This window comes from Viridibacillus sp. FSL R5-0888 (genome assembly GCF_038009105.1).
GTDB lineage: Bacteria > Bacillota > Bacilli > Bacillales_A > Planococcaceae > Viridibacillus > Viridibacillus arenosi.
The window spans coordinates 3806322-3863992 of record NZ_JBBPAU010000001.1 but is presented as its reverse complement, the minus strand read 5'-3'; the positions used below and the strand labels follow the sequence as shown (position 1 = coordinate 3863992).

57 protein-coding genes (2 of these 57 cut by a window edge) are annotated in these 57671 nt (G+C 37.4%); 52 read left to right on the top strand and 5 right to left on the bottom strand.

Annotated elements, in window-relative coordinates:
- The 36 genes from rho to MKY02_RS18975 form a co-directional block, all read left to right on the top strand.
- Nucleotides 1-1043, top strand: the 3' portion of a protein-coding gene (gene rho, locus MKY02_RS19150; protein WP_038180872.1) for a transcription termination factor Rho. It extends 241 nt beyond the left edge of the window; the window shows 1043 of its 1284 coding nt (coding positions 242-1284); its start codon lies off the left edge, out of view; it ends in the stop codon at nt 1041-1043.
- Between the two features lie 192 nt (nt 1044-1235).
- Nucleotides 1236-1436 (top strand): 50S ribosomal protein L31, encoded by a 201-nt coding sequence (gene rpmE / locus MKY02_RS19145; RefSeq protein ID WP_038180072.1) that lies wholly within the window; start codon nt 1236-1238, stop codon nt 1434-1436.
- Nucleotides 1437-1656: 220 nt separating this feature from the next.
- Entirely contained in the window at nt 1657-2250 is a 594-nt protein-coding gene (locus MKY02_RS19140; RefSeq protein ID WP_038180071.1) for a thymidine kinase, read from the top strand.
- 144 nt (nt 2251-2394) lie between these two features.
- On the top strand, nt 2395-3129 hold the full coding sequence (locus MKY02_RS19135; protein WP_340711623.1) for an N-acetylmuramoyl-L-alanine amidase family protein: 735 nt from the start codon (nt 2395-2397) through the stop codon (nt 3127-3129).
- A 128-nt stretch (nt 3130-3257) separates the two neighbouring features.
- Nucleotides 3258-4328: a peptide chain release factor 1 gene (gene prfA, locus MKY02_RS19130; RefSeq protein ID WP_038180067.1), complete on the top strand. Its 1071-nt coding sequence runs from the start codon at nt 3258-3260 to the stop codon at nt 4326-4328.
- Between the two features lies 1 nt (nt 4329).
- Nucleotides 4330-5187, top strand: a complete 858-nt coding sequence (gene prmC / locus MKY02_RS19125) for a peptide chain release factor N(5)-glutamine methyltransferase (RefSeq protein ID WP_340711622.1) — start codon at nt 4330-4332, stop codon at nt 5185-5187.
- Nucleotides 5188-5230: 43 nt separating this feature from the next.
- Nucleotides 5231-5839: a stage II sporulation protein R gene (locus MKY02_RS19120; protein ID WP_340711621.1), complete on the top strand. Its 609-nt coding sequence runs from the start codon at nt 5231-5233 to the stop codon at nt 5837-5839.
- A gap of 103 nt (nt 5840-5942) precedes the next feature.
- Nucleotides 5943-6989 (top strand): L-threonylcarbamoyladenylate synthase, encoded by a 1047-nt coding sequence (locus MKY02_RS19115; RefSeq protein WP_340711620.1) that lies wholly within the window; start codon nt 5943-5945, stop codon nt 6987-6989.
- 238 nt (nt 6990-7227) lie between these two features.
- On the top strand, nt 7228-7722 hold the full coding sequence (locus MKY02_RS19110) for a manganese efflux pump (protein WP_038180060.1): 495 nt from the start codon (nt 7228-7230) through the stop codon (nt 7720-7722).
- Nucleotides 7723-7778: 56 nt separating this feature from the next.
- On the top strand, nt 7779-8219 hold the full coding sequence (locus MKY02_RS19105) for a low molecular weight protein arginine phosphatase (protein ID WP_038180057.1): 441 nt from the start codon (nt 7779-7781) through the stop codon (nt 8217-8219).
- 2 nt (nt 8220-8221) lie between these two features.
- On the top strand, nt 8222-9517 hold the full coding sequence (locus MKY02_RS19100; RefSeq protein WP_038180054.1) for a methyl-accepting chemotaxis protein: 1296 nt from the start codon (nt 8222-8224) through the stop codon (nt 9515-9517).
- Nucleotides 9518-9895: 378 nt separating this feature from the next.
- Nucleotides 9896-10336: a ribose 5-phosphate isomerase B gene (gene rpiB, locus MKY02_RS19095; protein WP_038180051.1), complete on the top strand. Its 441-nt coding sequence runs from the start codon at nt 9896-9898 to the stop codon at nt 10334-10336.
- Nucleotides 10337-10350: 14 nt separating this feature from the next.
- Complete coding sequence (locus MKY02_RS19090) at nt 10351-10899, top strand: TIGR01440 family protein (RefSeq protein ID WP_038180048.1); 549 nt, start codon at nt 10351-10353, stop codon at nt 10897-10899.
- A gap of 21 nt (nt 10900-10920) precedes the next feature.
- Nucleotides 10921-12156, top strand: a complete 1236-nt coding sequence (glyA, locus tag MKY02_RS19085; RefSeq protein WP_038180046.1) for a serine hydroxymethyltransferase — start codon at nt 10921-10923, stop codon at nt 12154-12156.
- 553 nt (nt 12157-12709) lie between these two features.
- Nucleotides 12710-13339 carry a uracil phosphoribosyltransferase gene (gene upp / locus MKY02_RS19080; protein WP_038180043.1) on the top strand — a complete coding sequence of 210 codons (630 nt, stop codon included), beginning with the start codon at nt 12710-12712 and terminating at the stop codon, nt 13337-13339.
- A 21-nt stretch (nt 13340-13360) separates the two neighbouring features.
- Nucleotides 13361-14476 carry a non-hydrolyzing UDP-N-acetylglucosamine 2-epimerase gene (gene wecB, locus MKY02_RS19075; RefSeq protein WP_038180040.1) on the top strand — a complete coding sequence of 372 codons (1116 nt, stop codon included), beginning with the start codon at nt 13361-13363 and terminating at the stop codon, nt 14474-14476.
- A 527-nt stretch (nt 14477-15003) separates the two neighbouring features.
- Nucleotides 15004-15375, top strand: coding sequence for an ATP synthase subunit I (locus tag MKY02_RS19070; protein ID WP_038180038.1), 372 nt, complete (start codon nt 15004-15006; stop codon nt 15373-15375).
- 28 nt (nt 15376-15403) lie between these two features.
- Nucleotides 15404-16117, top strand: coding sequence for a F0F1 ATP synthase subunit A (gene atpB / locus MKY02_RS19065; RefSeq protein ID WP_038180036.1), 714 nt, complete (start codon nt 15404-15406; stop codon nt 16115-16117).
- A 76-nt stretch (nt 16118-16193) separates the two neighbouring features.
- Nucleotides 16194-16418: a F0F1 ATP synthase subunit C gene (gene atpE, locus MKY02_RS19060; protein ID WP_038180035.1), complete on the top strand. Its 225-nt coding sequence runs from the start codon at nt 16194-16196 to the stop codon at nt 16416-16418.
- Nucleotides 16419-16586: 168 nt separating this feature from the next.
- The gene (gene atpF / locus MKY02_RS19055; protein ID WP_038180034.1) at nt 16587-17108 is read left to right on the top strand and encodes a F0F1 ATP synthase subunit B; all 522 of its coding nucleotides are present in this window, start codon (nt 16587-16589) and stop codon (nt 17106-17108) included.
- The gene (locus MKY02_RS19050) at nt 17105-17641 is read left to right on the top strand and encodes a F0F1 ATP synthase subunit delta (RefSeq protein ID WP_038180033.1); all 537 of its coding nucleotides are present in this window, start codon (nt 17105-17107) and stop codon (nt 17639-17641) included. The genes atpF and MKY02_RS19050 overlap by 4 nt, the downstream gene beginning before the upstream one ends.
- A gap of 27 nt (nt 17642-17668) precedes the next feature.
- Nucleotides 17669-19186, top strand: a complete 1518-nt coding sequence (gene atpA, locus MKY02_RS19045) for a F0F1 ATP synthase subunit alpha (protein WP_038180032.1) — start codon at nt 17669-17671, stop codon at nt 19184-19186.
- A 53-nt stretch (nt 19187-19239) separates the two neighbouring features.
- Entirely contained in the window at nt 19240-20097 is an 858-nt protein-coding gene (gene atpG, locus MKY02_RS19040; protein WP_038180030.1) for an ATP synthase F1 subunit gamma, read from the top strand.
- Between the two features lie 46 nt (nt 20098-20143).
- On the top strand, nt 20144-21559 hold the full coding sequence (gene atpD / locus MKY02_RS19035; RefSeq protein ID WP_038180029.1) for a F0F1 ATP synthase subunit beta: 1416 nt from the start codon (nt 20144-20146) through the stop codon (nt 21557-21559).
- A 24-nt stretch (nt 21560-21583) separates the two neighbouring features.
- On the top strand, nt 21584-21988 hold the full coding sequence (locus MKY02_RS19030) for a F0F1 ATP synthase subunit epsilon (protein WP_038180026.1): 405 nt from the start codon (nt 21584-21586) through the stop codon (nt 21986-21988).
- Nucleotides 21989-22057: 69 nt separating this feature from the next.
- Entirely contained in the window at nt 22058-22294 is a 237-nt protein-coding gene (locus MKY02_RS19025) for a DUF1146 family protein (RefSeq protein ID WP_412104676.1), read from the top strand.
- A 467-nt stretch (nt 22295-22761) separates the two neighbouring features.
- Nucleotides 22762-24060 (top strand): UDP-N-acetylglucosamine 1-carboxyvinyltransferase, encoded by a 1299-nt coding sequence (gene murA / locus MKY02_RS19020; protein ID WP_038180867.1) that lies wholly within the window; start codon nt 22762-22764, stop codon nt 24058-24060.
- Nucleotides 24061-24148: 88 nt separating this feature from the next.
- Complete coding sequence (gene spoIID / locus MKY02_RS19015) at nt 24149-25132, top strand: stage II sporulation protein D (protein ID WP_038180022.1); 984 nt, start codon at nt 24149-24151, stop codon at nt 25130-25132.
- 36 nt (nt 25133-25168) lie between these two features.
- Nucleotides 25169-25825, top strand: a complete 657-nt coding sequence (locus tag MKY02_RS19010; protein WP_038180012.1) for a M23 family metallopeptidase — start codon at nt 25169-25171, stop codon at nt 25823-25825.
- 111 nt (nt 25826-25936) lie between these two features.
- Nucleotides 25937-26212, top strand: coding sequence for a sporulation transcriptional regulator SpoIIID (locus MKY02_RS19005; protein ID WP_038180010.1), 276 nt, complete (start codon nt 25937-25939; stop codon nt 26210-26212).
- 207 nt (nt 26213-26419) lie between these two features.
- Complete coding sequence (locus MKY02_RS19000) at nt 26420-27415, top strand: rod shape-determining protein (protein WP_038180007.1); 996 nt, start codon at nt 26420-26422, stop codon at nt 27413-27415.
- A gap of 69 nt (nt 27416-27484) precedes the next feature.
- A complete protein-coding gene (locus MKY02_RS18995) occupies nt 27485-28324 on the top strand; it encodes a flagellar hook-basal body protein (RefSeq protein WP_076034292.1) in 840 nt (279 codons plus the stop codon).
- 39 nt (nt 28325-28363) lie between these two features.
- On the top strand, nt 28364-29203 hold the full coding sequence (locus MKY02_RS18990) for a flagellar hook-basal body protein (protein WP_038179993.1): 840 nt from the start codon (nt 28364-28366) through the stop codon (nt 29201-29203).
- A 30-nt stretch (nt 29204-29233) separates the two neighbouring features.
- Nucleotides 29234-29533, top strand: coding sequence for a DNA-directed RNA polymerase subunit beta (locus MKY02_RS18985; protein WP_038179992.1), 300 nt, complete (start codon nt 29234-29236; stop codon nt 29531-29533).
- A gap of 40 nt (nt 29534-29573) precedes the next feature.
- Nucleotides 29574-30011 carry a 3-hydroxyacyl-ACP dehydratase FabZ gene (gene fabZ / locus MKY02_RS18980; protein ID WP_038179989.1) on the top strand — a complete coding sequence of 146 codons (438 nt, stop codon included), beginning with the start codon at nt 29574-29576 and terminating at the stop codon, nt 30009-30011.
- A 110-nt stretch (nt 30012-30121) separates the two neighbouring features.
- Nucleotides 30122-30430: a hypothetical protein gene (locus MKY02_RS18975; protein WP_038179987.1), complete on the top strand. Its 309-nt coding sequence runs from the start codon at nt 30122-30124 to the stop codon at nt 30428-30430.
- A gap of 55 nt (nt 30431-30485) precedes the next feature.
- Here MKY02_RS18975 and MKY02_RS18970 read toward each other — a convergent pair whose 3' ends face one another.
- A complete protein-coding gene (locus MKY02_RS18970; protein ID WP_038179985.1) occupies nt 30486-30908 on the bottom strand; it encodes a YwpF family protein in 423 nt (140 codons plus the stop codon).
- A gap of 261 nt (nt 30909-31169) precedes the next feature.
- On the opposite strand from MKY02_RS18970, the gene MKY02_RS18965 reads away from it, so the two are divergent.
- Complete coding sequence (locus MKY02_RS18965; RefSeq protein ID WP_076034294.1) at nt 31170-31616, top strand: single-stranded DNA-binding protein; 447 nt, start codon at nt 31170-31172, stop codon at nt 31614-31616.
- 298 nt (nt 31617-31914) lie between these two features.
- Here the strand turns inward: MKY02_RS18965 and MKY02_RS18960 are convergent, their stop codons facing one another.
- Together MKY02_RS18960 and MKY02_RS18955 are read right to left on the bottom strand one after the other, a co-directional pair.
- A complete protein-coding gene (locus MKY02_RS18960) occupies nt 31915-34692 on the bottom strand; it encodes a DEAD/DEAH box helicase (RefSeq protein WP_179078264.1) in 2778 nt (925 codons plus the stop codon).
- Nucleotides 34689-36260 (bottom strand): hypothetical protein, encoded by a 1572-nt coding sequence (locus MKY02_RS18955; protein ID WP_038179983.1) that lies wholly within the window; start codon nt 36258-36260, stop codon nt 34689-34691. The genes MKY02_RS18960 and MKY02_RS18955 overlap by 4 nt, the downstream gene beginning before the upstream one ends.
- 328 nt (nt 36261-36588) lie before the next feature.
- Here MKY02_RS18955 and MKY02_RS18950 point away from each other — a divergent pair, with 328 nt between their 5' ends.
- From MKY02_RS18950 to MKY02_RS18910, 9 genes are all read left to right on the top strand, one after another.
- Nucleotides 36589-36927 carry a hypothetical protein gene (locus MKY02_RS18950; protein WP_038179982.1) on the top strand — a complete coding sequence of 113 codons (339 nt, stop codon included), beginning with the start codon at nt 36589-36591 and terminating at the stop codon, nt 36925-36927.
- A gap of 109 nt (nt 36928-37036) precedes the next feature.
- Entirely contained in the window at nt 37037-37489 is a 453-nt protein-coding gene (locus MKY02_RS18945; protein ID WP_038179980.1) for an IDEAL domain-containing protein, read from the top strand.
- A gap of 354 nt (nt 37490-37843) precedes the next feature.
- Nucleotides 37844-38683 carry a flagellin N-terminal helical domain-containing protein gene (locus MKY02_RS18940; protein WP_038179977.1) on the top strand — a complete coding sequence of 280 codons (840 nt, stop codon included), beginning with the start codon at nt 37844-37846 and terminating at the stop codon, nt 38681-38683.
- 476 nt (nt 38684-39159) lie between these two features.
- A complete protein-coding gene (locus MKY02_RS18935; protein WP_038179975.1) occupies nt 39160-39990 on the top strand; it encodes a transporter substrate-binding domain-containing protein in 831 nt (276 codons plus the stop codon).
- A gap of 140 nt (nt 39991-40130) precedes the next feature.
- The gene (locus MKY02_RS18930; RefSeq protein ID WP_038179971.1) at nt 40131-40793 is read left to right on the top strand and encodes an amino acid ABC transporter permease; all 663 of its coding nucleotides are present in this window, start codon (nt 40131-40133) and stop codon (nt 40791-40793) included.
- A gap of 17 nt (nt 40794-40810) precedes the next feature.
- Nucleotides 40811-41539: an amino acid ABC transporter ATP-binding protein gene (locus tag MKY02_RS18925; RefSeq protein WP_038179967.1), complete on the top strand. Its 729-nt coding sequence runs from the start codon at nt 40811-40813 to the stop codon at nt 41537-41539.
- Between the two features lie 203 nt (nt 41540-41742).
- Nucleotides 41743-42633 (top strand): nuclease-related domain-containing protein, encoded by an 891-nt coding sequence (locus MKY02_RS18920; RefSeq protein ID WP_340711619.1) that lies wholly within the window; start codon nt 41743-41745, stop codon nt 42631-42633.
- Nucleotides 42634-43249: 616 nt separating this feature from the next.
- Entirely contained in the window at nt 43250-44404 is a 1155-nt protein-coding gene (locus MKY02_RS18915; RefSeq protein WP_340711618.1) for an aminotransferase class I/II-fold pyridoxal phosphate-dependent enzyme, read from the top strand.
- A 160-nt stretch (nt 44405-44564) separates the two neighbouring features.
- Nucleotides 44565-46094, top strand: a complete 1530-nt coding sequence (locus MKY02_RS18910) for a glycosyltransferase (protein ID WP_340711617.1) — start codon at nt 44565-44567, stop codon at nt 46092-46094.
- A gap of 99 nt (nt 46095-46193) precedes the next feature.
- Here the strand turns inward: MKY02_RS18910 and tagD are convergent, their stop codons facing one another.
- Together tagD and MKY02_RS18900 are read right to left on the bottom strand one after the other, a co-directional pair.
- Entirely contained in the window at nt 46194-46592 is a 399-nt protein-coding gene (gene tagD / locus MKY02_RS18905) for a glycerol-3-phosphate cytidylyltransferase (RefSeq protein WP_038179955.1), read from the bottom strand.
- Between the two features lie 157 nt (nt 46593-46749).
- Nucleotides 46750-47907, bottom strand: a complete 1158-nt coding sequence (locus tag MKY02_RS18900; protein ID WP_340711616.1) for a CDP-glycerol glycerophosphotransferase family protein — start codon at nt 47905-47907, stop codon at nt 46750-46752.
- 351 nt (nt 47908-48258) lie between these two features.
- On the opposite strand from MKY02_RS18900, the gene MKY02_RS18895 reads away from it, so the two are divergent.
- The 6 genes from MKY02_RS18895 to MKY02_RS18870 form a co-directional block, all read left to right on the top strand.
- Nucleotides 48259-50391 (top strand): bifunctional glycosyltransferase/CDP-glycerol:glycerophosphate glycerophosphotransferase, encoded by a 2133-nt coding sequence (locus tag MKY02_RS18895; RefSeq protein WP_038179950.1) that lies wholly within the window; start codon nt 48259-48261, stop codon nt 50389-50391.
- A 176-nt stretch (nt 50392-50567) separates the two neighbouring features.
- A complete protein-coding gene (locus MKY02_RS18890; RefSeq protein ID WP_038179947.1) occupies nt 50568-51746 on the top strand; it encodes a CDP-glycerol glycerophosphotransferase family protein in 1179 nt (392 codons plus the stop codon).
- 959 nt (nt 51747-52705) lie between these two features.
- Entirely contained in the window at nt 52706-53515 is an 810-nt protein-coding gene (locus MKY02_RS18885; RefSeq protein ID WP_038179939.1) for an ABC transporter permease, read from the top strand.
- Nucleotides 53516-53538: 23 nt separating this feature from the next.
- Nucleotides 53539-54345, top strand: a complete 807-nt coding sequence (gene tagH / locus MKY02_RS18880) for a teichoic acids export ABC transporter ATP-binding subunit TagH (RefSeq protein WP_038179937.1) — start codon at nt 53539-53541, stop codon at nt 54343-54345.
- A gap of 31 nt (nt 54346-54376) precedes the next feature.
- A complete protein-coding gene (locus MKY02_RS18875) occupies nt 54377-55930 on the top strand; it encodes a glycosyltransferase (protein ID WP_340711615.1) in 1554 nt (517 codons plus the stop codon).
- Between the two features lie 527 nt (nt 55931-56457).
- Nucleotides 56458-57671 carry the 5' end (the start) of a GW dipeptide domain-containing protein gene (locus MKY02_RS18870; RefSeq protein ID WP_340711614.1) on the top strand. It continues 1348 nt past the right edge of the window, so the window shows 1214 of its 2562 coding nt (coding positions 1-1214); its start codon is at nt 56458-56460; its stop codon lies off the right edge, out of view.

The following is a 57671-nucleotide window of genomic DNA, read 5'->3' as shown; positions in this document are numbered from 1 at the left end:
TTTATATCTCAGCATCTCAAATCCGTCGATTTAGTTTACGTAATGGTGATAAAGTAACGGGGAAAGTGCGCCCGCCAAAAGAAAATGAGCGCTATTATGGTTTGTTACATGTAGAAGCGGTAAATGGGGAAGACCCTGAAACTGCAAAAGAACGAGTACATTTCCCAGCATTGACACCGCTATACCCGGATCGTCATATTAAACTTGAAACAACTCCTGCAAAGTTATCTACACGTATTATGGATTTAGTAGCACCAGTAGGCTTTGGTCAACGTGGACTTATTGTGGCTCCTCCAAAAGCGGGTAAAACATTACTTTTAAAAGAAATTGCAAATGCAATTACAGAGAAATATCCTGAATCTGAACTTATTGTACTATTAATAGATGAACGGCCTGAGGAAGTAACGGATATTGAGCGCTCAGTAGCAGCGGACGTAGTTAGCTCAACATTCGATGAATTGCCAGAAAATCACGTTAAAGTAGCAGAGTTAGTGTTAGAACGAGCTATGCGATTAGTAGAACATAAGCGAGATGTTATTATCTTAATGGACTCTATTACTCGACTTGCGCGTGCATATAACCTTGTTATTCCTCCAAGTGGACGAACTTTATCTGGTGGTATTGACCCTGCTGCATTCCATCGTCCGAAACGCTTCTTCGGTGCTGCACGTAATATTGAAGAAGGTGGTAGTTTAACAATATTAGCTACTGCATTAATCGATACAGGCTCTCGTATGGATGAAGTAATTTACGAAGAATTCAAAGGGACAGGTAACTTAGAGCTTCATTTAGATCGTAGTCTAGCAGAACGTCGAATCTTCCCAGCTATTGATATTCGCCGTTCAGGAACTCGTAAAGAAGAACTACTAATTCCAAAAGACCAACTTGATAAACTGTGGGCGATTCGTAAAACATTCTCAGATTCATCAGATTTTGCGGAGCGATTCCTAAAAAAATTACGTCAAACAAAAACGAATGATGAGTTTTTTGAACAGCTAAATTCAGACATGAAGGCTGCTCGAAACGGTAAAGGATTACTGTAAAAACAAAGTTATTTTCTACTAAATTTTAAATTCATATAATTTATTTGCTTGCAACACTGTATAGTTTTTGATATAATTCATACAGTATTGCAATAAACGTGTTGCATATGCGGCAAACTAATCTGGGTCGTGTAAGGCAACAGTTCGATAAACTCTGTTCCAGATGGTTCAGGGCGAAAGGAGATCATACACATGAAACAAGGTATTCATCCAGACCATAAAGAAGCAACAGTAATCTGCTCTTGTGGTAACACTTTCAAAACTGGTTCAGTAAAAGAAAAAATCGTAGTAGAATTCTGCAACGAATGTCACCCATTCTATACTGGCCGTCAAAAATTCGCGTCTGCTGACGGACGTGTTGATCGTTTCAACAAAAAATACGGTATTAAATAATTTAACCCGTATATACAAAATACCTGCCCGGCAAGTAATTGCTAGGCAGGTATTTTTCTTGCGCCAAAATGCTTTTTCGTGTAGTATAAAGCTCGTTCGTTTAAAATAAAAAGCTGTGTAAGTGGATTACATAACATAGTTTTTATATAAAAAAAAGAGAAGTATTCTCTCTATTTTTTCGTTATGATGTTGGATATAAGTGTTGAAAGGAGTCTAATTCATGTACGTAATGACTCAAAATGGTTGGATTGAAGTAATATGCGGAAGTATGTTTTCAGGGAAATCGGAAGAACTAATTCGCCGTGTTCGTAGATCTCAATTTGCAAAGCAGAAAATTGCAGTTTTTAAACCTGAAATTGATAATCGTTATAGTGAAGAGGCAGTTGTAAGTCATAATGGCACAACAGTATTAGCAAGACCTATCAAATCTCCCAAAGATATATGGGATCACATTTCAGATGATTTCGATGTAATTGCAATTGATGAAGCACAATTTTTTGAAGATGATATTGTAGAAATCGTTCAACAATTAGCTAATCACGGTTTCCGTGTAATATTAGCTGGACTTGATCAGGATTTCAAAGGAGTTCCGTTCGGTCCGATGCCTAAGTTAATGGCAATCGCAGAGTTAGTAACAAAATTACAAGCAGTATGTAGTGTATGTGGATCACCATCGAGTCGTACACAGCGCTTAATTAATGGACAACCTGCAGGAATCGATGACCCGGTTATATTAGTAGGTGCTTCGGAGGCGTATGAACCTCGCTGTAGACATCACCATGTAGTGCCAGTAGGAAAATCAATTTCTCAGTAAGAGTAGCTTGAAGGCTGCTCTTTTTTTACGTTTAAAATGGAGGTTTTAATTTACATAAATAATCATTTTACCCTAAATTGGATTTTGTTATATTGAGGTATGCTAGTATTAAATATAGTAAATCTATTTTTAAAAGGGGAACATATGAAGAATGTTATACTAATATTGTTTTCGTTTATCGCTTTAATCGCTATTTTCTCAACAGTTCCAGTAACTGCAAAATCGGCAATAAAGAAATCTAGCAAGAAAATAATAGTTATCGACCCTGGCCATCAGCAATATGCCAATATTGATGTTGAACAAATTGGGCCGGGTGCACTTAAAACGAAGTATAAAGTGACAGATGGTACGCATAGTCCCTATACAAACAAAAAAGAATCCAACCTTACTTTAGAAGCATCTAAAATGCTAGGCAATACATTAAAAAAGCGTGGCTATAAAGTAATTTATACACGTACAAAACAAAATGTGAACATAAGTAATCGTGAACGTGCCAATATTGCTAATAAAAGCAAAGCGGACATCTTTTTACGTATACATGCAGATGGGTCCATTGATAAAAAAGAAAAAGGTTTTTCGATTTTAACGACATCATCAAAAAATCCATACATATCAAAAAGTATAAATAAAAAGAGTCTAGTAATTTCGAATGAAATTATACAAAAGATAGAAAAAAATAAAAAAGTTAAAGATATAAAAGGAATTATTTATCGGGATGACCTATCAGGAGCAAATTGGTCGAAGGTACCTGGAGTGTTGATTGAATTAGGTTACATGACAAATAAGGAGGAGGACAAAAAGTTAGCAGATCCATTATATATAAAAAGCCTGACTAATAGTATAGCTGATGGTATTGATCAATATATAAAGAAAAAATAACGATCAATTCTCAAAAGAGTAGCGATAGCAGCTCTTTTTCATTATACTATTGAAGGAGCATATTTCGGCAAATAGCTAATCACAAGTTGATTTAAATAAATTTCCAAAAGAAAGGTCAAGGTGAAAAAATGTTTGATCGCCTACAAGCCGTTGAAGATCGTTACGATCGATTAAATGAATTACTTAGCGACCCTGAGATAGTCAACGACTCAAAAAAACTAGCGAAGTTTTCAAAAGAACAGTCTGATATCAGTGAAACAGTAGAAGTTTATCGAGAATATAAAGAAGTGAAACAACAGTATCAAGAAGCAAAAGAAATGTTTGAGGATAAACTAGACCCTGAAATGCGTGAGCTAGTAAAAGAAGAAGTAAATGAATTAGAAGAGCAAATTACAAAATTAGAAGACCACCTACGTCTTTTATTAATTCCGAAAGATCCTAATGACAATAAAAACGTTATTATGGAAATCCGCGGTGCTGCTGGCGGTGATGAAGCCGCTCTATTCGCCAATACATTATTCCGTATGTATAGTCGATATGCTGAAGCACAAGGTTGGAAAATTGAAGTCATGAACGCCAACCCAACAGAACTTGGTGGCTATAAAGAAATTGTCTTCATGATTAACGGACAAGGCGCATACTCAAAATTCAAATTCGAAAGTGGCGCACATCGTGTACAACGTGTACCAGAAACAGAATCACAAGGTCGTGTGCATACTTCAACATCAACTGTAGTAGTAATGCCAGAAGCCGAAGAAGTAGAGTTAGACATAGCTGATAAAGATATCCGAGTAGATATTTATCACGCAAGTGGTGCGGGTGGACAGCACGTCAATAAAACGGCATCTGCTGTTCGTATGACACATATTCCAACAGGCGTAGTTGTTGCAATGCAAGATGAGCGTTCTCAATTAAAAAACCGTGATAAAGCGATGAAAGTATTACGTGCGCGTGTATATGATAAATTACAACAAGAAGCACAAGATGAATATAATGCAGAACGTAAATCTGCAGTTGGTACAGGTGACCGTTCAGAGCGCATCCGTACTTATAATTTCCCACAAAACCGAGTTACTGATCACCGTATCGGTTTAACAATTCAAAAGCTTGATCAAATTATTGAAGGTAAGATAGATGAAATCTTCGATGCATTAATCTTAGAAGAACAAGCAAACAAACTTGAAAGCCTAAACGATTAATATGACGAGACAAGTATTTGAGGCCCTCAACCGGGCTTCTTCTTTTTTACAAGAAAACGGTCGAGAAGAAGGAGCTGCACGATTACTTTTACAGCATGCATTAAATACATCCTATACAGGATTAATGATCATCATGCGAGATGAAATGACGGAGGCACAGTGGGAAAACTATTTTAACATGATTGAGGAACATAAGAGTGGTCGCCCTATTCAGTATATTACGGGCTCAGAAGAGTTTTACGGTCGAACTTTTAAAGTAGATGAATCAGTCCTAATTCCTCGTCCAGAAACAGAAGAGTTAATCGTAGAAGCACTAAAACGCATTAAGAAACTATTTTCACCTACATCATCCATTCAAATAGCAGATATCGGAACAGGTAGTGGCGCGATTGCAATAACGATGAAAAAAGAAGTACCTCAAGCGACTGTAATCGCAACAGATATTTCTCTAGCAGCACTTACCACAGCCAAGAATAACGCTAATCAATTAGATGCCGAAATAACTTTCAGAGAGGGAGATTTAACAGCACCTCTAGTACATGAACAATGGGATGTTGTGTTATCTAATCCCCCTTATATAGCTTTTGATGAAGCAAAGGAAATGTCTGATATCGTTTTAGAACATGAGCCGCATAGTGCATTATTTGCAGAAGAAAGTGGACTAGCTTTATATCGGAAGCTTGCTGAAGATTTGCCACCTCTTATGAAAACACCAAGTTTTATTGGCGTAGAGATTGGTTATAAACAAGGGAAAGCAGTAGCGGGGTTTTTCAAAGAAAAATTTCCACAGGCCAAAGTAGAAATAGTAAAAGATATTAATCAAAAAGATAGAATGATTTTTTGCGAGATTATTGAATAAAACATCTGAACCCTGTCTATCCTTGTGTCAGGGAGGGATTAAGATGATACCAGATTACAAGAATATCGAAATGCCAAAACAAGAAACAAAAACAATAACAAAAACAAAAATGATGCCAGTGCTACAATTTATTGCAGCCCTGCTTTTTATACAAACACTTTTATTTTTACTACCACAGTGGTTTACGCAGGATACTTCACCAATTGCAGATGCTGATCAAATGAGATTCCGTATTGTTGCAAATAGCAACTCAACACAAGATCAGCTTATTAAACAAGATATGTTAAAAGAAATAGAACCTATTATTAAACAGCTAGCTTTCCAAACAAAAGGAACGGGAATGGAACAGAATCTAGCAGTTGTGGAACACGAAATTCAAAATAAATTATCCACAAAATTCAGTCAGCAATCGATACAGGTTTCTAGGAAACAAGAATTATTCCCGGCTAAAAGGTATGAAGGATTTTTATATCCACAAAACTACTATGATGCACTTGTCGTGACAATTGGTAGTGGTAAGGGGGATAATTGGTGGTGCGCGTTATTCCCAAAAGTATGTTATCGCGAAGAAGAACCAAAAAAACCAGAAGAAACAAAAGAGGAAACACAGAAGTTTTTCATATGGGAATGGTTAAAAGATATCTTCTCATAATAGGTTATGCACAATATTTGTAAAATTGTCCACAATATACACAAAGTTATCAACAAATTGTGTATAACTTTCTGAAAACTCTTGAGTGAAGGGAGATACAGAGATGGAAACTAAACGTCTAAATGTGGACATGAATGTGGATAATGGAAAAAGTTATGCACAAGCTGTGGATTTGTTAAATAATGGAGAGGTAGTCGCTTTCCCCACGGAAACTGTATATGGTTTAGGTGCAGTTGCTACGGATGAAGCAGCTGTAAAGAAAATCTTTGCAGCAAAAGGTCGTCCTTCCGACAATCCACTTATCGTTCATATAGGTACTTTCGAAGAACTAGAAAATTACGTCGACCATATTTCGCAAAAAGCAAAACTTTGTATGGAAGCGTTTTGGCCAGGCCCTCTAACAATGATTTTCAAAGCGAAACCAAATGTACTTGCTACTAGTGTTACAGCTAACTTGGATACAGTGGGGATTCGTATGCCTAATCATGCAGTTGCATTACATTTACTCCGACAATTAGGGAAACCAGTAGCCGCTCCAAGCGCGAATAGAAGTGGTAAGCCTAGTCCGACAGAAGGTATCCATGTTGAAGAAGATTTAAATGGAAGTATCCCCATGATTTTGGATGGAGGCACTACAGGTATTGGTGTTGAGTCCACTGTACTAGATCTAACATTGGACACACCTGTTATCTTACGTCCAGGTGGTGTCACAAAAGAAATGCTAGAAGTTGTTATTGGCCCTGTTTCTCAACCGTCACATACAGAACAAAATAGTGGCCAGGCGCCAAAAGCACCAGGTATGAAGTATACTCACTACGCCCCAAATGCTCCCGTTTATTTGATAGAAAAAGAAGAAAAAACAATTGCTAATGCTCTTGAGACTTTACATGAAAAAGGGCTTAAAGTGGCGTTACTAGCACCAGGAAATTTAAGCCATCTAGAAGCTGATTGGTTTTTTACTTTTGGTCAAAAGGATACAAATGAAGAGATGGCAGTTAATCTATATCATGCTTTACGTTCGTGCAATGCAACGACAGCAGATCTTGTTCTTGCTACAACTACTTCAACAGAAGGTGTCGGTGCAGCAATTATGAATCGCCTCGAGAAGTCCGCAGGTGGTAAATGGTATTCAGCAGATATTCAGCTTTAACTGAGGGTGAATTTATCTAGTGGAAGCCATTAATTAATTTCTGATACTAAGCTGTTCTTTCTATATAAAAGAGAGAACAGTTTTTTTGTATATAGATGAAAGAGAAAAAGAGATATACGTAATTTCATCTTGGGACATAATTACACTTTAAACGTGAAGCAACACATTAGAAAGCTAGCATAAAGCCGAACATCCCTTGCATATCGTAAAGAGATATCCAAAAGCAAGGGGGAACAGCGTGCAGGAAATAATAGCAGGTGTTATTACAGCGTTAGATGTACTCGCCCTATTTCTTATTTTACCGAAAGTTCGTTTTCGATTTGCCCTTTCCTGTTGGACAGCCGGTCTCCATGTTATATTTCCACTAATCGGTTTTTATGTAGGGGAATGGGCTGCCCAATATTTAATTACAATTGCCAAGATGCTCTCCGGTGCATTACTCAGTTTGATAGGTCTACAACTCCTATTATCAGCTAGAGTTAAAGAGCCACCCAATCTCTCTCCTATATTATTAGCTGTTACTGCAAGTCTTGATACCTTTTCAGTTAGTGTATCTTTTGGTATGCTTCAACTACAGAAGAGTTTATTTATTATGAGTACGGGTATAACAACTTTTATCTTTTCTTACATCGCTTTATCAATAAAAAGAAAAACACCAGTTAATTTAGGTATAATGTTACAGGTGATAGCGGGTGTTGCATTACTTTTAATGGGGATATTATCTATTATTTAATAATTATATGGAACATTATTACTACTATGATATATAATGAGGAATGAGGGTGTGTAATGAATATTTATTTTATATGTACTGGAAACACTTGTAGAAGTCCAATGGCAGAAGCTATTTTAAAAGCAAAGAAATTAGATGATTTGGAAGTTCGTTCAGCAGGTATTTTCGCAATGCCTGGTGGTGAAATTTCAGAGAATGCTAAAGTGGTGTTATCAGAGGCGAATATTTTTACAGAACATGTTTCAAAACAAATTGAAGCAGAGGATTTACAGTGGGCTAATCTTATTTTGACGATGACATCAGCTCATAAAGAAATGATTTTGCAGGCTTACCCATCTATCTCTGATAAAACATTTACATTGAAGGAATACATTGCGCCATATGGCTCTTATGATGTTTCAGATCCATTTGGAGGAGATGTCCATTTGTATCGTCAAACGTTCCAGGAGTTAAATAAATTAATTGATGCACTCGAAACGAAATTATCGGAGGGCTAACGATGAATAAACGAAGTGTGAAGCATTCTTTTGGATTGAGAAAGCAACTCGTATTATTTGTATCAATTTTAGCAATCATCACTTATTCAACCAGTTTGATTTTTATCGAATATATTCAACCACAATTTTTCCCAAATATTAATCGAGTAATATTTGAAATTATTACTTATGCATTAGGTATTATATGGTCTGGTATTTTAGCAGCAGCATTTAGCTCATTTATTATTAAGCCATTGCAAAATCTAGAGGCTGCTACAAATCGTGCAGCAGAAGGCTACATAGGAGAAGATGTAGATTTACCAAGATCAAATGACGAGATAAGAGCGCTGGCAGTAGCATTTCAGTCTATGCTCGAAAATCTCCGCAAAATGGTAGATAGTATTGAACAAAATTTCCAATCGACTAACGAAACGGTGTTAAGTTTATCAAAGGAAACTGAAAATGCAGCTAGTCAAGCAGAGGCAGTCTCTCTTACAATTGCACATATTTCTGAAGGCGCTGAAAGCTCAGCAGTATCTATTCAGCAAACAGCAGAGGCACTTGAAGATATTCAAGTGATAGCTAAGGAAGTTAACGGGCGTGCAGAATTATCCTCGAAACATTCTGAGCGCATGATGAGAGAACTAACATTTACAACAAAAAAAATTGAAGATCTTGTAACAGGCATAAAACAAATTGTCTCAGGTAACAAAGATGCACTTGGAAATATCCATCAACTCGAAAGTAATGCGAAACAAGTTGAACGCATTATCCAATTGGTTGGAGATATTGCTGCACAAACAAATTTATTAGCATTAAATGCGTCAATTGAAGCTGCCCGTGCTGGAGAGCATGGTAAAGGCTTTGCGGTTGTTGCTGAAGAAGTACGGCAATTAGCAGACCAAAGTGCAGAAGCTGTACAAGGTATTACAGGATTAATCCAAACGATGCAATCAGATGTGCATAATGTTGTAGAGCAAATGACTTCTCAAGTAGCTTTTGCAGTCAAAGAGGTAGAGAGAGTATCAGAAACAACAAACGCAGTAGAAGGAATGACTTCAATCGTTCATGAAATGGCAGATTCCGTTGTTGAAATATCCCAATTCGTGGAAAAACAATTGCATAATATTGAAACAACTGCTCATCAATCTCAAGAAGTAGCTGCCATAGCTCAACAAACATCTGCTGGTGCACAAGAAGTTCGAAGTGTAACGGAGGAGCAAGCTAGGTCAATCGAAGAAATTGATCAATTATCGAAGCATTTGAAAATGCAATCAGAAGAGTTGTATAAAATGATACTGCAATTTGACCGCTCCTAATCAATAATCTGTACATAATGACTATCATGAAAGCCCTGATGTGGCTATTGTGATAGTTTTTTTACTTTTAAAGAAGGTATATTTTAGTTAGAAATAACACTTACTATCTTAAAGCTCAATAATAGCTTGCACGAATTTGCAGATAATTGTATAACAAAATGATTTCAATGAGAAATTCATTGAAATCCGAATTAAATACTTAGAAATGATGATTTATATTCGGTAATTGAACATTAATATCTGTGATATACACTGTTGAAAGAATAATATTCGTGTTTTTATTTAAAACTTTTATTTAAATACTGTGAAAAATATGTCTTTCTATAGCTAGAAGTGGTAAACTATTGTTGAATAAAATTATCGAAAAGAGGGAACCCATTGAAAATTGCGATTTCATCAGACCATGGTGGCAACAATTTACGAAAAGAGATTATGACACTGCTAGAAGAGCTAGGCATAAACTACGACGATTTTGGACCACAATCCTCTGATTCAGTTGATTATCCTGACTATGCACTACCAGTTGCAGAAGGTGTAGCAAGTGGAAAGTATGATCGAGGTATTTTAATTTGTGGAACAGGCATAGGTATGTCTATCGCAGCTAACAAAGTGAAAGGTATTCGATGTGCATTAGTTCATGATTTATTCAGTGCAAAAGCAACTAGATGCCATAACAATTCAAACGTGTTAGCAATGGGAGAACGTGTAATCGGCCCAGGACTTGCACTTGAAATTGTGCGAACTTGGTTATCTACAGAATTTGAAGGCGGACGTCACGAACGACGCGTTGAAAAACTTGCAGAGATTGAAAACGACTAAGAAGGTCATAAATTATGAACTTACAACAAATAACAGATCAACTACAACAGCTTCTAACTGAGTTAGAGCAACAAGCAACGTTCCGTAAAGGGCAACTCTTTGTTGTTGGTTGTTCAACTTCAGAAGTCAAAGGACAAAAAATCGGTACATCTGGTGGTTTAGAAATAGCAGAAGCACTGTACAAACCATTACATGCATTTGCAGAAAATCACGAATTATCTTTAGCATTCCAAGGTTGCGAGCACCTCAACCGTGCTTTAACTTTAGAACGTAAAGTAGCGGAAGACTACCGACTTGAGCCGGTTTCAGTTATTCCTGCCCAAACAGCAGGGGGCTCTATGTCGACTTACGTATATAATCAGCTTACAGATCCTGTCGTTGTAGAAGAGATACAAGCACATGCTGGTATAGATATCGGTCAAACATTAATTGGCATGCATTTAAAAAGAGTGGCAGTTCCTGTTCGTACTTCCATAACCCATATAGGTGAGGCAGTTGTGACAGTTGCGATAACACGCCCCAAATTAATTGGTGGCGAAAGAGCAGTTTATAAAAAAGACTAGATTACAGGGGGAATATGTATAATGATCAAACTTGCAGCACTAGACACAGCGGTATTTGAAGCAATGGAAGCGGAAAAAGCACGTCAACAAGCCAATATTGAATTGATTGCATCAGAAAACATCGTTTCAGAAGCAGTGATGGAAGCACAAGGTTCAGTATTAACAAACAAATACGCTGAAGGCTATCCTGGCAAACGTTATTACGGTGGATGTGAACACGTGGATGTTGTTGAAAACATCGCACGTGACCGTCTAAAAGAAATTTTTGGCGCAGAATATGCTAACGTTCAACCACACTCAGGTGCACAAGCGAACATGGCCGTATATTTCACAATCCTTGAACAAGGCGATACTGTATTAGGTATGAACTTATCTCATGGTGGTCATTTAACTCATGGTAGCCCTGTAAACTTCTCAGGCGTACAATACAACTTCGTAGAGTATGGCGTAACAGAAGATACAAATGTAATTGACTATGAAGATGTTCGTCAAAAAGCGCTTGAGCATAAACCAAAATTAATCGTTGCAGGTGCATCTGCATACCCTCGTCAAATAGACTTTGCTAAATTCCGTGAAATCGCTGACGAAGTAGGTGCATACTTCATGGTAGACATGGCGCACATCGCAGGTCTAGTTGCTGCTGGTGAACATCCAAACCCAGTACCATATGCTGATTTCGTAACGTCTACAACACACAAAACTTTGCGTGGACCTCGTGGGGGACTTATTCTTTGTAAAGAAGAGTTTGGCAAAAAAATCGACAAATCGATCTTCCCAGGAATCCAAGGTGGTCCATTAATGCATGTCATCGCTGGTAAAGCGGTAGCGTTCGGTGAAGCACAACAACCAGAATTCAAAGAATACATTGGACAAGTTGTGAAAAACGCAAAAGTATTCGGTGAAGCACTTCAAGCTGAAGGCATTAATTTAGTATCAGGTGGAACAGATAACCATTTACTATTATTAGATGTTCGTTCTATGGGGTTAACTGGTAAAGTTGCAGAAGCATTACTTGATGAAGTACAAATTACAGCAAACAAAAATACAATTCCTTTCGAAACAGAAAGCCCATTCGTAACTTCAGGAGTTCGTGTTGGTACAGCTGCAGTTACTTCTCGTGGTTTCAAAGAAGATGATATGAAAGAAGTTGCTTCAATCATTGCATCTGTTCTTAAAAACCCAGAAGATGTAGCGATTAAAGCAGAAGCACAAAAGCGTGTTGCGGCATTAACTACTAAACACCCACTTTACGCATAATTTAATAGTTTAATAAACTATAATAATAGTCGAAGCTACTTTTGTTCATTCAAAAGTAGCTTTTTTAATATTCGATCTTAAAAAAGTAGAAATCACTTTTTTAAGATGAGAAGATTTTAAAATAGTTTAAGCAATTATGATAGAGCTAAAATCATACAGCTTTGAAACATCCTTGATGATTATTTAGTTGGCTTTTGATCATGAAACTATTTAAAGAATTCGACATTCAAGAAAAGTGAAGTATGTTGAAGCATTATTGATAATATATGTACCTAGTACTTTTGCAATTATCCGTATGATTATTTAATTAGCTAATAATCTCCTCATGTTATCGGTATCAGAAGGGGTTGAAACATTTCAAAGAATAGTGGTTTTATTAGTTTAGGTTGTATAATTGGACAGGGTTACTATTTTAATAAGCCATTAACACTAGAACAAGTTGACGAATTACTCGGCAAAATATAACAAATTAAAAAAACGCAACGGACTCATAGTCAAACTGCGTTTTTCTGGTATAATAGTCAAGATAAATAAAAGTAGGGAGAGGAACACTTTGGGTAAAGTATACGTATTTGACCATCCATTAATTCAACATAAGCTAACATACATTCGCGACAAAAATACAGGAACGAAAGAATTCCGTGAGCTTGTAGACGAAGTGGCAACTCTTATGGCATTTGAAATCACTCGTGATTTACCATTAGAAGAAATTGAAATTGATACACCAGTAACAACAGCTAAAACAAAAGTATTATCAGGTAAGAAGATAGCTATTGTTCCAATCTTACGTGCTGGTATCGGTATGGTAGACGGAGTATTAAAACTAATCCCTGCTGCAAAAGTAGGTCATATCGGATTATATCGTGATCCACAAACTTTAAAGCCAGTCGAGTATTATGCGAAACTTCCTGCTGATGTAGAAGAACGGGACTTCATCATCGTAGATCCGATGTTAGCAACAGGTGGTTCTGCAATTGAAGCAATTAACTCTTTGAAAAAACGTGGTGCTAAAAGTATTAAATTCATGTGCCTAATCGCAGCTCCAGAAGGTGTGAAAGCGATTCATGATGAACATCCAGAAATCGATATTTATATCGCTGCACTTGACGAAAAGTTAAATGACCATGGTTATATTATTCCTGGTTTAGGTGATGCTGGAGACCGTTTATTCGGTACAAAATAATGCGAAGGTGGTGCAAGGTCATTGCGTAAAAAATGGAAAGTGATGACTATTTTTGGAACAAGACCAGAGGCCATTAAAATGGCTCCCCTAGTTTTAGAATTACAAAAACATTCAGATCAAATCGAAACAATTGTGACAGTGACAGCTCAACATCGACAAATGCTCGATCAAGTGCTGGATACATTCAAAATTACGCCAGATTATGATTTGAACATCATGAAAGATCGCCAGACACTTGTCGATGTCACAACTAGAGGGTTAGAAGGTTTAGACCGAGTGATGAAACAAGCTAAACCGGACATCGTATTAGTTCATGGGGATACGACCACAACATTTATCGCAAGCCTCGCAGCCTTTTATAACCAGATTGCAATAGGTCACGTTGAAGCTGGACTACGAACAGGTGACAAATATTCCCCATATCCAGAAGAAATGAATCGTCAGCTTACTGGTATTATGGCAGATATTCATTTTGCACCAACAGAGCAGTCTAAACAAAACCTATTGAAAGAAAATAAAGCGAATAGCACGATTGTAGTTACAGGTAATACTGCAATTGATGCATTAAAAACAACTGTTAACACATCTTACAGTCATCCAGTGCTTGAACAAATTGGACAAGATCGTATGATTTTACTAACTGCACATCGAAGAGAAAATTTAGGCGAACCAATGCGCCATATGTTTAAGGCTATAAAAAGACTTTTAGTAGAGCATAGTGATATACAGGTTGTTTACCCCGTTCATATGAACCCAGCTGTACGCGAAATTGCCAATGAAATACTTGGAGACGAAGCGAAAGTTCATTTGATCGAACCACTTGAGGTTTTTGATTTCCATAATTTTGCTGCTAAATCATACATGATTTTAACAGACTCAGGTGGCGTACAAGAAGAAGCGCCTTCTCTAGGGAAGCCAGTTCTGGTTCTTCGTAATACGACAGAACGTCCCGAAGGAATTGAAGCAGGTACTTTGAAATTAGCAGGTACGGAAGAGGAAACTATTTATAGCTTAGCAAAAGAGCTTTTAATAGAAGAGAATACGTATAATGCTATGGCTCAAGCTTCAAATCCATATGGGGACGGATTTGCCTCAAAAAGAATTGTCGAAGCTTTACTGACCTATTTGGAAAAGTGAAATCAATAATTTAATGAATAGAAACTACCTTATGATTTGTTATAAGTAATTTGTAAGGTAGTTCTATTTCTGTCTATAAATAGATGAAAAACTAACTTAAGGCAATATTGTTGTAAATTTGTCGACAATTTGACAAGGTTACCACCTTTGTGAAGTTTTTCACTCTAACCAATTGACATGAAATATTCACTATTGTATGCTAACTAAGGGTAAGAATGATAAGGGTTCCTTAACTGTAAACAATCTACAATTACTTGAGTTATCAAGTTTCTACTAGATTTACAGTTTGGGCATAATTTGTAAATTTGTACGGTATTGTGCATCAATTTTGGTGTCCTTATATGCGGTGGTTCTCCATTAAAAGCTTATCTCTCACATTTAATATGGATTCCGATTCATCTCTTTATGAGAGTAGATTACGGCTTCCGCCCCGCAAGTAGTTTTAAATGACTACTTATCCGGCATCCAACCGGTGGTCAGCTATTACTTCCGTCATTCGAAAATAAGATTCAGGAGATCAAAGACCAATGCTAGAATTGCATCAGATTTTTGCTAAGCAGAAAAGAATGCTATTTTTTTTGCTCGCATTTTGTGCGTTAGGATGGGCTTTTACGCCATATCAAACAGTATTCGCTGGTCTCGCATTAGGTGCGCTTTTTGGTCATTATAACTTTTGGATTCTAGTCCGAAGAATGGAACGATTTGATCGCTCTATTAGCGAAGGAAAGAAAGTGGCATCACTAGGTTCGGCTTTTCGCTTTGCATCAGGTATTGCTGCAGTAGCGGTTGCTACCATGTTGCCAAAGTATTTTCATTTAATTAGCACGGTCATTGGGCTAATGATTCCGTACGTTCTGCTTTTAGTAGACAGGATCGTATTTCATGTAAAATACCAATAAGCGCATTTGAAAGAGAGGTGAATGCAAAGTGCAACATGAAAATCCACATTTTGAATTGTGGGGACTAGGATTTAACCCAGGTAATATTTTAATGTTAGTGGTAGCAGCGTTAATAGTTTTCTTAATAGCTTTCATTTCGACACGAAACTTAAAATTGAAACCAACAGGCATGCAAAACTTTATGGAGTGGGTTATGGACTTCGTAAAGAATATTATTGGCAGCAACATGGACTGGAAAACAGGTGGTAAGTTCCATATACTTGGAATCACGCTGATTATGTTCATCTTCGTTGCGAATATGCTTGGTCTTCCGTTCTCAGTCATAATTCATGGAGAATTATGGTGGAAATCACCAACAGCAGATCCAATCGTTACTATGACACTTGCCGTTATGATAATTGTATTATCTAACTACTATGGTGTTAAAGCGAAAGGATTCAAAGGGTATCTTGGAAGTTTCGCTCAACCGATGGCTTTCTTATTCCCATTGAAGATTATTGAAGAGTTCGCAAATACGTTAACTCTTGGTCTACGTCTTTACGGTAACATCTACGCAGGTGAGATCCTTTTAGGATTACTTGCAAGTATGGGGACGCTTTGGGGAGGATTAGGTTTCTTCGCAGCAGTAGTTCCAACAATGATTTGGCAAGGTTTCTCGATCTTTATCGGTGCAATCCAATCATTTATTTTCGTTATGTTAACAATGGTTTACATGTCTCACAAAGTGAGCGAAGACCATTAAGTATAAAATACTTAATTTAATAAGTTAAGTAGCTGACACACAAAAAACTTTATATTTCCAAGGAGGAAAAATTTCAATGGTAGGTTCAGTTGGTTTATTAGCAGCAGCAATCGCAATCGGTTTAGGTGCACTTGGTGCAGGTATTGGTAATGGTATGATCGTTTCAAAAACAGTAGAAGGTATCGCTCGCCAACCAGAAGCACGTGGCGTTCTTCAAACAACAATGTTCATCGGGGTAGCATTAGTTGAGGCCCTACCGATCATCGCTGTAGTAGTAGCTTTCATCGTAATGAACAAATAATCGTCTTTAATTGTTTTATAAAAAAATGGCGAAGAGACTTTTCGATAAAGGAAAACTTCGCCATTCCTTTATGTCTTTAAGGCATAATATTCCTTTAGACAATACATCTTACTAAGATTCAATCATATAAGATTTGAACTCTAAGCTCTTGAAGGGAGTGAAACAATCGTGTTTTTAGACTATCTAGTACTAGGAAATTCTGCTGAATTTATTAATGGTGGAGATATCCTTGTAACGTTAGCAGTTTTCATTATCCTAATGTTCGCTTTGAAAAAAGTGGCGTGGGGTCCATTGATGGGAATCATGCAACAACGTGAAGAATTAGTTGCTAGTGAAATCGAGTCAGCTGAAAAGAGCCGTCAAGAATCACAACAACTTTTAGAAGATCAACGTAGCCTTCTTAAAGAAGCGCGTGTAGAAGCACAAACGATTGTTGAAAACGCGAAGAAACAAGGCGACTTGCAAAAAGAAGAAATTATTTCTGCTGCTCGCGCTGAAGCATTGCGTTTGAAAGAATCAGCTGTGCGTGATATCGAGACTGAAAAAGAGAAAGCTATTGCTGCTGTTCGTGGAGAAGTGGTTTCACTATCTGTACTTGCTGCATCTAAAGTTCTTGAAAAACAAGTCTCAGTAGAAGAGAATCGTGCTCTAATTGAAGAAACGATTGCGAAGGCAGGGGAAACTCTATGAGTCAATCGACTGCAGCGAGTCGCTATGCCAAAGCATTGTTCCAATTGGCACAAGAAAAACAATTACTAACTGAAGTAAGTTCTGACTTACGTGAAGTGAAAGTTGTTTTCGAGGAGAACAAAGAGTTATTCCAACTTTTAGATTCTCCAAAATTAGAAGACAAAGAAAAGAAAGAACTTGTTTCTAAAGTATTTGCTTCTGTTCAACCAATCATTGTGAATGCAATTAAAGTCTTAATTGATAAAAAACGTATTCATGAAGTAGTAAGTGTGATTGAAGAGTTTATCCGTTTTGCTAATGATACGCAAGGCGTAGCAGATGCAATCGTATACACTACTCAGCCTCTTACAGAAGATGAAACACAACGCATTTCTACGGCATTCGCTCGTAAAGTGGGTAAAAATACACTTAATATTACAAACGAAATCGATCCATCTTTAATTGGTGGGGTTCGACTTCAAATCGGTAACCAAATTTTTGACAGTAGTATTTCACACAAACTAGCTGGCTTAAAACGTGCGTTAATCGGTTAATTATAAAGAATTTGAGAGGTGAGAAACATGGGCATCAAAGCTGAAGAAATCAGTGGACTTATTAAGCAGCAGATGGAGAATTACCAATCTGCAATGGAAGTTAGCGAGGTAGGTACAGTTATCACAGTTGGTGACGGTATCGCTCGTGCTCATGGCCTCGACAACGTCATGGCTGGAGAATTGCTTGAGTTCTCTACTGGTGTACTTGGTATGGCACAAAACTTGGAAGCGAACAACGTAGGTATCGTTATCCTTGGACCAACTAAAGGCATCAATGAAGGCGATGAAGTGCGTCGTACTGGCCGTATTATGGAAGTACCAGTTGGTGAAGAATTGATCGGTCGTGTTGTCAATTCACTAGGTCTTCCTGTTGATGGTTTAGGACCAATCAACACTACAAAATCTCGTCCAATCGAAAGCCCTGCTTTCGGAGTAATGGATCGTAAATCAGTACATGAACCATTACAAACAGGTATTAAAGCGATTGACGCATTAGTTCCAATCGGTCGTGGTCAACGTGAGTTAATCATCGGTGACCGTCAAACTGGTAAAACTGCTGTTGCAATCGATACAATTTTAAACCAAGCAGACCAAGATATGATTTGTATCTATGTTGCTATCGGTCAAAAAGAATCTACTGTACGTGGCGTAGTTGAAACACTTCGTCAACACGGTGCACTAGATTACTCAATCGTTGTAACTGCATCTGCATCTCAACCATCACCATTATTATACCTAGCTCCTTATGCTGGTATCTCAATGGCAGAAGAGTTCATGTTACAAGGTAAACATGTATTAATCGTATATGATGATTTATCTAAGCAAGCATCTGCTTATCGTGAACTTTCATTACTTCTTCGCCGTCCGCCAGGTCGTGAAGCATATCCAGGGGATGTATTCTACTTACACAGTCGCTTATTAGAACGTGCTGCTAAGTTGAACGAAAAATATGACTGTGGTTCAATCACAGCACTTCCATTCGTTGAAACACAAGCAGGGGATATCTCAGCTTATATTCCAACAAACGTAATTTCTATTACGGATGGACAAATTTTCTTACAATCTGACCTATTCCACTCAGGTGTACGTCCAGCGATTAACGCAGGTCTTTCTGTATCACGTGTAGGTGGTTCAGCTCAAATTAAAGCAATGAAAAAAGTTGCGGGTACACTACGTCTTGACTTAGCTGCATTCCGTGAGCTTGAATCATTCGCTCAATTTGGTTCTGACCTAGATAAAGCTACTTCAGCTAAATTAGAACGTGGTAAACGTACTGTAGAAGTTCTAAAACAAGATCTTCACAAACCTATTAAAGTTGAAAAACAAGTTACAATTCTATATGCACTAACAAAAGGATTCTTAGATGATATTCCTGTACAAGATATCGTTCGTTTCGAAAACGAATTATACGCTTGGTTAGATGCAAATGACGAAAGCCACAAAAACGTTTTAAATCATATCCGTACTACTCAAGGACTTCCATCTGATGAAGACATGGCAGAAACTTTAAATGCTTTCAAAAAAACTTTTGCTAAATCAGAATAAGATCTGATAGTTTTACGTCAATATAAAATAAACGGTAAGGTGGTGAAATACCAGTGGCATCATTACGCGACATAAAAAAACGTATCACATCGACTAAAAGCACAAGTCAAATCACGAAAGCGATGCAGATGGTTTCTTCTTCTAAAATGACACGTGCTGAAGCAAACGCTAAAGCTTACGTTCCATATATGGAGAAAATTCAGGATGTTGTAGCTGCAATTGCAGCAGGTACTCCAGACGGGTCACACCCGATGTTAGTATCTCGTCCAGTTAAGAAAACGGCTTATTTAGTTATTACTTCTGACCGTGGTCTTGCAGGTGGTTATAACAGTAACGTAATTCGTACTGCTAAAAACGCTATGGATGAACGACACAACTCTAAAGATGAGTTTGTTATCATCGCTATCGGCCGTATGGCAAGTGAATTCTTTGCGAAACGTGGATATAACGTAGTAGATGAAGAAATTGGTCTACCTGACCAACCTTTATTTGCTGACATTAAACAAATCGCTCGTAAGGCTGTTGGTATGTTCACTGATGGTACATATGATGAACTTTATATGTACTACAGCCACTTTGTCAGTGCCATTCAACATGAACCAACTGAGAAAAAGGTACTGCCAATTACAGACATCGCAGCATCAAGCACAACTGCATCTTATGAATTCGATCCATCTGGTGAAGCAATTCTTGAAGTATTGTTACCACAATACGCAGAGAGCTTAATTTATGGTGCGTTGCTCGACGGTAAAGCTAGTGAACATGCTTCACGTATGACAGCAATGAAGAGCGCAACCGATAATGCAAACGAACTTATTAGTTCATTAACACTTGTATATAACCGTGCACGACAAGCGGCAATTACACAAGAAATTACAGAAATCGTTGGTGGAGCTGCAGCCTTAGAATAGGCGCTCTCCAGCTTCTGTAATGCAAGTACGATAGGAGGGGAAAAGTATGAAAACAGGACACGTTCTTCAAGTAATGGGTGCCGTTGTTGACGTTCAATTCGACAACTCATCATTACCAGAAATTTACAACGCGCTTACTGTAGAAATTAAACGCCCTGGTGAAGAGCCTCAAACACTTACTCTTGAAGTAGCACTTCACCTAGGAGACAATGCTGTCCGCACGATTGCTATGTCATCTTCAGATGGCTTACAACGTGGCGCAGTAGTAACAGACCTTGGTGCTCCAATCTCAGTTCCAGTTGGTGACATCACTCTTGGACGTGTATTCAACGTACTTGGTGAAACAATCGATTTAGCGGAAGAAATTCCAACAACTGAACGCCGTGACCCAATTCACCGCGAAGCACCAACATTTGAAAACCTTTCAACTCAAGTTGAAATCCTTGAGACAGGTATCAAAGTAGTAGACTTATTAGCACCATATATTAAAGGTGGTAAAATCGGTCTATTCGGTGGTGCCGGTGTAGGTAAAACGGTACTAATCCAAGAACTTATTAACAACATCGCTCAAGGACACGGTGGTATCTCTGTATTCGCCGGTGTAGGTGAACGTACTCGTGAGGGTAACGATTTATTCTTCGAAATGAGCGACTCAGGCGTTATTAAGAAAACAGCAATGGTATTCGGTCAAATGAACGAGCCACCAGGCGCACGTATGCGTGTAGCTTTATCTGGTCTTACTATGGCTGAATATTTCCGTGATGAACAAGGTCAAGACGTACTTCTATTCATCGATAACATTTTCCGTTTCACTCAAGCAGGTTCTGAGGTTTCTGCGCTATTAGGTCGTATGCCTTCTGCCGTAGGTTACCAACCAACTCTTGCTACTGAAATGGGTCGTTTACAAGAACGTATTACGTCAACAAACAAAGGTTCTGTAACTTCTATCCAAGCGATCTATGTACCAGCCGATGACTATACTGACCCGGCTCCGGCTACAACTTTCGCCCACTTAGATGCAACTACTAACCTTGAGCGTAAACTTTCTGAAATGGGTATCTACCCAGCGGTTGATCCATTGGCTTCAACTTCTCGTGCACTATCACCAGATATCGTAGGTGTTGAACACTATGAAGTTGCTCGTCAAGTTCAACAAACTTTACAACGTTACAACGAATTACAAGATATCATCGCTATCCTAGGTATGGATGAATTATCTGATGAAGATAAATTAACAGTTGACCGCGCTCGTCGTATTCAATTCTTCTTATCTCAAAACTTCCACGTAGCGGAACAATTCACTGGTCAAAAAGGTTCTTATGTACCTGTTAAAGAAACTGTTAAAGGTTTCCGTGAAATTCTTGAAGGTAAATATGACAAATTACCAGAAGATGCATTCCGTCTAGTTGGTCGTATTGAAGAAGTTATCGAAAAAGCGAAAAGTATGGGTATTGAACTTTAATACTAGGGACGAGGAGGAAAAAATATGAAGACCATAACAGTCAACATTGTCACTCCCGACGGCCCAGTATACGATTCAGAAGTCAACATGGTGATTGCTAAAACTGTAACGGGTGAGATGGGTATTTTGCCTGGTCACATCCCTACAGTTGCGCCACTAGTAGTAGGTGCTGTACGTCTGGACTCAGACAAGCATACTGAATTAGTAGCAGTTAGCGGCGGTTTTGTTGAAATTCGTCCTGATAAAGTAACGATTTTAACTCCTTCAGCTGAAACAGCAAGCTCAATCGATCTTGCTCGTGCAAAAGAAGCGTTAAATCGTGCTGAACAGCGACTACAAAGTAAACAAGACGGCATTGATTTCAAGCGCGCTGAACTTGCACTTAAACGCGCTATGAACCGTATCAACGTTAAAGAGGGTAACATCTAAGCTTTATAAATAGAATTGCGGGCAGAATTTTTCTGCCCGCTTTTTTAAAAGGAGATGAGAAATGTGGATATAACAGCATCAATTGGTCAAAATGCACTAATTAGCATTATTTCACATATATTTTTTATAGGGATCTCATTCTATGCTTTACAAGCAATTATGTTTGAAAAAGTATTTAAAAAAAATCATGTTTTTCAAATACAGTTGCTATTTATTTTATTAAGTATCGCAATTGGGTCAACTGTTTCGAATTTTTTCCTAACATTTTCTGGATGGTCAAGTCAGCTTCCATATCTCTTTGAGTAACTTGTTTTATATGTAAAAACCAATTATAATATAATATTTTTTAGTTTATCCGTCATTTTGACAAGATTAGCTAAAATTTTTGAACTCTTACAGAGGGAACGCTTTCATTATTGCTAGATATTTGTTATGGTTGAATTTGTGAGAGCATATTATTATTTTTCCATATAGAATAATAATTACCCAGGAAATATTTTGTGGAAATTTGTTTTATTTTAATAGTAATTGGGTATATAAAATGGGCGTCCAGTTTTCTAAAATCAGACACCATTTGCGCAAACTTTGCGTAAAGTATAATGTCTATAGTTAATTGTTATCACTTAATTAAATAGTTTGTTGGATACTTGCCATTAGGCAAAAAAAAAGGTAACATGTTAAATGCTTTGTTTACTAATTATTGACATCATACAATAGAAATTTATCGACTGAAATATATAATAAATGGATACATGGGTTCGGAGGGACAAATGGTGGAGAAAATCATTGTTAAAGGCGGTAATACCTTAACTGGTAACGTTAGAGTTGAAGGGGCAAAAAATGCCGTATTACCTATATTGGCGGCTACATTACTTGCGTCAAAAGGAAAAAATATTATTAAAAATGTGCCAAATTTGGCCGATGTGTATACAATTGATGAAGTATTAAAAAGTTTAAATGTGGAATTATCATTTTCACCTGAAACAAATACAGTAGAAATTGATGCAACTAAACAATTATCATCTGAAGCACAATTTGAATATGTACGTAAAATGAGAGCTTCAATATTAGTAATGGGACCATTATTAGCACGTAATGGTTTTGCACGCGTAGCTATGCCGGGTGGTTGTGCAATCGGATCACGTCCAATTGATCAACATCTAAAAGGCTTTGAACTAATGGGTGCGAAGATTTCAATGGGACACGGCTATGTCGAAGCAACAACTGAAGGACGCTTACACGGAGCTAAAATTTACTTAGACTTCCCAAGTGTAGGTGCAACTGAGAATATCTTAACTGCTGCAGCTTTAGCAGATGGTACTACATTTATCGAAAATGCTGCTAAAGAGCCAGAAATAGTAGACTTAGCTAACTTTATTAATGAGATGGGTGGTAAAGTTGTTGGCGCTGGTACTGACACAATCCGTGTAGAGGGCGTTAAAGAACTATATGGTACAACTCATTATATTATTCCTGATCGTATAGAAGCTGGTACATTTATGGTAGCAGCGGCGATTACAGGTGGAGATGTACTAATTGAAAATGCCATTGCTGAACATATGACAGCACTTGTCGCGAAAATGCGTGAAATGGGTGTTGAAATTACAGAAGAAGGCGAAGGTTTACGTATTCGTTCAAACGGATCTTTAAAAGCTGTAGATATTAAAACAATGCCACATCCAGGGTTCCCAACAGATATGCAATCTCAATTGATGGCTTTAATGTTGAAAACAACTGGTACTGGTGTTATTACTGAAACAGTATTTGAAAATCGCTTTATGCACGTTGAAGAGTTCAGACGTATGAATGCTTCTGCGAAAATTGATGGTCGTTCTGTTATTATTGATGGCCCATGTGATTTACAAGGTGCTGAAGTTGCAGCGACAGATTTGCGAGCAGCAGCAGCACTAATTCTTGCAGGATTAGTAGCTGAAGGAATTACGCGTGTTTCTGAATTGCATCACTTAGATCGTGGATATGTTAACTTCCATAAAAAACTAGCTGCTTTAGGCGCTGATATTGAAAGAGTATCGACGATTGAAAAAGCATCTGTAGAATTTCAAACAAATTAATCTAGCATAATACTAAAACGTTTAAGAGCTTTGTTGCTCTTGAACGTTTTTTTCGTATAACGACGAATGCTCCAGCATAGTATGGCATATGAAAAAAATTCTACTAATACCCATCAGCCTTTTTATCGTCATCCTTTTGTTTGTGCTACCAATTGTTAGTATGCATTTTTATCCTAAAAATTTCACAAACGTATCTACTACGCAACAGACTCAGAAGAAACAACAAGAAACTGAGCCACCTTGTGAAGTTTACATTACTGTGGAAGGAATTAAAGACCCCCTACCTCTAGAACAATATATCGCTGGAGTAATTGCAGCTGAAATGCCCTCTAGCTTTCATGTAGAGGCGCTTAAAGCACAAGCTGTAGCTTCACGCACATTTGCCCTTAAAGTCACGGAGAATGGCCAGAAAGCGATAAAACCGAGTGTCCTCCATCAAGTCTTTGAGTCAAAACAACAAAGAAAGAAAAAATGGGGAGCGAATTTCAATAAGAACGAGAAAAAATTACAAAAAGCTGTAGCTACTACAGCAGGTGAAATTCTCACTTATAACGGTGAATTAATCACGGCAATGTTCTTTTCTACAAGCAATGGAAAAACAGAAAGCGCAGAAGAATACAGTGGACAAGATATTCCATATTTACAAACAGTTACTGTAGAAGGCGAAAAGGAATTGTCTCCAAATTATATTCAAAACACAGATTTCGCATTAACACAGTGGAATACCATCTTCAATTTCCAATGGTCAGCAGAACAACTAAACGCTATTAACCTAACTAGAAACAGCTCTAATCGTGTTCAAACGATGCAAGTGGGGAGTTATAGTTGGACAGGCAGGGAAATCCGAGAAAAGCTTAATATCCCTTCTACGGACTTCACAATCAATTGGAAACCAGCTCAAAATAAAGTCACTGTCACAACAGTAGGGTACGGCCACGGAGTAGGCATGAGCCAATACGGTGCGGAGGCTTTGGCGAGGGAGGGGGTCCATGCAAAGGACATCTTAAAGCACTTTTATAAGAAAGCTTCTATTACCTCCATAAAAAATAATAAAAACATATGTTTAAACTGAAGCGTTATTGTCTAGAATGACGTTGAGGTGATGACAATGAGGGAAGAAAACAGACCAAACCCTTCTCCGAAAAAAGGTAGTGTCACAACAAAGCGTTGGTTTTGGCCTACTATTTATGCAAGCTTTTCAATTCTGTTAGTAGGACTTGTTTGGGGATATAGTGCTTATACAAACTCAGACAATAACAACGCTACGAATTTAGCAAGTAAAGGCGAGACAGGCGCATCAGTTGAAACAAATGCTAAGGCAGAGTCTATGAAATACCCATTCCAACAGGATCTTTTAGATGAAGTAGCAATCGTACAAGACTTTTACGATGTCGAAGCAGATGAAAAAACGAGAGAAGGCGCATTGCTTGTGTTCAATCAAACTTTCACAACGAGCAACGGTATCTCACTTTCAGTTGATGGGAAACCATTTGAAGTATTGTCAGTGATGAGCGGTAATGTTGAGGAAGTGAAGATGGATCCATTCATCGGTAACGAAATCGTTATTGCACATCCAAACGGTACAACGACGAAATATAGCTCAGTAGGCGATATCAAAGTTAAAAAAGGTGACAAAGTTTCACAAGGACAAGTACTTGGTAAAACAATCGAAAACGAGTGGAATCCAACAGCGGGTAATCACTTATACTTCGAAGTTATGGAAGAAGGGGTTAATGTTAACCCTAAAAAACTCTTAGCTTTTTAAATTTAGCTGAATAATGTCATTTATCAACGAAATAAGGAATGCTTAGTTCTTAAAAGCTCCAAGCAAACATAAGTTGAAGAAACGTTCGTACATTGTGGAAAGGAAGAGAATGTGCACGAACATATTCGCAACCGCTGTTTGAAACTTGGGTTTATGTTGAAAGAAACGAGGCAAACCGTAAGAGCGATGGCACAAATTACAGGCTATTCAAAAAGCACTATTCATAAAGACTTAACAGAACGTCTCAATGAAGTAAATGAAGAGTTGGCCAAGGAAGTTAGTGAAATTCTTGCGTACCATAAATCGGTACGTCACATACGAGGTGGAGAGGCTACAAGGAAAAAATGGTTAGCCCGACAATCGACTATGGAGAAGGCATCGAAGTAGGCAATCTGCTTCGATGTCTTTTTACGTTATTAGGAAAATGAAAACGCGGATATAGATTGAAAGAAAACCTTTAACAAGCCGTTCATATAAGCTATCTCCATAAAATATGTAGATGTAATTTCCACCTTGATATGATAAAATATTCTAGATAATTACATATATAAAACGTACGATAAATGCTGTTATGTGAAGGAAGGGGAAAGTTCCATGTTTTCTAAGGATATTGGGATTGATTTAGGAACTGCTAATGTATTAATCCATGTTAAAGGTAAAGGAATCGTTTTAAATGAACCATCCGTTGTTGCGATAGATAAAAATACAAATAGAGTGCTTGCTGTTGGAGAAGAAGCACGTAAGATGGTAGGAAGAACACCAGGCAATATTATTGCGATTCGACCATTAAAAGACGGTGTAATTGCTGATTTTGATATAACAGAAGCGATGTTAAGACACTTTATAAGTAAATTAGACGTTAAAGGGTTTCTCTCAAAGCCTCGTATTTTAGTTTGTTGTCCAACAAATATTACAAGTGTAGAACAAAAGGCTATTCGTGAAGCAGCAGAGAAATCTGGTGGTCGTAATGTCTACTTAGAAGAAGAACCAAAAGTAGCTGCTATTGGAGCAGGAATGGATATTTTCCAACCAAGTGGGAATATGGTTGTTGATATTGGTGGAGGCACTACAGATGTTGCCGTACTATCAATGGGAGATATCGTTACTTCTGAATCCATTAAGGTTGCAGGAGATGTATTCGATAATGATATCTTACAATATATTAAAAAAGAATATAAATTACTAATTGGGGAACGTACAGCCGAATCAATCAAAATGACAATCGGTACTGTGTATGCTGGTAGCCGAGAAGATGAGATGGACATTCGAGGACGAGACATGGTGACAGGCTTACCAAGAACAATTACAATTGGTTCTGCTGAAATTGAAAAGTCTTTACGAGAATCCATTTCAATGATTGTACAAGCAGCTAAAAATGTATTAGAAAAAACACCTCCTGAACTATCAGCAGATATTATTGACCGCGGTATTATAATTACTGGTGGTGGGGCATTATTGCATGGACTTGACCAATTATTAACGGACGAGTTAAAAGTACCAGTAATCTCTGCAGAGAATCCGATGAACTGCGTTGCTGAAGGAACAGGCATTATGCTCAACAATATGGACAAAGTATCAAAACATATTTGATTTGTAGCCGAAATAAGGAAAGTATAGAAATCGCATATACTTTAATTTATTGATGAAAGGGTGATTGCAATGTTTCGTGGGTTTTATACAGTAGCTACAGGTATGATTGCACAACAGCGACGTACTGAATTACTGTCAAATAATATTACCAATGCCAACACACCAGGTTATAAAGCAGACCAATCTACAATTCGTTCATTCCCAGATATGCTTATGTCGCGTATGACGAAGTCAGGTACGAATTTAGAGAGTGGATTAAACACAACAGCCAACAATCAGATTGGTGCATTAAATGCAGGTGTATACATGCAAGAAACATTACCAGACTACTCACAAGGTCAAATTACAGCTACTGATTTAACAACTGATGTTGCTTTAGTTGATAACCAATTACCGACGGATGCAGAAACTGGCGCTAAAGGTGCAATATTCTTCCGTTTAGAACATCCTACAGAAGGCGAAACGTATACACGTAACGGTAATTTCACTTTAGATCCACAAGGTTACTTAACAAACGCACAAGGTCTTTATGTGTTATCAGATAGTGGTCAACGTATACAGTTACAAAATGATGATTATCAAATTATGGATGACGGTCGTATTATCGGCGCTGGAGAGCAAGAAGTAGCACGTATCGGCGTATCATACGCAGCACAGCCAGATACACTTCAAAAGCAAGATAACGGACTATATCGTACATACAACGGTGAAGATTTACCATCTGCATACACTGTAAATGGTGTCAGCTTTAATTTAAAACAAGGTTATATTGAACGCTCAAATGTTGATGCTAGTAAAACGATGACAGAAATGCTGACAGCTTACCGTGCATTCGAAGCAAATCAAAAGGTATTACAAGCCTATGACCGTAGTATGGATAAAGCCGTTAACGAAATTGGAAAAGTGTAACAGAAACAGTATTTTTGAAATACATAGGAGGGCTATGATATGCTACGTACAATGATTTCCGCTTCCAACACGATGACTCAATTGCAACAACAGCTTGATACGATTGGAAATAACTTAGCGAATAGTAATACGCATGGTTTCAAAGCTAAGGAAGCAAAGTTTGGCGAATTATTATATCAACAATTTAACAATGACAAGTCTGATAAGACAGAGCGCCAATCTCCAATAGGAATTCGTATTGGTGTTGGGGCACAACTGGCCCAAGCACAAACGGTTTGGAAGCAGGGGAATATTCAAACGACAGAACGTTCTCTCGACTTTTCATTCACAAAGCCGAAGCAATACTTGAATATCATCATGCCAGATGGTGAAAATGGCGACCGTACAGTCTATACACGCCAAGGGGATTTATATATATCAACCGATGATTATAACAATGCCATGCTCGTAAATGCAGATGGTTATCCAGTTGCTGGAGCTGATGGAAATCCAATTATTTTCCCTGAAAACGTAAAGGAATTTGGTATGAAAGACAATGGTGAGCTGAATATTACTTTTGATGACGGTTCACAACGTACAGTAGAACTTGCTGTTACGGAGCTTCAACGTCCCCAACTAATGGAACATATTTCGGGTACATACATCGGTCTTCCTACAAACTTAAATGAATTAGGTGTGACAGAAGCTGATGTCCTTCGTAATTTACAAGGTGCAGACCGAGCTGAGATAGGTTTGCAAAACGGTTCTTTAGAAATGTCGAACGTAGATACGTCTAAAGAGATGACTGAGCTTATTAATACGCAAAGATCTTATCAATTTAATGCTAGAACGATTACTTTATCAGATCAAATGTTAGGTCTTGTTAACGGCATTCGATAAAGCAATCTGAACAGAGGAGAAAAACAAGTTATGACAAACAATTTGAAAAAAAACGTGACTGTGCCTAATACTTCAAAGCCAATGACTCGTAAAGAAGCAAAAATCGAGAGAGAGGTTAAAGAAGAAGTTAATATGAAATGGTGGTCAAATTTACGACTCCTCCCAATCGGGATGCGAATCCTTGTCGTACTCATTTTGCTTGTCATAGCGGCTGTGTCAGGTGCAATGATTGGTTATAGTGTTATTGGTGAAGGCGATGCATTAGATACACTGAAAGTCTCTACATGGCGCCATATATTTGATATTATGAACGGCGTAGTGGACAAATAATCATTATTTCTACAGAACCTTTCATATTAGGAGGACTAAAATGTTAACTGCAGATCAAATTCAAGCGATTTTACCTCATCGTTATCCATTTTTACTTGTAGACCGTATTCTTGAACTTGAAGAAGGAAAAAGAGCGGTAGGTTTAAAAAACGTTTCAATTAATGAACAATTTTTCAATGGGCATTTCCCAGGATATCCTGTGATGCCAGGTGTTTTAATTATTGAAGCACTTGCACAAGTTGGTGGAGTAGCACTATTGAAATCTGAAGAGTTTAAAGGAAGATTAGCTTTCTTAACAGGAATTGATAATGCGCGTTTCAAACGTCAAGTAATTCCTGGCGATCAACTTCGTCTAGAAGTAGAGTTTACTAAATTACGTGGTGTAATGGGTAAGGGACATGCCAAAGCAACAGTTGATGGTGAGCTAGTTTGCGAAGCAGACATTTTATTTGCAATTGGACCAGTACAAAATGCATAAATAAAACAAAGAGTTTTTAAGGATAGTTTCCTTCTTTCGGGGCAAGATATGTTATATCGCACGGATAGTGTGTGATGGATATGACATTGCAGAAAGGAGGGAACTTTTTTATGTGGATTAAACCTGCCGCAGTACTTATGCTAGGATCACTTCTACTCGTAGGCTGTAATAATGATAAAGCAAACGAGCCAGCAAAAGATGAAACACCGATGGAACGTGTTGAGGATGATGTGCGTGAAGGGGTGGATGATATGACACCAGACGTGCATGATGAAAAGGTGGATCAAACAGTACCTGGTGACAATGAAGTCATAGATGAAAACACAACAACAGAGAAGGAAATCATAGACGAAAACACAACAACAAATGATGATGTCGTCGAGGATAACCTTAATAAAGATAATAAAGACAATAAATAAAAATGATTATCAAAAAACTCGGCATAAGATTAATATGCCGAGTTTTTATCGTTTACTAAGGACTTAATCGAGGTCTATTTTTCATATCTGTTTTAAATTGAGTTAAAAGATCTTCACCTTCAAGACCTTCTTCAATTAACTTAGACAGTAATTGCTCTGCATATTGCCGACGTATCGTTTTAAGTGTTCCCTTCAGCAATACGGAAACTTGATTGTCTATTTCCTTCACAGCATTTACTACAACCCTAAAGGCTGCTGGTTCATTGTCTGGATAAGAAATAACTGCTCGCACTTCTAAAATTTCGTCGGTTCCTAAATAAGGTTCAAATACAGTTTTATATTGGTGATCCATATACATTTCCAAAACCCATGATTTATGGCTATTCTCTTGATTGATAATGATGCCATCTATTAAAGGGTAAGATTTTAACTGATTATCCTGTAACAATTCCAAAGAGAGCATTTTAAACGTTTTCACTAAAACCAACCACCATCCTTTATGTAATGTATTATGTCCATTATAACATATTCCTAAATGTTCCAAATTTAACATTTGGACAGTCAATCTAAAAAAGAAAACCTATATAAGACAACAGTTTACAGGAAAGAACTTAAATTGACACGTTAAAAAAGCTAATTATACATATCAGAAATAGACCAAAATCTATTTTTAAGACTTTGCACAAATATTCTTTCCCGAATATGATGGACTTACATTCAAGCAAAAGGAGGTGATACATTGAATCAAGTTTCTTTAGTAGGAAGGATTACAAAGGATCCTGAACTACGAAAGTTACAAGAAGGGAGGGTTCAAACTAACTTTATACTAGCTGTAAATCGAAACTATAAAAATCAAAACGGAGAAATAGAAGCTGATTTCGTCTTCTGTACAGCATGGGGAAGGCTGGCTGATAATGTTGTGAAGTATTGTGGCAAAGGATCACTAATAGGGGTTAGTGGCCGCTTACAATCACGCTCTTATCAAAAGGAGGATGGCAAACGAATCTATATAACGGAAGTCATTGGAGAGGACGTCCGTTTTCTCGTTTTGAAAGACAGGGAAGGTATACATGAAAAAGTCGCTACAGATGCAAGACTAACGAAACAACAAGCATCTGTAGCAGCAGAATTCACAAAAGAATTCCATCTGCCAAATACTGAAAAAGAAAAATTACCGATTGTTTAATCCATATCGCTATTGGAAGACCGCACCAATAGGCACATAATTTCCTTTAAAGAATTACCAAATAATCTACCACTTTACATGGAGAATGTTTCATAGATTATGGTATTAACATCGGACCAAGCAATTAGACTCAAACATGGATGAAGCAGTAAAAGTAATGATAAATCATTTCTTGAAATTTTGTCTATCTGAGTAGGGGAAGTAAGAAGTAGAAATAACGATTGTATGTGAATAAGATCTAACGGGAGAGATCAAAAAAATCCGGCTATCATGATAGCCGGATTTTATCGATAATCATTTAGTTAAAATTGAAAGATAATAGATCAAGGATTTCTTCGTCTTTTAGTTCAGTAATCCACTGACTTGATTGGATGAGATCCTCTGATAATGCTTGTTTTTCAGTTAATAGTGTATCGATTTTCTCTTCAATAGTTCCTGTCGTGATGAACTTATGAACATGTACAAATTGAGTTTGACCAATACGGTATGCACGGTCTGTCGCTTGGTTTTCCACCGCAGGATTCCACCAGCGGTCAGCATGTAGAACGTGATTGGCTGCTGTTAAGTTTAGTCCGGTTCCACCTGCTTTTAAAGACAAGATGAAAATAGGGAAATCACCTTTTTGGAAAGATTCAACGAAATGATCACGTTGTTGCTTAGGCATACTACCTGTTAAAAACGGCACATCGATATCATAAAGTTCGGAGAAACAATGTTGTAGTAAGTGGCCCATACCAATATACTGAGTGAAAATTAAGCATTGTTCATTATTACTGGCAATTTCAGATCCAAGTGTTACAAGGCGATCTAACTTTTCTGAACGCGGTAGCATATCGGCTGCATTATCAAAGGGTTCTTTTAAATACAGAGCGGGGTGATTACATAGTTGCTTTAACTTACTAAGCATTTTCAAAATCAAACCTTTACGTTCAAAGCCAGTTAATGTTTCGAGCTTATGCATAGTTTCTTGGATAAAGCTCTCGTAAAGTACAGCTTGTTCTTGTGTTAATGGACAGTATTCAAGCTGTTCAAGTTTATCAGGTAAGTTCAGCATAAGTGCAGGATCCTGCTTCGTTCTACGTAATAGGAATGGTTGAATTTTTTTTCGTAATTTTTGCTTATGAGCTTCAGAATCATCACGCTCAATCGGAGCGATATAATCTTCTTGGAAGCGACGAATGCTTCCTAAGTAACCTTTGTATATAAAGTCGAAAATAGCCCATAGTTCGGACAAGCGGTTTTCAACAGGTGTCCCTGTTAATGCAATATGATGCTCGCCATGCAACTTACGAATCGCTCTAGATTGCTTTGTTTGCATATTTTTTATATTTTGAGCTTCATCAAGCGCAATACAAGCCCAATTTAACTTTTCAAGGCTATCTGCATCTTGTGTAACAGTTCCGTACGTTGTCAACACAACTTGAGGGGATTGCTCTTTTAAGTAACTAACTAAAGATTCTTCTTTCAAACGACCTGCGCCATAATGTAAGTAAACCTCTAAAGAAGGGGCAAATCGTTCAAGTTCTTTTTGCCAGTTGCCTAAAACAGAAGTTGGGCAAATAATTAGAGTCGGTGGCTTTTCTTCTTCATAGACATGACATAAATAAGAGATAAGCTGAACTGTTTTGCCAAGTCCCATATCATCAGCCAAACAAGCTCCAAACTGCTGGTCACGCATGAATGTCAGCCATTCATAACCTTCCTGCTGATAAGGACGTAAAGAAGCCTGTAGCTTGTCTGATACAGGTACAGATGGCAAACCTTTTTTATCTTGTAGCTTTTTCACATAGTCCTTCAATGACTTCTGAATTTCAAATTGGAAGAATGGATCATCCGCAGAATCATCCTCATCCTCTTCCACTGGTACAACAAGTTCTTCAGGCAACTCCTGGAATAGCAGATCACGAACGGTCCAATTTTCATTTTCAGCTTTATCCATTAGTTTACGGATCTCTTGCATCCAAGCCGCATCCACCCGTACCCATTCTGTACCAGCACGTATAAATTCACGATTATCATTGACCATTTGTTGAAATTGCTCCATGGTTAGTTCTTGACCGTTTAAGGATAATTTCCAATTAAACGTTAGAATCTCTTGTAAACCAGCAGCTGATTTATAATTTGAAGCAGTGCTAGCACTAGCTCGTACTTTCACACGAGAATCTTTTATGTCTTTTAACCAAGCTGGTAAAATAATTTCAAATCCTAGTGCTTGTAGACGGATAAAATCTGCACGTAAAAACTGTCTAACATCTGCATCCGATAAAGTTAATGACAAGAATAAACTGGTATCAGCATTATCCATGTAATCATGCATATGCAATAAATTAGACATTTGACCTTGTAGCTTTTCTATTCCGTCAGCATGTTGCTTCCACTTATCAGGCAGCGCGTTTTCGATTTTCAAAGCGCGCTTGCGCATAGGTGGAGCCCAATAAGTCGCACTTTTTTTCCCACGAATAACGGTCTCTAATAACCAATCCTCAGACAATTCCTCTGGTTCACGCAACCTCAATGCAACGAAAATTTCATCATGAACATTTTTGGTTGTAATTGGCCATCCACCATTTCGGAAGAATGGTAATAATGGCGGTAAATCTGAAAAAAGCAAACCAGCCTCCACCATTTTTTGCATTAATGCATTTTCTAGTAAATTTGCAGCTGTTTCATCTAATGGAACCTTTAGATCCAACTTTTGTTGTTCTTCGTCAAGTGAAATAGAATCCCATAGACGAGGAGAATACCAGAAGCTAGAGGCTTCATTTGCCGCAGTCAGCCACTTGGCTGATGCCATGTCGATACCTTCGTATTGAACAAAAGGATGTTGCTCTTTTTGAGAAAATAATTCAACCATTTCAAGGGGAGTTAACGTAACAAATTCCTCCGAATGATTAGCCGTTAAACCATAAAAAGTAGCCTCGTAGTGGAAGAAGAGAAAAGGAAGCCATTCATGTGTATACATTGGTTGTCCATCGGATTTAAAAGCTTGCAACGTGAACGATTGATTGGACTCGGTTTGAATGCCAAGCGTGATGGATTTCATGAAAGTAGATGGCACGTTTGAAATAGTTGTCATAGCTTCAGGTTTCCTTTCTCGATTTCTTCTTGTAAAGCTCGTAATCGTTTATATTGTTGGCGAAGTGTTTCGACATATTGATTCCAATATTCGTTTTTTGCACTTTTCTTCGCTGCAGCTTTCATTTTTTTCCAAACTCGGACTGCTTGTTTATAATGCTGTCTCGATTTTTGAGAAACTTCTTCTAATGCAAGTGCATGATACAGAGGAAGTAGAACTTCAGGTTTATACTCCAACACATCCTTCACACCACATAACTCCAAATAAGCTAGTGAAGAAGGGAAGCGATGATGCAGAGCAGCCCATTCCAAATAACGTTCCTTTTCAATTAAATAATGTGAAAAAGGTTGCATGCCATACATACCGGAAGCTGTAAAGAGTAACTCTGCCTCTTCATCAGTTAAATCTATTTTTGAACAAAGACGATTGAAAGTATTGACGAAATTTGAACGATACCTCGTTGCTAACCAACTATTGATGAATTCATCTAACAGTGGAAGCATAGAACGCAAAATCATTTGTAGCGCTTCTGAATCTTCGTTACGGTCCGCAAAATGAGCTAGATCGAGCCATACTAATAACTCATCGACTTTAATCTGTGTCAATGATTGTTGTAAATCATCATACTTTTTAAGCATAAGGAAGAACATAGCTCGGATGCTTTCTATATTTACATCACTCGAAAAGTCTTTTTCTGCACGAAGCATATCAAGTTCAAGCTCACGTCGTTTTTTCTCATTAAACATAGACTCCCAAAACAATGTATAAATGTACAATCGCTCTTCAAAATAACCTTCCTGTTTTACAAGGAAATAATGCGTCATTTGTTGCAATGTATCATAAAACGGATCCGTCGCAAAAAGACGAGATTTACTAGCTGTTAATCGAATATAATCTTTTAATGCCTGGCTCTCTTGCTCGATAAAATTGATCATATAGGAGCGCGCCGACTCATTAGCTGGATGGAGGTGCTTCCAAGTATGAGATAGAAGTGCCATATGCGTAAATAATTGATATAAACTGCGCCATTCACGTTCTAAAGGCGTATGTTTTGCAATCTGAGACTGCATATCAGCGAAAATGCTCTCTATTAAATAAGGGTTTAATGATTGTTGATTATATAAATTTACTTTATAAATATTCTCCACAAGCTTTAGCCAACTTTCAGGCGTACGCTCATCTTTAAATAAAGAAAGCTGATTTAACTTCTGAGAACGGAAATTCTCGAGCCAACCAGACAGTGAATCAACATATTGATATAACACGAACATCGCCGCTAATTTATGGCGGCACCATTTTTTATTACGACAATCACATGTAAATAAATCATCGTTTATATATAACGTTGCCGTAGCAGGAGTAGCATCCTGCACAACAAAATGAAGTATATTAAGTACTTCACTATATGAAGAAATTTTCACATAGTTATGGCGTGCTAAAAAAGCTGCTCTTCTGACAAGCTCTTCATCCTCGGGAACTGATGAATTCAGCTCTAATTCAATTGCAGCCATATTATTGCGAATAGCATCTTCATACTTTTTGGCAATTTCTGAAATATTTGTATTCATACATTCCGCTCCTGAAAAAAGTCGTTCCTTTCATTATACGGCTATTTCAGGTCATCCGTAAATGCATAAGGACAGTCTTTATTTTATTATATTTGCAATCAAACAAGAATAATATTATTTTTACTGAAAATAAGCGGCTATAAGCATACAGTATGAATTGATAAATAGTGAAGAAAGTCTGATTTTATTACAAAAGCACATCTAAAACATGAAGAAAATCAATAAAACAGGGTACTTTTTCATTATGTTATTGAATTCTTAAGAGAATAATGTGAGAATGTATATAACTAAATATTGGAATAAATAATAATATTAGGGTGGTGATTGATTGGCACGCTATATGATTCGAATTCCTGATTTTAGATCATCCATACATTCAGTTAAATCCTTTAAATGGTATTTAGTTTATGCGCCTAAAAACCGTTCCAAAAAGGTCATCATTTCTTCTGAGGGAAGTTATGAAGAACGCCACGACGTTTATATTGATAATCACTTTTTCGATACAGTCAGTGTAGACTTAACCCGGAATCATATTTTTTTACATCAACGAAGAATGCCATACGAGCAAAGCGAGGAAAATTTAAAAGCTTTATTAACCACTATTTATGTAATCGCTGAGCCGAATACTTTTTATTTTTTTACATATGGAAGGAAGAAAAAGAGATAAATTCTAGAAAGCAAAAGAAATTTGTTCTTTTGCTTTTTATCTGCACTAAATGAGCATATAATGGTACCATATAAATAATCTGAAAATTCTATAAAAAGGAGTGACTTGCATGTTACATGTACGAAGAATGGAACCTTTTTATACTAAGAAAGAGGGTAATCGACTAAAGCTAGTATTTGCTTATCAATATTTTTCCATTACAAAAGAAGATGAGCTATATCATTTTGTCCCAGTAGAGGGCAAGGAAATCATTATCAATCTCAATAATCTACAAATTGAAAACTTATCTGAAGTATTTGTTTTCCAAAAAGGTAGTCGTTTCATACGCTTACCGTTGTATCAATTGCTAACTATATCTAACATCCATGATCATCTGCAACTAATTTATGACTCCTTAGAGCTGGGGAAGGAAAAAGGCAAAACAGTGCAATTCATTAGTACAAACAAGGAAGTAGTAGACCTAATCACTCAACTTGAAAAGAACAACAAACTTCGCCTTATCGATCAAGCACTCGCGGTTCGAGATGAGCATCTATTTTTCACACTAACAAACAAACTATAGCATCGTACTAACGGAGGATTTTCAATTGAATAACCAAACCACATAGAAAGCACCTATCATTTATAAAACGATAGGTGCTTTTAACATGCCCTCAATGTGTTAACACATATACAAAAATAATTAAAAGTGCTATAAAAACTCCAAATGCATTAATTACAAAATCATAGAAATCCAATTTTACATTTTTTTTTGATTCCATTTCAATATAGCCCCTTTCGATGAATACCGAGAATATTTATATAAAGCTTTGACAAATCACTTAAACTTTAAACACATGAACTAGAATATGATTTTCCTAATAAAGGAATTAATGTAAAGGCCGATATAAATGAAAAACACAAAAGGACTGAGGGTATGAGGATAGGAGATTGGTATTCACAAGGACTCTCTATATTAAAAAGTATGAATAACAACTGGAATATGGCGAGTAAAGCACTAGAACGCCTCTCAACGGGCTATCGTATTAACCGAGCTGGTGACGATCCTGCAGGGCTAGCCATTTCAGAGAAAATGCGTGCACAAATTCGGGGACTCAATATGGCCAGCAAGAATATTCAAGACGGTATCGGAATGATCCAAACAGCTGAAGGGGCACTCAATGAAACACATGCCATGCTTCAGCGTATGCGAGAACTCTCGACTCAAGCATCAAATGATACATTAACTGACGAAGATCGTCGTCAACTAAACCTAGAATTCCAAGAACTAAAAAAAGAAATTACAAGAACATCAACAGACACCGAATTCAATACAAAAAAACTTCTCAACGGCAGTGCATCAAAAGATCCTTTGAAAATTCAAGCAGGTGCAAACGCAGGTCAGACGATCGACGTATCCATTAATGATATGAGCGGCGCAAGCCTCGACATCGACGGACTATCTATTGATACCAGAGAGAATGCCGAATCAGCCCTCTCAAAACTTGACGCAGCTATCAATAAAGTCTCCAGCGAACGCTCGCGCCTAGGAGCTTACCAAAATCGTCTCGAACATGCCTACAACAACTCAGTCAACATGGCAGAGAACTTAACCGCTGCCGAATCCCGCATCCGTGATACAGACATGGCCAAAGAAATGATGAACTTTGTCAAAGCTAACATACTTCAACAAGCAGCCCAATATGCCTTAAGCCTACACAACCAACGAGCCCAATCCATCTTAGAGCTTCTACGCCCACCAAATCCAAAACGCTAAAGCCCGCCAAAACAGCGGGCTTTTTTATTTTAGGGAGAATGGCGGTGAGTAGTGATAGAGGAGTCTTGAGTAGCGCAAAAGGAGTCGTGAATAGAGCCAAAGGGAGTCGAGTAGCGCCAAAGAAAGCCTGAGTAGGGCCAAAAGTGGCTCGAGTAGCGCTAAAGAGAGCTCGAGTAGTGATAAATGAAGCGTGAGTAGAGCCAAAGGGAGTCGAGTAACGCTAAAGGAAGCCCGAGTAGCGCTAAAACACCTCCAGCAGCGTCAAAGTTATCACAATCCCCAGTAATTATTGTATAAATTAATATACATACACTTTGCATAAAAATGAATAAAAACACGAAAAACCTATTAATATATGTATAAAATCTCTGAAAAACTTATAATATATTAATTTTTATGTAGACATATGAATAAAAATAAACTATACTTCAATTTATCAACTTATTCTAAAAATTAAATGAAGTGAGGTATATATTATGAAGAAATGGTTAGCGGCATTATTAATGATTACCATGCTAGTAGTTGCTGGATGCGGCAATGGTGGAGATTCAAATTCATCTGCAGGAAAGAGCAATAGTAACTCAACTATCCAAAAAGTAATCAAAGCAAAAAAACTAGTAATTGGTACAAACCCTGGTTACTTCCCGTTTGAAATGGTAGATTCAAAAGGAAAATTCATCGGTTATGATATCGATGTTGCACAAGCAATTGCAGATAACTTAGGTGTTAAATTAGAAGTAAAACAATACGGATTTGACGGACTGGTTCCGGCTCTACAAACGGGTGAAATCGACATGATCTTCGCAGGTATGTCTATCACAGGTGAACGTGCATTAGCAGTCAGTTTTGCAAATCCTTACTACAAAACAGGACAAGGTATCATGCTTCAATCAAAAAACAACACTATAAAATCATATGAAGACCTAGATAAAAAAGGCACTAAAATTGCAGCTCAAATTGCAACAACAGGTTCATTAATTTCAAAAGACATGTTCAAAAATGCAGAAATTAAAGATTATGAAGACTTCCCAGCAGCAGCATTAGCACTACAATCTGGACAAGTTGATGCAGTAATCTATGACGAACCAGCTATCCAAGTTTACAACCTACAACATGTAGGAAAAGTGAAGAAACTTGAAGGTGTCATCTCTGCAGATAACTTAGGTCTTGCAGTACAGAAGAATGATTTCGAATCAGTACAATGGTTAAACTCATTTTTACACTCATATATCGATAGCCCGGCTGAATTACAATCACGTGCAAAATGGTTCGAAAATAGCGATTGGTTAAAAACAGTTAAAGAATAATAGAACAAGCTGTACTTTGAAACATTACAAACGGCGTAGCTAAACATAAAGGGAGGACTACTCCACTATGTTTGCTGACGTCGTTGTAGTCTTTCATCGAATAAAAACCGATCACAGAAATGATCGAGGAGGACATTTACATGGACATTCAACTAGACTGGAGCGTCATTCCAAATAATATGGACGTCTTTATCCAAGGCGCCTTACTAACATTAGAAATTTCAGCGATCTCACTATTATTAAGTATTCCATTAGGAGTCATTTTCGGAATCGGGCGTATTTCAGGTAACCCTATTATTCGATTTATATCAAGTGCTTACGTAGAAATCATGCGTGGCGTACCATTACTAGTATTGTTAATGTGGATTTACTTCGGATTAGGTCAATTTTTCTCATTAGGATCTTATTGGGGTTCAATCGTTGGTCTAGCAACATTCTCAGGGGCATTCCTTGCAGAAATTGTTCGCTCTGGTATCCAAGCTGTTCCTAAAGGTCAAATGGAAGCAGCGCGTTCAGCAGGTATGTCAAATTTCCAAGCAATGCGCTACATCATATTACCTCAAGCATTCAGAAGAATCTTACCGCCAATGGCATCACAATTTATCATTCTTATCAAAGATTCATCGTTAATTTCGGTTATCGCAGGTGTAGATTTAACGTTAAAAGCAAAAAATTTAGCAGCAACATCATTCCGTTATATAGAAATTTGGACATTCGTTGCGCTCGTTTATTTCATCATGACATTCAGCTTATCTTTAATCATTCGTCAAATCGAAAAACGTATGCTGAAAAATGAACAATAAGAAGGGGAATGCGAATTATGATTTCTATCAAAAATGTTAATAAAAGTTTCGGTAATCATCATGTATTAACTGACATAGACCTAGAAGTACCAAAATCAAATGTTGTCGCACTAATCGGACCGAGTGGAGCAGGTAAATCAACTCTAATCCGTACCATAAATGCACTAGAAGAAATCGACAAGGGTGAAATAGTCGTGGACGGTATTTCTATTCATGACAAAAAAACGGATATTAACAAAGCTCGCACGAACATCGGCTTCGTATTCCAAAGCTTTAACCTATATCCGTTCTTATCAGCACTTGAAAATGTCACAATCGCCCCAATTAAAGTAAAAGGTCTATCGAAAGCTGAGGCAGAAAAACGAGGCAAAGAACTACTGACATCTCTAGGTTTAGGTGACAAATTCGATGCATATCCAGGGCGCCTATCGGGTGGTCAACAACAACGTGTAGCGATCGCACGCGCGCTTGCAATGGATCCTCAAGTCATGCTTTTTGACGAACCAACATCAGCCCTAGACCCAGAAATGGTTAAAGAAGTACTCGACGCCATCCGTAAGCTTGCGAACGACGGCATGACAATGGTAGTCGTTACCCATGAAATGGGCTTCGCTAAAGAAATCTGCGACCAAATTGTCTTCATGGCCGATGGTAAAATCGTCGAAGTCGCACCACCAGAAAAATTCTTCACAAATCCAGACTCAAAACGTGCACAAGACTTCCTATCTGTTGTCTTAAATCACTAAAAAAGAGCCAGCCGCATAAGCAGCTGGCTTTTTTGTGCTCATTATATAATTGTAATAAATTACAAAAAAAGATATAATAGTATGTAAAATTATGATGGAAAGGAGTAATAATAATTTTCGAACCAAGACCAAAACCAATAATATTGTCAGCATATCCAAGACTACTAATGAGGCTCTCCCCAACATTCTCAAAAAACATTGAATTGCAAAAAGAATTGATCAACATTCAAGCAGGATACAATGGAGAATGTAGAGTCGATCAATTAATTCAAGAAACGCATTTTACTCTCCCATTTCAAACTCTCCCAAATGTTGAAATTCAAGCATCCCCAAACAGACTCATTCAAATCGATTCATTAATAATCACACCAAGCTATATTTGCATTCTTGAAGTAAAACATCTAAGAGGAACATTAAAATTCTTAGAAAACCCCTACCAACTAATCCAATCAATTGATGGCACCAACACAACATACGTATGTCCTCAACAACAAATTTTACGAACAGTCGACAGTTTAGAATACTGGTTGCAACACGAAGTCGGCATGCAATTACCAATTTTCAAAGCAATCGTATTGCCAAACAAACGCACACACATCGAGATCCCACCAAAACAAATTAAATTACTAGGACCAAAAGAAGTATCACTATATCTACAGGAATTAAATAAATACCCAGCCATTATCACAACAAATCAATTTCAACATATTATTAATAAAATAAAAAATAGCAACATACCATACAACGTCTTTCCATTAACAAAAAAACACAGTATTCCTTTAGAACAACTTAAAACTGGCATCATCTGTTGCTGTGGGGGACAAGGCAGACGTTACTCCCAACGTACATGGACATGCCAAACCTGTGGGGAAAATATCGACAACGCAATCAAACTAGCAATGCTAGACTGGTTCTGGCTCTTCAAATCAACCATAACCCATAAAGAATGTAGTCAATACCTACAAATTAACAACAAAAACCGAATAACAAAACTACTAAAACAAATGACCCTAACCCCCATCGGCCATACTAGATCACGAACATACCACTATGATTATAGAAAGCCATTGTTTAAAGAAAATCTGCCTAAGTAACAATCAAGAATAGTTTTTAAATAAAGATAGATTTTGAGTAAAGCCAAAGCCGGAGTGAGAAGCGCCAAATGTTGAGCGAGTAGAGCCAAAGCTGAAGTGAGTAGAGCCAAAGCTGAAGTGAGAAGCGCTAAAGCCAGTGAGTAGAGCCAAAGCCGGAGTGAGAAGCGCTAAATGCTGAGCGAGTAGAGCCAAAGCTGAAGTGAGTAGAGCCAAAGCCAGAATGAGAAGCGCCAAATGCTGAGCGAGTAGAGCCAAAGCCGAAGTGAGAAGCGCTAAAGCCAGCGAGTAGAGCCAAAGCCGGAGCGAGCAGCGCCAAAGCCTGGCCGAGTAGAGCCAAAGCTGAAGTGAGTAGCGCTAAAGCCAGCGAGTAGAGCCAAAGCCAGAGTGAGAAGCGCTAAACCCTGAGCGAGTAGAGCCAAAGCCAGAGCGAGCAACGCTAAATCCAGAAAAAAGCGCTAAAGCCGAAGGGAGCATCGCCAAGCCCCACCCGAGCAAACTCACCATAAAATCAAAAACTCTCCAAAATATGAAATAAAATATTTAAGTTTTCAGAATATGAGGGTATAATAAATAGCAAGAAACAAAAATGCTAATCAAATGAAAGAAGGAACACCAAATGTCTTTATCCCTTAACCCGAAAGCTCTAAAGGGTGGTTTACCTGGTATACGCCAATTCGCAAATCAACTGATCAACTACCCTGATGCCATCAACTTAACGATTGGCCAACCAGACTTCCCAACTCCTGAATCAATCAAACAAGCAGGTATCCGTTCAATCGAACAAAACCTTACAACATACTCTCATAACGCTGGTCTCATCGAACTTCGAGAAGCGGCTGTAGCGTTCTTTAAAGAAAAATATGATTGCCATTATAATGCTGTAGACGAAATTATCGTCACAAACGGAGCAAGTCAGGCTATTGATTCTGTATTCCGTACAATCTTCGAAGAAGGGGATGAAATCATCCTCCCAGCACCAATTTACTCAGGATACGAACCAATTATCCAATTTTGCGGTGCAAAAGTAGTTTACTTAGATACGACAGATACAAACTTCCAACCTTCAGCGGAACGTCTAGAACAACTAATCACACCTAAAACGAAAGCCGTACTATTTAACTTCCCATCTAATCCAACAGGAGCTACAATCTCCCATGAACAAATGGACGCGTTAGCAAAAGTACTAACAAAACAAGATGTCTATATCATTTCAGACGAAATCTATAGTGAAAACACATTCGAAGGAGAACATCGCTCATTCGGTGCGTATCCTGAGCTAAAAGATAAATTGTTCTTAATTCACGGTTTATCAAAATCACACTCAATGACAGGCTGGCGTATAGGGTTTCTTATGTCATCTGCTAAGCTTTTGGCAGAAGTCGTGAAAATTCACGCGTACAATGCAATATGTGCTGCACTTCCTAGCCAATATGCTGCTATCGAAGCACTTACAAACTGTAAAGACATTCCAGCTGAGATGAACAAACAATATATTGTCCGTCGTGATTATGTTTTCGATCGCCTTGTTGCAATGGGTATTGAAGTTCAAAAACCAAATGGTGCATTTTACATTTTCCCATCTATCAAAAAGTTTGGATTATCATCTCAAGAATTTGCAATCCGTCTTATGAAAGAGGGAGGCGTTGGTGCTATCCCAGGATCTGTTTTCACTCCATATGGTGAAGGCTACCTTCGCATTACTTACGCGTATGCACCAGCAACATTAAAAGAAGGCCTTGATCGTATTGAAGCCTTTATTCAAACACTATAAATTAAAAAATATACCCAAAATGCCAAGTGAAACTATCTCACTTGGCATTTATCATGAGTCATGCAAAATATACGGCTAACTTGAAAATAATTGAATTCAGAGTTGAAAACAGAGTATAGTAGACCTTAACAAACACACCCAAAAAGAAAGTAGTGAAATAATGAAAAAAATATTCATGGTCGTTTGGGACATTGACGTAGATAAATATGGCGTTAATAGTGTCATGTATAAGAGGGCAGGCTTATTAAATAACGCTGATTATTGCACTGAACTAATCACACTAGACTATAAAGATAATTATTCTGAAATAGAATTAAAATTAAAAAAAGAAGACAGACTTTCCGAAAACGTCAAAATCACGAACATTTATGACTACTATAAAAAAAGCTACACAAAAAGTGAACCAACAGCTGAAAGTATTGAAAGCTACCGACTAGCCAGCGAAAAATTTGAACTCGGATATCAAGTAGAAGATAGCGGAGAACAAACGCACTACTTCCAAAATGGTACATATGTAAAATGCAAAGCTTGGGACAAGCATCAAAAATTGAGATATATCGACTATTACACACCCGAACAAATTCTCATTAAACGTGAAGAATTCCATAACGATGGTTATATTAACCGTACGCTTTATTATCATTTGTCTAACAATGAGCTAAACCAAGAGCTACACTATACACCAGACGGCTTTTGTTATCTTTCGAAATGGTACAACCATAAAACGGGGAAGCAACAGAAAATTTATCTATTTCATCCCGAGTCAAAAAAAGTCTTAAGTTTTGCTAATAACAAAGAATTTCATGTCAATTGGTTTAACGAATTATGCAAAAACGAGCCTGAAAAGCCAATTATCATCTGCGACGGAGCAGGTACAGCAAGTAAAGTTCGGAGTATGGAATCCGGCTTGGCACACCACATCTATACTATTCATACAAATCATTTTGAAGCACCTTACACTTACGGTAGTGAGCTCAAAGAACATCACAGAGGCATGCTAGAAAATTTAGAGAATGGCGACCCTATTATTGTCCTAACAGAAAAGCAAAAAGAGGATATCATCAAGCAATTTGGTGATCACGACAACATTTATGTCATTCCAAATACAATCGAAGTGAATAATGTGGATATGACTAAAAAAGATCCACTTCTTGTTACAGTTGTAGCAAGATTAGATGAAGGTAAAGCAATTGGTGAAGCTGTTCGTGCATTTGCTAAAGTTATTCAAGACGTTCCTGATGCTAAACTTCACATTTACGGTGCAGGGCCTAGAAAACGTGCGCTAACATCGCTTATTCGGAAATTAAAATTGAGAAAAAATGTCGAATTAAAAGGCTACACAAACAAAGTAGACGAAGTATTAGCAAAAGCTACCGTAACAGTCCTAACATCAAAATACGAAGGCTTTAGCTTAATAGCGTTAGAATCATTTGCTAATAAAACACCGGTCATTTTATACGACAACAACTACTATATAGACGAATTTGAACCAGCTGGACAGAATGGTTATGCTGTTCCAAATAAGGATCGTGAGCAATTAGCAGAAAAGATCATCTACATGCTAGAAAATGAAGACGAGGCAAAAAGAATGGGAGAAAATGCATACCGTACCGCACAAAAGAAATACTCTCCTGAACTTCAATACGAATTATGGAACAGTCTTTTGAATAAAGTCACATCACAAGATTAAAAGGTCGCTTAGGCGACCTTTTTTTTGTTTGTCATTTCTAAACAAAATAAAAAACCACCTCTCCAATATAGGAGCAGGTGGTTAGTTAAAGCGAAACGCTTATTTAGATACTTGGGTATTTAAATCTTTTTTAATCTTAGTTGTAGAAATACCTTCAGTACGAGGTAAGTAAATTACTTCGCAATGATCATTTAGGAAATCGAATTTACCTTCCCAGTCGTGGCCCATAACAAATGTGTCGATATTATGTTCTTTCACGTCTAGAACTTTTTGTTCCCAATTATCTTCCGGTATTACTTCGTCTACATACTTGATTGCTTCAAGAATTGTCTTACGGTCTTCAAAACTATAGTAAGCTTTTTTCCCTTTTAAAGCATTAAATTCATCAGAGGAAATAGCAACAACAAGGTAATCGCCTAAAGCTTTTGCACGTCGAAGAATATTAACATGTCCCACATGAAGTAAATCAAATGTACCATACGTAATTACTTTTTTCATAGTGTGCCTCCATACATAATACTAAATGGTATTATATTATATTTAACTAGAAATGCCAAATTCATTTCTGTAGATAATCTCTATAAAAGGTCTTAATAGAATAAGGAACGCCGAGAACTCATGCAAGGTTCCCAAGATCAAGCTTTGGACCATTTATCTAATCCATCAAATACGCTGCCAATCTTTCACTAGCATGCCCATCAGAATAGGTATTCCAATCTTTAGAAAAAGTCTCCATTTGCTCCTGATTAAATTCATGATGCAACAGAACATAAACTAGTTCTTCATCATTTGAAACAACCGGACCGGGAACTAACTGTTCATAACCCTTCCAAAAACCTCGCTCCATCTCATATGCTTCTAAATCATAAGGATAAAAAATCTGCGGTTTTCCAAGTAGTGCAAATTCAAATGGAATCGAAGAATAATCACTGATTAAATAATCCGTTACAAACAGTAATTTGGAAACAGGTACATCATTTGCAACGGAAACAATTGCAGGATGAGCAATCAACTCAGCATTATGAGCCACAGCAGGGTGTAACTTGATCACCATTGCAAAATCTTCTCCAAGTGAATCCATGATTTCTACAAAATTCAAAGGAATCTTCTGTTCTAACAGTTGCTGATCGCGGAAAGTTGGTGCATATAAAATTACCTTTTTCCCAGCTAATTGAGGATACAACTCGAGAATTTCACTACGAGCATTAACTTCTTCTTTTTGTCGAAAGTAAAAGTCAGTACGTGGAATCCCAAAACGCAAAAATTGATCTTTGCGCATGCCAAATGCTGACATGAAAATCGGTACCATCTCATCAGAGCCAATGATTACTTTCGTCATCCGTCCATAAACCTTCTCAAATCGCTTAACAGCAGAAGGAGAACGGAACATGATACTTGGATCTTGCAATGCAAACTTCTTAATCGCGCCAGCTGCATGCCATAACTGTATACACTCGACACCCTCGCGAAACGACGTTGCACTTAAAATGGCAAAATAATTGTCGATCAATACCTTACTACCCGTTGCCAAATGATATAAACCTTTCAAATAGCCACCAATATTGGATGCGCGAAAATCCACTATATGTTTAGCATTTAAGCCTAAATCAGAAAAATCATCTTTGCATTTGCTAGTCTTCAGAACATAAATCTCTTCAAACCCGCGTGATTGCAACTCTCGTATAACAAACTTCGCATTATCCCCAAAGTCACATAAAAAAACGATTTTACTCTTTTGTGGTAAAAACTTAAAAAGCCCAAATACCAACCTATTTACCGACAAATAAATATATATTATAAATTCCTTTAACATTCATTCACCTATTTTTCTACATTTCGTTGGATAATCGCTAAAAAAATCGAAATATTCGAAAAAAATTCAATTTTATGTTTAATTACCACATTGTGAGAGGTATTGTAATTTAGGAATTACATACAATAACTGCTATTAGTATAACTGAAATAATAGTTATATAACAAAGAAAATTTTAAGAATAATTATACTGATTAATATTGTCTTGTGGTATTATCGATGAGGCATATAAATCAAAAAAATAATAAAATAAGATGGAATATTTACAAAAATCATCATTAAGAGGAATATAGAATACATAACAATTAATGATTTTATGATAATGCATGAACTTAATAAAGAGGTGTAAGAATGGATAAATTAGTAACAATTATCGTAACTGTATATAATACAGCTGAATTTTTAGAAGAATGTTTAACATCTATAACGAACCAAGTATACAAAAATATAGAAATAATTATAGTAAACGACGGCTCGACAGATAATTCATCAGAGATTATTGAGCAGTATACAACTGCAGATTCTCGTTGCCATAGTATCAATTTAACTGAAAATAAAGGTGTAGGTTTTGCAAGAAATCTTGGAATCGAACAAGCTTCTGGGGATTTTGTATATTTTGTAGATAGTGACGATTTTATCAATGAACATGCGCTTGATAAATTAGTACAAGGTCTTGGTAACAAAACTTATATTATGGGCCGCACTAAGAAACTAACGAATAAAGAAGATAGCAATATCGATATTGATGAACATGAAGTGACAATAAGAAAACGTAACAAGGTATTTAAAGTGCTACAAAATTTAAGTGTGCTCAATAGTTTGTTTTCTATGGAAATCATTCGTAAATACAATCTTCGTTTCTCAGAAGAAACAGATTGTTACACCGAAATAGCATTCTTACTGCCTTTATATAAAAATCGTTCAGTAATTTATCAAGTAAAAGAAAGCGTATATTTCCGTCGCCTTCGAAATGATCCGATTACTAACCCATCGCTAATGCAGCAAGATAGAGAGAAGATATTAAAGGATTTCTTAACAGTTTATAATCAGCTTAAAGCAGAGCTAAAGGGAAATAACAAAGAACAAAAACTCCTAGATAAATTACTTATTCATTTTTATCGCTCAAAATTTATCCTAATAATGAGAGATGCAACTCAAATCGATCGAAACTTTGAACAACTAGCAACTGCAATGGAAAAAGTTTCTCCAGCGCAATATAAAAATCAAAACTTATTAGTTCGTGGTGAACTGAAAGCACTACGTAATCACAAATTGAAAAGTTACAAAAGAGCAGTTAGCATTCACCATTTTGGAAGAGAATCAAAACAAAATTTTACAAGCAAAACAAAACTGACTCGACAAATTTATAAAGATATACTCCAAAAACGACCTCTTAATGAGAAAAAAATAGTTTTCGAAAGTTTCCTTGGAAAAAACTACGCGGATAGTCCGAAGTATATTTATGAATATATGGTTAAACACTACCCAGAGTACGAATTTGTCTGGTCGTTTAATGAAACAAACCATGATATTCCAGGAAATGCGAAGCAAGTGAAGCGTCTAAGCCTTGCGTATTACTATCACATGGCAACGGCAAAGTATTGGGTAAGTAACATGCGTCAACCACTTCACCTTCAAAAACGTGAAGGGAATGTATTTTTACAAACTTGGCATGGTACACCGCTGAAAAAACTAGTATTCGATATGGATGAAGTCTATTCAGCCAATCCTAAATACAAACAACAATTTTATGAGCAATCACGATTATGGGATTATTTAATTGCAGCAAATTCGTACTCATCGGATATTTTCAAAAGCGCATTTAAATTTGATAAAGTCATGCTGGAAGATGGCTACCCACGTAATGATACGTTGTACATTAACAACAATTCAGATTACATTACGAAGATGAAAACTAAATTAAACATCCCGTTAGATAAAAAAGTCATTCTTTACGCTCCTACATGGCGTGATGACGAATTTTATGAACCTGGAAAATACAAGTTTAATCTAAAATTCGATTTGCAAAAAATGCAAGAAAAATTTGGTGAAGAATATGTCATCTTACTAAGAATGCACTACTTCATAGCAGATGATCTCAATATTAATGGTTACGAAGGTTTTGTCTATAATATGTCCAAATATGACGACATCGCGGAACTATATCTGATCTCAGACATTCTTATTACAGATTACTCATCTGTATTCTTTGATTACTCGAACTTACGAAGACCGATTCTGTTCTACACTTATGATCTCGAAAAGTATCGTGATCAACTGAGAGGCTTCTATATCGATATCGAAAACGAAGTACCAGGGCCACTAGTCAAAACAACTGATGAAATCATTGATGCCGTACTTAATATTGATAAAGTAACAATTGAATATAAAGAAAAATACGACGTTTTCTATGATAAAATTTGTAGCTGGGAATCCGGAAAAGCAACAGAGAAAATCGTAAAAAAAGTATTCAAGAACCATTAAATTGATGAAAAGCGTTTCTACCGATGTACAATGTGCGGGAAGAACGCTTTTTTTTTTATAGCAAAAAATAAAAACTTTAATGTTTTTTTCTTGTAATGCTTAATGCTAAAATATAAAATGGGCCAAATGAACTTAAAAAACACGAATATAAATTTGAATAGAAAGAGTGGATTCAGTTGTTAAAGAAGATAAAGAAAAGTAAATACACTAAAAAGCTCATTACAAAAACATTCAGGTTATTATCTAGAACACCTAGAAAGAAAAATTTAGTCGTATTTGAAAGTTTCCACGGAAAACGTTATAGCGATAATCCGCGTGCCATTTATGAATACATGAAAGAAAATAATCCAGAATACACACTGATCTGGAGTGTAGCTAAGGAAAGCATACCTCTATTTGAAGAAATGGGCGTTCCGTACATGAGACGCTTTTCATTAAGATGGTTACTGAATTTCCCGCGCGCCGAATACTGGGTCAATAACGTTCGCTTACCAAAGTGGATGCCAAGACCGAAAGAAACGGCGTATCTACAAACTTGGCATGGTACACCGCTGAAAAAACTAGGTACGGACATTGAAGAAGTATATATGCCGGGCACAAAAACAAACAAATATCGTAAAAACATTATTGCTGAGTCAAAAAATTGGAACTACTTAATAGCTCCAAATGCATACTCAGGAGAAATTTTAGCACGTGCATTCCACTTTAAAGGCAAAGTAATTGAGTCAGGATATCCACGAAATGATGCATTACAAAACACAGATCCAAACAAGATTGAGAAAATCCGTAAGTCATTAAACATCCCTGAAGGTAAGAAAATCGTCCTATACGCACCAACATGGCGTGATGACCAATTCTTCAAAAAAGGGAAATACAAATTTGAATTCCAATTCGACATTCAAAAACTAAAAGAGCAATACGGAGACGATTTCGTCCTACTTGCTCGCATGCACTACTTAGTATCAGAAAGCTTTGATTTTGCACAGTACGGCGATTTCATCAAAGATGTTTCCAACTACTATGACATTGCAGACTTATACTTAGTGAGCGACCTTTTAATCACTGACTACTCATCTGTATTCTTTGACTATGCTATCCTAGATCGCCCAATTATCTTCTACATGTACGATCTTGAAGATTACCGCGACCGCTTACGTGGCTTCTACATCGACATCGAAGCAGATGCACCAGGACTAATCGTCAAAGAACAGGACGAGCTATTTACTGAAATCGGTCGTGCCCTAACCGAAGGCCACCACTCAAAAGAACAATTCGACCGCTTCGCAGAACGCTTCTGCGAATGGGAAGACGGCAAAGCCTCAGAACGCGTAGTCAAAGAAGTATTCAAAAAATAACACCAAACAAATAAAAAGCGAGGAGAAAATACAATATTTTCTCCTCGCTTTTTTCATTTGGCAAAAAAGAACCTGAGCAGCGCCAAAGCCGCCGCGAGTAGCGCTAAATCCTGCGCGAGTAGAGCCAAAACCCGAGCGAGTAGCGCCAAAGCCCGCGAGTAGCGCTAAATTCTGTGCGAGCAGCGCCAAAGTCCGAGCGAGTAGCGCTAAATCCTGCGCGAGCAGCGCCAAAGCCCGCCCGAGTAGCGCTAAATTCTGCGTGAGTAGCGCCAAAGCCCGAGTGAGCAGCGCCAAAGCCCGCCCGAGCAGCGCCAAAGACCGTGAGTAGCGCCAAAGCCCGCCCGAGTAGCGCTAAATCCCATGCGAGTAGCGCCAAAGCCCGAGTGAGCAGCACCAAAGCCGGCCCGAGCAGCGCCAAAGCCCGAGTGAGCAGCGCCAAATTCTGCGCGAGCAGCGCCAAAGCCCGAGTGAGCAGCGCCAAAGCCCGAGTGAGCAGCGCCAAAGACCGCGAGCAGCGCCAAAGTCCGAGCGAGTAGCGCTAAATCCCGCCCGAGCAGCGCTAAACCCCACCCGAGTAGCGCCAACCCCCCCGCAATCAACCCCAAATCCACCCCAAAAACCAAAATCTACACACCCCAACAACACAACTGTTAATTTCTCTCATATCTTTACGTTTTGAAAACAGAATTAAAGGATATTATATGATATACTATGGTGTATGTTTTTATGGTAATATATATAATATTTGGCGTGATAAAATGCCGTCATCATACACTTTCAAGACTTTTAACAGAGCTACAAAATGATGGAAGATAATATCGCCAAAATGCGAAAATGCATCTTTTCGAAAACAATAGCGTCATGATAACCAATCATTCTACAATTAAGCTATCATTTATACGAAACAATGCGACAAAAACATCCCTTAATGAAATTCGAGGAATTGAGGAAAAAACAATATGAAAGCATTTATTAATATCATTAAAGAACAAATATCGTCTTTTTATATGGTACAGAGACTAGCAAAATTCCAACTAAAAATTGATAATCAGAACAACTATCTAGGATTCATCTGGGAAGTACTTAACCCGGCAATTCAAATGGCTATGTACTATGTTGTCTTCGGAGTTGGACTCCGTGGAAAATCAGAATTGGATGGGGTACCCTATGTCTACTGGATGCTTGCGGGGATCTCAATGTGGTTCTTTATCAACAAAGCTATATTAAATGGTTCAAAAGCGATATATCAAAAGTATTCCATGGTCGCCAAGATGAACTTCCCGTTATCCGTACTACCAAGCTACATTATAACTGGGAAGTTTTACGGTCATCTAGCATTAGTGGGCGGCATTATGGTCGTCTTTTGGATAAAGGGTTACGCCCCGAGTATTTATTATATACAGCTTATTTATTTCCTAGCGATGAGTTATATTTTTGCATTTAGTATTACACTATTAACTTCAACATTGACAGTCGTAGTACGTGATGTACAGATGCTGATTCAATCCGTTTTACAAGGGATGTTCTTCTTATCACCAATCCTATGGGACCGAAGTCAGAATTTCCCTGAATGGGTACAAGGTTTATTGACACTAAATCCATTCTATTATTTAGCAAATGGATATCGCGCATCACTACTGTATAACGAATGGTTTGTAGTTACACACTGGCAACTAACGCTATATAACTGGGGACTTATTCTCGTACTATTGATAATTGGTTCATCAGCACACTTTAAATTCAGAAACCGTTTCTCTGACTTTATCTAAAAGTAACATGGAGGACATAAAACATGACAGAATCAGTCATTATAAAAAATGTAACTAAAAAATATCGTATGTATAGATCAAAAAAAGAACAAATAGGCGATCTACTTTTCCCTGGTAAAATGGGCTCTGACTTCAATGCTATCGATGGCATATCATTTGCCGTTGAAGAAGGAGATGTAGTTGGGCTAGTAGGTATAAATGGCTCTGGTAAATCTACCCTTAGCAACATCATTGGCGGAATTATTCCTCCCTCTTCAGGTGAAATAATTGCCAAGGGTGAGGTCAATGTTATCGCCATAAATGCAGGTTTAAACAACCAACTAACAGGTATCGAAAATATCGAATTTAAATGTCTATTAATGGGCTATAGCAAAGAAAAGATTGATGAAGTGACACCGCAAATTGTCGAATTCTCAGAACTAGGCGATTTCATCTATCAGCCTGTAAAGAAATACTCTAGTGGTATGAAGTCTAAACTAGGCTTCGCCATCAGTGTTACAGCAGACCCTGATATTATTGTCATCGATGAAGCGTTATCTGTAGGGGATCAAACCTTTGCAGACAAATCACTAGCCAAGATGAATGAATACAAAAAACGCGGTAAAACGATCTTCTTCGTCAGCCATAACTTAAGACAAGTAACGAGCTTCTGTAACAAAATAGCTTGGATTGAAGGCGGTCAACTTAGAGAATTTGGCCCGACAAATGTCGTTATGAAAAACTACAATGATTTCATCAAACAATACAACAAACTTTCATATGAAGATCAAAAAGCTTTCCAAAAGAAACTTGCAGATCGTCGAAAATATGGATCCAAAAAGAAGAAATAAATAACTGCACTAGAAAGGATGTGAACCCCTAATGAAAAGAAAAATCTTCATGACAGCATGGGATATGGACATCGAAAAAGGCGGCATCAACAAAGTTATGCTCAAGCGCGCCAGCCTTTTTGCTAATGATGAATACGATATTGAACTCCTAACAATGGATTTCAAATTTAACTATGACATCATTGAAAAAGAACTGAAGCTATCAGGGCAACTTCCAAAAAGCGCAAAAATAACAAACGTCTATGATTACTATAGAAGAAAATTTACAAAAAATACGATATCATCTGCAGCTCAAGCTAAATTCGAGCAACAAATAAAGAAATTCGAAGAAGGCTACTGGGTAGAAGATGGTGGTGAATTCGCTCGGTACTTCCAAAATGGTACTTATATAAAGTATAAAAAGTGGCATGAAGATGGCACGATTAACTTTATAGATTACTTCGACGACAACCGAGTACGTACACGCCGTGAAGAATTCCACCACACTGGTTTCCTTCAGCGGGAAGTTCTTTATCATCCAAGTAACAACAAAAAGAACCAAGAGCGTTTCTATACGGAAGATGGTTTTTGCTTCTTATCACTTTGGTATAACAACAAGAGTGGTAAGCTTCAAAAAGTATACTTATTCAGTCCAGATTATGATAAGGTCGAATACTTCCCGTCGAGCAAAGAATTCCATGATTTTTGGCTAAATGAAATATGTCGTGTAGAAGTAGTTAAGCCTGTCATCATTTGTGATGGTTCTGCACCAACTACACGAGTGACATCAATTGACGATGAACTTGTCTACAAAATTTATATGTTACACTCAAATCATTTCGCTGCACCATACGAATTGGGTAGCCCATATAGAACAGTGTATCAAGCGAAACTCGATGTCATTCCAAAGGGGTATCCGGTCGTAGTGCTAACAGAACAACAACGACTTGATCTACACAAAGAAATTGGTAACCGTGGTAATATCCATGTCATCCCAAACTGTGTAGAAGTAAATGATTTTAACATCGAAAAGAATCTGAAGCTTGTGTCGATGATTGCCCGTTATAGTCCAGAAAAACGTTTAGACGAAGCGATCAAAGCCTTCTCACTAGTTGTAGAACAAGTACCGGAAGCGAAGTTGGACATTTACGGTAATGGCAATGAAGAAGAGTCGCTGAATAAGCTGATTCAAGAGCTTAAGCTAGAAAATAGTGTCGAGCTTAAAGGTTACACCAACAAAGTACATGAAGTACTTGCGGCATCATCTGTTTCGCTCGTTACTTCAGCATACGAAGGTTTCAGCCTAGCGATGCTTGAATCACTAGCAAATAACACACCAGTAATTAGCTATGACATTAACTATGGTCCATCTCAAGTAATTGAAGATGGTGTAAATGGCTATCTTGTCCCGAATGGTGACAGTGAACAACTAGCGGAGAAAATCATTCATCTATTAAATAATCATGATTTAGTAGTGAAGATGGGGAACGAAGCACGTAACACTGTGATAAAAGATTACACACCAGAGCGTTACTATGAAAAGTGGTCAAAATTACTACAAGACGTCGTAAACGAAAATCACAATCTATATACTCAAGAAATCTAAGAGTTGCCTAGGGCAGCTCTTTTTTTACGTCTCAAAACCTTATTAACCCCCAAAATAATAAAAAACAGTGAACATCAAATACCACTCCTCAATTTTGTAACATAATCGTAACGACAAACTCTACTATTAATAAGCTATACTTAACGAGAATAGTGATAGGTCGATATACACATCAGATAAAATGATGCATTATATTACAAATTCTCTGCTTTTTTAAAATATATCGACAATTACATAAGTCATAAGATGTGATAATAAAGAACTAATTTAAGTATTACAACACAATTTTAATATAATTTACTATATAATGGAATGTGTGTAATCTAGTAATCTCATTTTTATAAGGCAAAAGTCTATAGTTCTGCATCAATTTAACCTTCGTACGCAAACACAAGCTATATTATTGCCAATATCTAATGACCACCTACTTTGTCGAAGCAATATAAAAAAGCTCAAATAGCCATCAGTAACCAACATTTCTGACGCGTATATGAACCTATTAAAGTGAAAAAGAAAGGAAGTAGAAAATGATAAAAAAACACGCATGGACAATCATCTGTACATTACTACTAGCGATTTTCATCATTGGAGCTAACGGCACCCAAGCTGCGGCAAGTTACAAAACAACAGCAATTAGCAAGATCACAGTCATTAAATCTACAAAAGCGAAAATCTATCAACAACCAGACGCAAAGTCTACAAGTAAAGTCGCAACAACAGCTCAAACAAAGCAAGTAATGATGAGCAATAAAAAAGCCACAACAGGTGGAGTGACATACTATGCCATCTACAAATTCGGAGATACGAAAAAAACACAATTAGGCTGGGTAAAATCTACAGACCTTAAAATCCGAAACTACAGCCTAACTTCGACAAAAGCCCAAACATTCTATCTAAAAGGCTCTGGTAGAGGATATGTTAGTCCGTGGGGAAGTACAGATGCTATCTATACATCATTAAAATCATACAAAAACGTTAAATTCTCAGCTACAACAACAATTACATCAACAAGCAAATGGTACCAAGGTAAGCTTAATGGCAAAACAGTATGGATTCACAACAGCCATCTATCAACAAAGCCAACTGCTGATACTTCAGCAGTCCCAACAGAAAAGCCTGTAGAAACGAGCGTTAGTTTCGTAGCTAAAGTTAATAGCAGTTCAGCTAAAATTTTCAAAGATATCACAAAATCAACATATACAAAAGCAGGAACTAGCAATATCAACACTGTTTTATATGTTAAAAAGAAAGCTACATATAAAGGGAGCAAATACTACCTACTAAGCACTAAAGAAAGTGCAACATCAGGAGTCATCGGCTGGATCAAATCAACAGATGCGAAAGCCTATAACCATAAAGCCATCAGCACAAAATCTAAAACCCTTTCGTTAACAGGAACCGGCTCAGCCTATACGAAAATTTGGGGAGGCACAAATGATGTTGCCATCAAAACCCTTACAAAATATAAAAACGCAAAATTTGTCGTAACAAAAACAGAAAGAATTGGTAACACCGATTGGTACAAAGGTAAAATCGGTACAAAAACAATTTGGATTTCATCAAAATATACAAAGGCATATGTGGAAGTGGCAGCAGAACCAGAAGAAACTGACGTTAGCTACCTTGGTCGCCTTTCTAGTAAAACAGTGAAAATCTACAAAGATATCACAAAACTAGAAGACTACATCTTAGCAAATAGCACATACACTAACGAAACCTTTTATATTAAAAAAGAAGCTTT

Excerpts from the sequence above, each read along its gene's own strand:
- rpmE (WP_038180072.1), top strand. The coding sequence starts at position 1,236 with ATGAAACAAGGTATTCATCCAGACCATAAAGAAGCAACAGTAATCTGC.
- MKY02_RS19140 (WP_038180071.1), top strand. The coding sequence starts at position 1,657 with ATGTACGTAATGACTCAAAATGGTTGGATTGAAGTAATATGCGGAAGT.
- MKY02_RS19135 (WP_340711623.1), top strand. The coding sequence starts at position 2,395 with ATGAAGAATGTTATACTAATATTGTTTTCGTTTATCGCTTTAATCGCT.
- prfA (WP_038180067.1), top strand. The coding sequence starts at position 3,258 with ATGTTTGATCGCCTACAAGCCGTTGAAGATCGTTACGATCGATTAAAT.
- prmC (WP_340711622.1), top strand. The coding sequence starts at position 4,330 with ATGACGAGACAAGTATTTGAGGCCCTCAACCGGGCTTCTTCTTTTTTA.
- MKY02_RS19120 (WP_340711621.1), top strand. The coding sequence starts at position 5,231 with ATGATACCAGATTACAAGAATATCGAAATGCCAAAACAAGAAACAAAA.
- MKY02_RS19115 (WP_340711620.1), top strand. The coding sequence starts at position 5,943 with ATGGAAACTAAACGTCTAAATGTGGACATGAATGTGGATAATGGAAAA.
- MKY02_RS19105 (WP_038180057.1), top strand. The coding sequence starts at position 7,779 with ATGAATATTTATTTTATATGTACTGGAAACACTTGTAGAAGTCCAATG.
- MKY02_RS19100 (WP_038180054.1), top strand. The coding sequence starts at position 8,222 with ATGAATAAACGAAGTGTGAAGCATTCTTTTGGATTGAGAAAGCAACTC.
- MKY02_RS19090 (WP_038180048.1), top strand. The coding sequence starts at position 10,351 with ATGAACTTACAACAAATAACAGATCAACTACAACAGCTTCTAACTGAG.
- glyA (WP_038180046.1), top strand. The coding sequence starts at position 10,921 with ATGATCAAACTTGCAGCACTAGACACAGCGGTATTTGAAGCAATGGAA.
- MKY02_RS19070 (WP_038180038.1), top strand. The coding sequence starts at position 15,004 with ATGCTAGAATTGCATCAGATTTTTGCTAAGCAGAAAAGAATGCTATTT.
- atpE (WP_038180035.1), top strand. The coding sequence starts at position 16,194 with ATGGTAGGTTCAGTTGGTTTATTAGCAGCAGCAATCGCAATCGGTTTA.
- MKY02_RS19050 (WP_038180033.1), top strand. The coding sequence starts at position 17,105 with ATGAGTCAATCGACTGCAGCGAGTCGCTATGCCAAAGCATTGTTCCAA.
- atpA (WP_038180032.1), top strand. The coding sequence starts at position 17,669 with ATGGGCATCAAAGCTGAAGAAATCAGTGGACTTATTAAGCAGCAGATG.
- atpD (WP_038180029.1), top strand. The coding sequence starts at position 20,144 with ATGAAAACAGGACACGTTCTTCAAGTAATGGGTGCCGTTGTTGACGTT.
- MKY02_RS19030 (WP_038180026.1), top strand. The coding sequence starts at position 21,584 with ATGAAGACCATAACAGTCAACATTGTCACTCCCGACGGCCCAGTATAC.
- spoIID (WP_038180022.1), top strand. The coding sequence starts at position 24,149 with ATGAAAAAAATTCTACTAATACCCATCAGCCTTTTTATCGTCATCCTT.
- MKY02_RS19010 (WP_038180012.1), top strand. The coding sequence starts at position 25,169 with ATGAGGGAAGAAAACAGACCAAACCCTTCTCCGAAAAAAGGTAGTGTC.
- MKY02_RS19000 (WP_038180007.1), top strand. The coding sequence starts at position 26,420 with ATGTTTTCTAAGGATATTGGGATTGATTTAGGAACTGCTAATGTATTA.
- MKY02_RS18995 (WP_076034292.1), top strand. The coding sequence starts at position 27,485 with ATGTTTCGTGGGTTTTATACAGTAGCTACAGGTATGATTGCACAACAG.
- MKY02_RS18990 (WP_038179993.1), top strand. The coding sequence starts at position 28,364 with ATGCTACGTACAATGATTTCCGCTTCCAACACGATGACTCAATTGCAA.
- MKY02_RS18985 (WP_038179992.1), top strand. The coding sequence starts at position 29,234 with ATGACAAACAATTTGAAAAAAAACGTGACTGTGCCTAATACTTCAAAG.
- fabZ (WP_038179989.1), top strand. The coding sequence starts at position 29,574 with ATGTTAACTGCAGATCAAATTCAAGCGATTTTACCTCATCGTTATCCA.
- MKY02_RS18975 (WP_038179987.1), top strand. The coding sequence starts at position 30,122 with ATGTGGATTAAACCTGCCGCAGTACTTATGCTAGGATCACTTCTACTC.
- MKY02_RS18960 (WP_179078264.1), bottom strand. The coding sequence starts at position 34,692 with ATGACAACTATTTCAAACGTGCCATCTACTTTCATGAAATCCATCACG.
- MKY02_RS18955 (WP_038179983.1), bottom strand. The coding sequence starts at position 36,260 with ATGAATACAAATATTTCAGAAATTGCCAAAAAGTATGAAGATGCTATT.
- MKY02_RS18945 (WP_038179980.1), top strand. The coding sequence starts at position 37,037 with ATGTTACATGTACGAAGAATGGAACCTTTTTATACTAAGAAAGAGGGT.
- MKY02_RS18940 (WP_038179977.1), top strand. The coding sequence starts at position 37,844 with ATGAGGATAGGAGATTGGTATTCACAAGGACTCTCTATATTAAAAAGT.
- MKY02_RS18935 (WP_038179975.1), top strand. The coding sequence starts at position 39,160 with ATGAAGAAATGGTTAGCGGCATTATTAATGATTACCATGCTAGTAGTT.
- MKY02_RS18930 (WP_038179971.1), top strand. The coding sequence starts at position 40,131 with ATGGACATTCAACTAGACTGGAGCGTCATTCCAAATAATATGGACGTC.
- MKY02_RS18925 (WP_038179967.1), top strand. The coding sequence starts at position 40,811 with ATGATTTCTATCAAAAATGTTAATAAAAGTTTCGGTAATCATCATGTA.
- MKY02_RS18915 (WP_340711618.1), top strand. The coding sequence starts at position 43,250 with ATGTCTTTATCCCTTAACCCGAAAGCTCTAAAGGGTGGTTTACCTGGT.
- MKY02_RS18910 (WP_340711617.1), top strand. The coding sequence starts at position 44,565 with ATGAAAAAAATATTCATGGTCGTTTGGGACATTGACGTAGATAAATAT.
- tagD (WP_038179955.1), bottom strand. The coding sequence starts at position 46,592 with ATGAAAAAAGTAATTACGTATGGTACATTTGATTTACTTCATGTGGGA.
- MKY02_RS18900 (WP_340711616.1), bottom strand. The coding sequence starts at position 47,907 with ATGTTAAAGGAATTTATAATATATATTTATTTGTCGGTAAATAGGTTG.
- MKY02_RS18895 (WP_038179950.1), top strand. The coding sequence starts at position 48,259 with ATGGATAAATTAGTAACAATTATCGTAACTGTATATAATACAGCTGAA.
- MKY02_RS18885 (WP_038179939.1), top strand. The coding sequence starts at position 52,706 with ATGAAAGCATTTATTAATATCATTAAAGAACAAATATCGTCTTTTTAT.
- tagH (WP_038179937.1), top strand. The coding sequence starts at position 53,539 with ATGACAGAATCAGTCATTATAAAAAATGTAACTAAAAAATATCGTATG.
- MKY02_RS18875 (WP_340711615.1), top strand. The coding sequence starts at position 54,377 with ATGAAAAGAAAAATCTTCATGACAGCATGGGATATGGACATCGAAAAA.